Source organism: Neorhizobium sp. T6_25 (assembly GCF_002968555.1).
In the GTDB taxonomy this organism is placed as follows: Bacteria; Pseudomonadota; Alphaproteobacteria; order Rhizobiales; family Rhizobiaceae; genus Neorhizobium.
Genome location: NZ_PVBL01000024.1, coordinates 1 through 55,466 on the forward strand (window position 1 = coordinate 1; position 55,466 = coordinate 55,466).

Below are 55,466 nucleotides of genomic sequence, written 5' to 3' on the forward strand. Positions count from 1 at the left end.
AGGAGCATGATATCGGGCCATTCAAAACCAAAGCTGCAGCGATGACTGAAGCAGAGCGCCTTGCTGCCCTGCAGTGACAATGAAACCAGTCAAGCCCTGAATACCCTGGTGTCAGAACAGCGCTTACAATTGAGCGACTGATTGCACATCATCAAGATCGATTACTCCATGTGGACATGCGGGGCATTTGCCGTAGGCAATGCAAGGCCGCCCTTCGAACTCCCCGGGGACCGGTGAGGTCAATGGGTCTAGGCACCGGAAACCAGGTGTCGCGCCAACTGAGAAGCCTTGGGCGAAATAAGAATTGAGAGGAATTTTTCCGAGCGAATCCAGAACTCTCTGGCGGTGAGCCATGGCTTGAGCCAACTTGGCTGCTCTCCTAGCCATCTGAGCAGCTGAGCCATAGCTTCGCATGGTCGTCGCCGAGGTCGCGTGATTCAAGACCCGCTGCTGAGCGAGAATGTCGCCGTCCGTGATCATATTGACAATATCGCTGACCGTTAGCCGTAAATCGGTCAGATTTGCCGGAAGAAGGCCATTTCTTTCAAGGAATTCCGAAAGGCAGCGATACCATGACGAGGTGGTCCCGTTAGCCCTTGTATACATTGGCTTCGGAGGCACGCCGAGCCAGGTATGGCAGAGAAAGACATGGTTGTCGTGTTCATCGACACCAAGCCGTTTAGCGATCCTTGCCGTACGCGCCAGAATGTTCAGCACCCGAGGAATGGAAAACTCTCTGGTATCGTCTGCTGCAAAACTTCGGGACACAACGTGACCTTTGCGCCCTTTAGGCGCGACGAGCCAATCGCGCCCCTCAAAAACGGGATGGGGCTGAAACTGTGAAAATAGCAGGGCGAATAATTCCGAGGGATTGAAGACAGACTCAGCTGCGAAGTGCAGCACAAGTGGCACAGCCGTCTCGTAAGTAAGAACGAGATTTTTAATGGCTTCCTCAACTGTTATATGAGGGTTCTTCAGCGCAAATCCAATTCTTGGAAATTCTAAACGAAGCCGCTCTACCCTGCCCCCGCGCTCTGAAGCGTATTTAAAGAGGGCGGCAATCGAGGATTCTTTGTCCCCGCGCACAATATTATTCTCGAGGCACTCGATTGAGATATCCTCGTAACGCTCAATTATTTTCGCGCCATAGTCGAGACCGTCAAGGATGACTCGCATCTCCCGCCTGCACGCTTCGAAAAGCTTCGCGGTGTCGATCAAATTCAAAGGCTGCCTGTGGGCCCGAACGTGCCGCCAGGCAGCCTTTGGGATACTCGCGATCTCTTGGCCGCGGTATTTTGGCTGTAGCGACATCTCGAGATACGCCTCCCCAAAGGCGTTATACCTCTGAATCTTAGTCAAGTTTCCAAGTGACGAGGCTTTGCCAAAAGGTTCCGAACCATCGAGCCATTTGATGTACGAGCGAAAGGTCTCCGTATCTATATCTGCAAGGGTACGGACATCGACCCGAAAGCGTTCACGGAGGACGTCCAAGAAGGTGAACGCGAACCGGAGTAGTCCTAACTTCTTTTTCCGGGTCACAATTCGGCGACCAACACCCCATTTCCTGAAGTAATTCGCGAGGTCTTCTGCCAGCGCTGGCCTCGACATGAAATCCTCAAGGGAATATATGTCAGGCTTCTCGCCTAGTTCTGCTGGGAACGTGACCTTATATGCACCTAGATCAACATCGAATGTAACAAAGCCTTTCTCAGGTGCAGCTATTTCTTGAGTGTAACGCTTGGCGGTTGATCTTGCGTTCCGGCGTCCACGCCCGGAAGTCATCGCGCCGCGATCCCTGCGATATCGTCGTAGAAGCTTGACAGCTGGTCGGCCAACTCAATTTCAAAAAGATCCACCCAGGAAAGATAGGTGTCAGCAGTGGTGGAAGAGAGAGCGTGGCCGAGTTGAGACTGAACCGCCTTTAAAGGATTAGTGTCGCCCGCATTTTTTCGGGCGATATATAGCTGAATAGCGAACGTATGCCGGAGATCGTGTATAGAATGCGCTGCCACATAGACATAAGCCACTTGAGCCTTACCCGTCACCATATCTACGCATCGTGATGCATCGGAATCCAACACGAAGCGCTGCTGTTCGACCAAGAGGCCTGCATTCTTGACCGCTAAGGTAAACTGATAAGACAGTGTCGCAGCGGAGGTTGGTGAACCGACGTCTCTATGATTGGCCTTTAACGAGTTAAGGAATAGGGTGTCTTCGCCACGGAACGGTATGCCAATCTGTAAACAATGTCGGTGCAAATCTGTCCGCTCGCTGTCGATATAAGCCTGCAGTCGTTCAACAAGATAAACGGGAATTACCACGCGCCGTGCGCGGTTATTTTTCGACTTTCTTATCCAGAACCAAACCTTTGCGAATCTATCGCGACCCTTGGCAAGTGCGGACATGCCAGCGACATCGCCAACGCTCAGATCGGCGATCTCGCTCACTCGCAGTCCGACTACGACCGCAACCTCCGCAGAAAGTCTATTCCGTATCGACCTCCCGCCGGACACGTACTCGCGAGGTCCGAGTAGGTCTAGGACGGAGCTAAGTTCCATCTTGTTCAAAGGGCGAATAGTCTCATCTGGGTGAGGTTGGCTTGGCTGCTCGACGACCACCGCAGCCCGCTTCTCCAACAGGCCCTCATCAGCTTTCGCCCCAAACCGCCCTGATCTCTTGAACGTTCTTATGTCCATCAAACGTTCACGAAAATAGCCGGCCTCGTGTCCAAATGTGAAGAAATCCCGCAATGTGCTCAGACGCCGTCGTACGGTACTGTTGGAAAGGTGCTGCAAAGTCCAGATGGACACACCCTCCGTAATGTTCAGAGCGTAGTTATCGATATCCTCTGGGCCTACCGCCACCAGCTCAACGCCGACTGCCCACAGGAAGATGAGAAATTGCGCCAAATCGTCTGAATCGGCTCTCTGCGAGTTGCGCCACTTTTTTCTAACTCTGATCTTTGCCCGGACCCGGGAGAGCATGAAGTTATTTACGATATCGATCGGTTCATGGAGGTTGGTGAAGAGCGCCTCGAAGCCGAGTGGAATGTTTGCGTTCGGATATCGGTCCAGTAGCGGGTCGCCGAGCGCCTGAACCGCTCGCCTACGATGTATTGGCTGATCATATTCACTTCGGAGCATAGTGGTCATCCCTAACGTCAATCCATTGGGAGACAAATATATAAATGGATCCGAGCCGAAAACTCCGCATCGGCGGTATAATAAAGTAGTATCTTCCCGGAGTTGTAATTAAAGACTTCAACGCAAATCGACGTCTCTAATGACAGAGCCCAAGTAAACATAATTATTTTGCTTGGATTATCGCTTCGCTTTTTCGCGAATTTTTTATTCCGACGACCGTGGCAAGCGCCTCATTGCTGGTTCTCTTATCATTGCAGCGCCATAGAGACCAAAAATCTGACTAGGCAATGGACCGCTCGAAGGATCGTGCGAAATCGACCAAATGATCGTACCTTACGTCGACGATGACAACTGCTGGAAGACCGAAGCTACGTGTGGTGTCAGAGCAGGTGTGGTTTCCCAGGCAAGGGCCGACGGCAAGCACCGTATTTTGATGCCAGGCGACCCAGAAATACTCGCCATAGCCCAAGTCGCAGTGCTTGCCCTCGTGAGCCTAAGTCCGGAGCGCCAACCGCGGGATGTTAAAGACCCTCATCACTGCGCCTCGATAACGGGCTAGGGGTTTTGAACCCTCTGAACACCGACGATACTATATAAGGTTCGAATCCGGCCGCCCCGACCAATTAAATCCCCTTGAAATCTCAGTCAGATCAAAAGCCTTTTTCGAGAACCGGGGCTTCCCCACGCGATCTACCCGCCCCACCGGATTGGCAGGGCGGGCTTGAGCTTTTTATTCGGCTTCACGACGGCTATCAATAGGGCGAATAGCACTGCTGGCGCGGGCCGTAATAGGGCTGGAACGTGTTGTCGTAGGCCCTGTAGGACCGGTAGCGGGCGTAGCACCAGTTCACGTGCGAATTGCCGCCGACATAACGACGGGGCGCGTAGTAACGCGGTGCGTATCTCGGTGCATATCTCGGCGTGTAGCGCGGCTGGGCCAGCGCTCCGCCGATGATCGCGCCAAGCGCAAGCCCCCCGATGATCGCACCGGCATCCGGGCCACGGCGGTGGCGGCGGTAATGCCGGTCGCCATAATAGCGGTCGCGGTAGTAACGACGCCCTTCCCAGCCGTCACGATCGCGCCAGTACTGCACCTGCTGGATATCCTGAGATCTCTCGATGCGCGGGGCGCCGATCGACGGAAACGCCTGGGCGGGGGCGACGCCGCTGAAAGCCGTAATCAGGGCCAGAACGGCGACGGCGAGCTTTTTTTGCATAATTCACCTCCTCTGATTTTCTTCATGAAGAAATGATCCTCCATTTCTCCTGAACCAGAGGTGAATGGTAAATTTTGCTTAACGTTGCCGTGTGTTGAGTTAGCGAACCTGATCCAAGAGGCGCTTGCATTCCAGGAGGTCGAAGAGCGCTTCCTGCAGCAAGGCACGGTCTTCCTTGCCGATGCTGGACTTGCCGATCGACACTTCCATGTCGTCCTCGTGGGAGGTGCCGAACCCGAAAAAGCGGCCGCTCGGCTTCACCTTGGGGCGACCGACGATCTGATCCTCTTCGGCCGTGCTGATCTTCGGCTCGGCCTGCTTTTCGCTGTTTGCCGCCATGATCGCTTCCATCGTGGCGAGGTCGCCTGAGGCAATCGCAGAGACGAACTTGTTGCCGTTCGTCTTCAGAAGCTTCTGCACGCCCTTTATGGTGTAACCGTGATCGTAGAGCAGGTGGCGGATGCCCTTCAGGAGATCGACGTCTTCGGGCCGGTAATAACGCCGCCCGCCGCCGCGTTTCATCGGCCGGATCTGGGGGAAACGCGTTTCCCAGAAGCGCAGCACATGCTGCGGCAGGTCGAGGTCGTCGGCGACCTCGCTGATCGTACGAAAGGCGTCCGGGCTCTTCTCCAAAGTTCATACTCCAAACGGCAGGCTGCCCATGCCCCAAGGGCAGACTCATAGCCTCCGATACATGGGCGGATTATGCGCCGAATCGGACATATCTCAACGGTTTAAGCCGAGAGATTCAAGCATGTTCACAGGATTGCGGAAAAGGTCGCGGACTTCACGCCACCGGGCTTGCCGGCTTCAGTTTCGCCTTGCGCGCGGTATGCGCCTTGAGGATACGGCTCTTCAGCACGTTGGAGGCCTTGAACGTCATCACCCGGCGCGGAGAGATCGGCACTTCCTCGCCGGTCTTCGGATTGCGGCCGATACGCTCGTTCTTGGAGCGCACCTGGAAGGTCGCGAAGGAGGAGAGCTTGACCACCTCGCCCCGGACGATCGCATTGCATATTTCGTCAATGACCGTCTCAACGAGCTCGGCCGATTCCGTCCGCGAAAGTCCGACCTTGCGGAAAACCGATTCCGCCAGATCCGCGCGTGTTACTGTCTTGCCGGCCATGATCCCCGCCCAATTTTCGAAATTGATCTTATCAAAGCCGATAGAGAGTATTTTGCTTGAGCGCGAGGGTCAAGCACCTGTGCTCAATCGCTTATTTACGTTTCGGCCGATCGTTGCCGCCCTACCAGCGGACCAGCAATGCGCCCCACGTAAAACCGCCGCCCATGGCTTCGAGCATCACCAGATCGCCCTTCTTGATGCGCCCGTCGGAGGCGGCAACCGAAAGTGCCAAAGGAATCGATGCAGCCGAGGTATTACCATGCAGATCGACCGTCACGACGACCTTTTCCAAAGGAATGCCGAGTTTCTTCGCCGACCCGTCGATGATGCGGCGATTGGCCTGGTGCGGCACCAGCCAGTCGAGATCGTCCGCCGTCGTGCCGGTCGCGGCGAAAGCACTGTCGATCACGTCGGTGATCATGCCGACCGCATGTTTGAAGACCTCGCGGCCCTCCATGCGCAGATGCCCGACCGTGCCCGTGCTGGACGGGCCGCCATCGACGTAGAGCTTGTCCTTGTGGGAACCGTCGGAACGCAGATGCGCGGTCAGCACGCCGCGATCGGCGATCGTCCCCTCGCCTTCCTCCGCTTCGAGCACCAGCGCGCCTGCGCCGTCGCCGAAAAGCACGCAGGTGGTGCGGTCCTTCCAGTCGAGGATGCGGGAAAAGGTCTCGGCGCCGATCACCAGGACACGCTTCGCCATGCCGCCGCGAATGTGCAGGTCGGCGGTCGCCATTGCATAAACGAAGCCGGTGCAGACGGCCTGCAGGTCGAAGGCGTAGCCATGGGTCATGCCCAGCCGGTTCTGGATATTGACGGCGGTCGCGGGAAAGGTGTTGTCGGGCGTCGACGTCGCGACCAGCACGAGATCGATGTCATCCGGCGTCAATCCGGCGTTTTCGAGCGCCGCACGCGCCGCCTGCTCGCCGAGCGACGCGGTCGTCTCGCCCTCGCCGGCGAGATAACGCTGACGAATGCCCGTGCGCTGCACGATCCATTCGTCGGAAGTCTCGACGATGTCTTCCAACTCGCGATTGGTCACTACCCGCTTCGGGAGCGCTGCCCCGTAACCGCGAACCACTGAACGGATCATTCTTAACTCACATCCTGTCGTCATGCCGCTTCGGGGCCAGCCGGCGGCTGGCGACGCGCATGGTAAATTGCGAGGTCCTGCCGGATTTTCGCGTTGAGATCGTTGCGTGCCATGTCATAACCGACATCGATCGCGGCAGCAAAACCGTCGGCATTGGCACTGCCATGGCTCTTGATGACGATGCCGTTCAAGCCCAGGAACACGCCGCCATTGACCTTGTTCGGGTCCATCTTCTCACGCAGCCTGTCGAAGGCTGGCTTGGCAAGAAGATAGCCGATCCTGGCCAGCAGCGTGCGCGACATCGATTCGCGCAGAAGCGTGGCGATCTGCCGGGCCGTACCCTCCGCCGTCTTCAGCGCGATATTGCCGGTAAAGCCTTCGGTCACCACCACATCGACGGTACCCTTGCCGATGTCGTCACCCTCGACGAAACCGTGATAGGCGATCGTCGGCAGGTTTGCCTCGCGGATCAGCCGTCCGGCCTCCTTGACCTCTTCCTGGCCCTTCACCTCTTCGACGCCGACGTTCAGAAGCCCGACTGTCGGCCGATCTATTTCGAAAAGCGAGCGCGCCATGGCGCCGCCCATGATCCCGAAATCGAGGAGCTGCTGGGCGTCGGCCCCGATCGTCGCGCCGATATCGAGGACGATGCTTTCGCCCTTGAGGGTCGGCCAGATGCCGGCGATCGCCGGGCGCTCGATGTTGGCCATGGTGCGCAGACAGAATTTCGCCATCGCCATCAGGGCGCCGGTATTGCCGGCGGACACCACCACATCCGCCTCGCCGAGCTTCACCGCCTCGATCGAACGCCACATGGTGGAGATATAACGGCCGCGGCGAAGCGCTGCACTCGGCTTCTCCTCCATGCTGACGGCAAGTTCGCATTCGTAGAAGACGGATTTGTCCCGCAGCTTCGGATATTTCGCCAAGACCGGCTCGCACTCAGCCTTCAGGCCATAGATGAGGAAGGCCACATCCGGGTGGCGTTCCAGTGCCTTGGCAGCACCGGCAATGACGACCTCGGGACCAAAATCGCCGCCCATGGCATCGATAGAAATTCTGATCACTCGTCCCTGATCCTTATCTTCGCCGAACGCATACCCCTGTGGGAGGACCATGCGCCAGTTCTCACGTCTCCAACGGCCCTTCGCTCCTCATGCGGGGCCGTGCCGGCGAATTCGTGGCCAAAATATAGTTTTTGCTGTCGCTTACAACCCGTCCTCAATCCTTTTTCCAGTCCTTGAGGACGGCAAAGGGATTGGGGCGCCCGGACTTTTCATCCGCATCGGTTTCCAGGTGATCGGCAAACTCTGCGCCCGGTTCGCGCGGATAGGCATCGATCGCGAGCGCCGCGAACTCGGCCACCACTTCGCCGACATCGATCGTGTCGCCGATAAACATTTCGGGAAGATCGGGCCCATCGGGATCGATCACCATCTCCGCAGTATCGCTGGTGACGATCCGAGCGAGCTTCGATCCTTCAGGCACGAAGATCTGCTCGAACTCTTCGTCTATCTTCGATGCGACAGGTTCGAGCGTGACGACCGAGGACTGGACGATATCAGCCTTCACGCGCCCCTTGAGACGCACGCCGTCCTTCTTCCACCGGGCGATCTGCAGTTCTGCTTTCAGCGAACCGACCGAAACGACCTGCCACAGCTTTGCCAGGCCCTCGAGTTCGAGCGCATCGGCTTCGAGTTTCACCGTCACCGCGTTCGCGGAAATATTCCCGACCTTGACGGGATAGGAAAAGGGAGGCTTTTCGCCTGCGACATTGTCGTTCTTCATCAAACCTCACTCTTCTCGCTGCAGCGGGCCCGGCAGGGGCAGAACCGCGTGGCCGCGCGAAATCTCATCTTCGGGAATGCCGGCGAGCGCCTTCTCCGCAACAATCATCCAGTCCGCCAGCCCTCGCATCCCAGGCGCATCCTCCGTCTCCGGATAGATATTCCGGCTAAGGGCTGCGGCAAGCGCTTCGCTGTCCTTGTCTTCGAGAGCGGCTGCATAGGTCTCCACCCGGCCATAGAACATGCCGGCCAGCTTTTTCATGCGTTTCGGCACGCTCTGGTCGCCAATGCCGAGTTCGCGGATCGAATGGTCGATATCCTGAAAAAACGCGTCGACGATCTCCTGAGCCAGTTCCTGACCGCTCGAATCGGACTTCGCCGTCCGCCTGAAGAACAGGATCATCACGATCGAAAGCATCTCGAAACGGCCCATGACCGTGTCCGGTACGTCCAGATCGCTGTAGAAGAACGGAATGCGCGCCAACGACGTCAAGGTCGAATACTGGCGGTCAACGATCGCCTGGTTCTGGTTTTTCTTCTTGAAAAGGCCGAAGATCATCTGAATTCCCGTTATTTGCCTCCAGGAACGCCCTGGCCTGCCACCGGCCATGTTGCATGGAAACGAAAGCTGGTTTACCGAAGCATGCACGAATTGCAATGCCGTTCCGCCGGATCAGCGAACGGGGTGGGATCTTCGCGGCCTTAACATCCAGGCCGGGATCGATCTTATGTCCCTGAATAGCCACAATGGTAGGGTCAGCAGGGGCAGGTTGAGTTTGGGGGATGCCGTTGAACAAGCGGGTTTTCGGATACGAGATGACATTCTTGAGTAAAACCGCGATGGCAATGGTCGTCGCATCCATCGCTGTCTCGGGTTGCACGTCCATGCAGATCGGCGACACCATGTATAACGGCTACGTGGTCGACCAGAAGTCGCTGGAACTTATTCCGGTCGGGTCGAGCCGCGAGCAGGTGCTGCTGACGATGGGTACGCCCTCGACCACGGCGACCTTCGATACCGAGGTGTTCTATTACATCTCGCAGAAACGCACGCGCGCTGCGGCTTTCATGAAGCCGAAGATCGTCGATCAGACGGTGCTCGCCATCTATTTCGACAAGGAGGGCGTCGTCGCACGCCGCGCCAACTATACGATGCAGGACGGCAAGGTGTTCGATACGGTTTCCCGCACGACGCCGACCGGCGGCCGCGACCTCACCTTCCTCCAGCAGCTGCTTTCCGGCGGTTCCGGTGCCGGTGGGGCAGCAGCCCGCAGCATCCTGTCGAACTTCGGCAGGTAAGCACCTCGAACGAAACAAAAAGCCCGCGGGGATCGCTCCCCGCGGGCTTTTTTATTTCACGTGGGGGCCAGATATCAGCCTGCAAGAACCGCCAGCAGCAGAAGCGCCACGATATTGGTGATCTTGATCGCCGGGTTGACGGCAGGGCCTGCGGTATCCTTGTAGGGATCGCCGACGGTATCGCCGGTGACCGATGCCTTGTGGGCTTCGGAACCCTTCATGTGGCGGATGCCGTCCTTGTCGACGAAGCCATCCTCGAAGCTCTTCTTGGCATTGTCCCAGGCGCCGCCGCCCGAGGTCATGGAGATCGCTACGAACAGGCCGTTGACGATGACGCCGAGCAGCGATGCGCCGAGTGCTGCGAAGGCAGAAGCCTTGTCGCCGCCGGAGATCAGAAGCACGCCGAAATAGACGACGATGGGGGCGAGAACCGGCAGCAGCGACGGAACGATCATCTCGCGGATCGCAGCCCGGGTCAGGATGTCGACGGCGCGGCCATAATCCGGCTTTTCGGTCCCCTCCATGATGCCCGGCTTTTCGCGGAATTGCTTGCGCACTTCCTCGACGATCGATCCCGCGGCGCGGCCGACGGCGGTCATCGCGATGCCGCCGAACAGGTAAGGGATGAGGCCGCCAAAGATCAGGCCGGCGACGACGTAAGGGTTGGAGAGGTCGAAGTCGATTTCACCCACACCGTTGAAATATGGATACTGGGCACTGTTTGCCACGAAATATTTGAGATCGTTGGAATAGGCTGCGAACAGAACCAGCGCGCCGAGGCCGGCAGAACCGATCGCATAGCCCTTGGTGACTGCCTTGGTGGTGTTGCCAACCGCATCGAGCGCATCGGTCGACTTGCGCACTTCCGGCGGCAGGTGCGCCATTTCAGCGATGCCGCCGGCATTGTCGGTGACCGGACCGAAGGCATCGAGCGCCACGATCATGCCGGCCAGGCCAAGCATGGTGGTAACGGCGATGCCGGTGCCGAACAGGCCGGCGAACTGGTAGGTGGCGATGATGCCGCCGACGATGACGATCGCCGGAAGGGCGGTCGATTCGAGCGAGACCGCGAGGCCCTGAATGACGTTGGTGCCGTGGCCGGTCACCGAGGCCTGGGCGATCGAGTTCACCGGGCGCTTGTTGGTGCCGGTGTAGTATTCGGTGATGACGACGATCAGCGCCGTCACCACGAGGCCGAGCAGCCCGCAGATGAACAGGTTCGCGCCGGTGATCGGCTTGCCGGCAACGGTGCCGATCGTGCCCCAGCCGATGGTCAGGGAGGTGGCGATGGCGAGACCGACGATCGACAGCAGGCCGGTGACGATCAGGCCCTTGTAGAGGGCGCCCATGATCGAGCCGTTGGAGCCGAGCTTGACGAAGAAGGTTCCGATGATCGAGGTGATGATGCAAGCGCCGCAGATCGCCAGCGGATAAACCATGACGGTCGCGAGGATCGGCGCACCGGCGAAGAAGATCGCCGCAAGCACCATCGTGGCGACGACGGAGACCGCGTAGGTTTCGAAAAGGTCGGCTGCCATGCCGGCGCAATCGCCGACATTGTCGCCGACGTTATCGGCGATCGTCGCGGGGTTGCGCGGATCGTCTTCAGGAATTCCGGCCTCCACCTTGCCGACGAGGTCGCCGCCGACGTCCGCACCCTTGGTGAAGATGCCGCCGCCGAGACGGGCGAAGATCGAGATCAGCGAAGCGCCGAAGCCGAGCGAGACGAGCGCGTCGATGACTTCACGCGAGCCGCTCGGATGGCCGAGACCGGCCGTCAGAATCCAGTAATAAATCGAGACGCCGAGGAGAGCGAGGCCTGCCACCAGCATGCCGGTGATGGCGCCGGATTTGAAAGCGATGTCGAGACCGGCCGCAAGGCTTTGGGAAGAAGCCTGGGCAGTGCGCACGTTGGCGCGGACCGAGACGTGCATGCCGATGAACCCGGCGGCACCCGAAAGTACGGCACCGATGACGAAGCCGACCGCAGCGGTACCGGACAGCAGCACCCAGGCCAGGATGGTTACGACGACGCCGACGATCGCAATGGTCATGTATTGGCGCGCCAGATAGGCCTGTGCGCCTTCACGGATATATCCGGCGATCTCCTGCATGCGGATGCTGCCCTGATCGGCAGCCAGCACGGAACGCGTCGCCCAGACGGCATAAATGATCGATAGCAACCCGCACACGATCACACCCATAATTACAGTCATTCGCTTTTCCTCTCCCTTAGCGCCGGGTGGTCCATACCCTCCGGCCGTGCACCCCTGCGACGGCGCACATCCACGAGATGAGCAAAGACCGCCGCAATACTCCATAGTGCGCATTCCCGCGCAGCCGATCGCTCCCCTCCCAAGGAATCCGGGATCGCCTACGCGGACGGGAGATTGCGGTGGAGATGAATTGGCGTCAAGCCCCGAAGGGACAAGACTCTAAGCGGATTTCACGGAAGAGCGCTTGAACATCAGCGCCAGCACCAGACCGAGGCAGACGATCGTCACCGGCCAGATGATCAGGTTCATGAAGGACCAACCGTAGGCAGTGAACACCTTGCCCGAGGAAAAGGAGGACAGCGCCACCGTGGTGAACAGGATGATGTCGTGAAAACCCTGCACCTTGTCGGCCTCGTGCGGGCGATAGCTGGAGGCGACGATGGCGGTCGAGCCGATGAAGGCGAAGTTCCAGCCGATGCCGAGCAACACCAGCGCGCCCCAGAAGTTCCAGAGCTCGATGCCCATATGGGCGATCACAGCGCAGCCCATCAGGATCAGCAGCCCGGCGGCGACGATCTTCTCGACGCCGAAGCGTGAAATCAGCATGCCGGTGAAAAAGCTCGGCGCGAACATGGCGAGCACGTGCCACTGGATGCCGAGTGTGGCCATTTCCGATGGGAAGCCGCAGCCGATCACCATGGCAAGCGGCGCGCCGGTCATCATGAAGGTCATCAGCGCGTAGGAGGAGATGCCGCAGATCATCCCGGTCAGGAACCGCTGGGTGACGACGATCTCGCCCAGCGAACGTGCCGGCGCCGAAGCCGCGTGACTGCCGCTCATCTGCGGCAGTTTCAGCGGCGCCAGCATCACCAGCGCGATCAGGTAGAGCGGAATGACGGCCACGAAGGCGCCGGCAAACAGGACGGGCGACAGCAGGTCCTTGGTCCAGATCGCAAGCTGCGGTCCAAGCACCGCCGAAACGATGCCGGCCGCAAGGATCCAGGAGATCGCCTTCGGCTTGTAGAACGAGGGCGATGCATCGGCTGCGGCAAACCGGATTTTCTGGGTAAAGCCGTTGCAAAGGCCGATCATCAGCAGGCCGACCGCAAACAGCCAGAAATTCGAATGGAAAAGTGCGATTGCCGCCGTGGCGGCGCCGAGCACTCCGAGAACCGAGCCGAGCATGAAGCTCGCCTTGCGGCCGAGGAACCGGGAGGCGATGGCAACCGCGACGGCACCGGCCGCCATGCCGATGTTGAAACCGGTCAGCGGAGCGGTCGCCAGCGACTTGTCATCGCCCAACAGCTGGTAGCCGACGAGACCGCCGAGCGCAAACACCAGAGGCGGCGCCGAACCAAGGACGGCCTGGGCGCCTGCAAGCAGAGCGACACTGCGCCGGGCGGTGCTCATCTGCGTCTGAAGACCGTCCACCGCGCCGTCCATGCTGCCCTACCCTGACTTAATCGTTGTTTTTTATTTCTTGGCTTCGCCGCGTACCTGCTTGGCAATGCGATCGAGGACAGCGTTGACGATGCGCGGCTCTTCCTCTCCGAAGAAGGCGTGAGCGATCTCGACATATTCGGTGACGATAACGGCTACCGGCACGTCCTTGCGCTCGAGGATTTCGAACGTACCGGCGCGGAGGATGGCCCGCAGCGTCGAATCGAGACGCGACAGAGGCCAATCTTCCTGGAGCGAGGCGCGGATCAGAGGGTCGATCTTCACCTGGTCGCGCACGACGCCGGCAACGATCGAGCGGAACCATGAGGCGTCGGCCTTCAGATAGGTGTCGCCGTCGAGTTCCTGTCCGAGGCGATGGGCCTCATATTCGGCCACGACTTCCAGCACGCCGGTCCCGCCGACATCCATCTGGTAGAGCGCCTGCACGGCCGCCAGGCGGGCGGCGCCGCGCTGGTTTGCCGGCTTGACCGGGTGTTCGCCTTCCTTGGCCATCAAATCAACCACCGTTCAGCTTGTCACGCAGCGCGATCATGGTCAGCGCCGCACGGGCGGCAAAACCGCCCTTGTCCTTGTCCGAACGGCGGGCACGCGCCCAGGCCTGTTCGTCGTTCTCGACGGTGAGGATGCCGTTGCCGATCGCAAGCGATTCCGACACGGCGAGGTCCATCAGCGCACGGGAGGATTCGTTCGAGACGATGTCGAAATGGTAGGTCTCGCCACGAATGACCATACCGAGCGCGACGAAACCGTCGTAATCGGTGCCGCCCTCTTCCGACGCATCGAGCGCCATGGCGATCGCCGGCGGGATTTCGAGCGCACCGGGAACGGTGACCACGTCATAGGTCGCCCCTGCCTCCTTCAGCGCATGGGTCGCGCCTTCGAGCAGTGCATCGGACATATCGTCGTAGAAACGCGCCTCGACGACGAGGAGGTGTGGAGCGGTTTCGCGTGACATGATTCACCTTTGTTCAAATCGGCCCAGCATGAGATCGACATCGCCTCAAGGCGGGCCGATAGTCATATGGGTCTCGGGCAGGTGGCGGTCAAAACACGCTCTGAGGGGAATGGCAAGCAATTTTCGCTGAACGCAGCGATGCGAATCGGGAATACCTGAGCGAGCGACGATAAAGATCAGTGCCAACACCGGACCATGGAGCCCGCCATGACCACCATTCCAACCCTCGAAACCGAACGGCTGATCCTGCGCCCTCACCGGCTGGAGGAGTTCGAGACCTATGCGAAATTCTGGGCCGACCCGGACGTGGTTCGCTACATATCCGGTATCCCCTCGTCCCGCGAAACCAGCTGGAGCCGCATGCTGCGCGTCAACGGCATGTGGCAGATCATGGGTTTCGGCTTCCTGGCAATCGAGGAAAAGGAAACGGGACGCTTTCTCGGGGAAGCCGGTTTCCAGGACATGCGCCGGGAATTTCAACCCTCCATCGAGGGGACGCTCGAGACGGGCTGGGCACTCATCCCGTCCGTCCACGGCCGTGGTTATGCAACCGAAGCGGTGGGCGCAATGATCTCCTGGGGCGACGCCCATTTCCCCGATCGCCGGATGACCTGCATCATCAGCCCCGAAAATGCCGCCTCGCTCCGGCTCGCATCCAAACTCGGCTTCCGCGAGTTCGCCCGTGCCGACTACCATGGCCCGATAGTGGTGCTGGCGCGCGAAAACTGATCGCGCGACAAGCCGTCAGCTTTTCGCCGGAAATTCCGCGAGCCTTGCGGCGTAACGCGCCATCGTGTCGACTTCGAAATTGACGAGATCGCCCGCCCTTCTATCGCCCCAGGTGGTGACGGCGAGCGTGTGGCGGATCAGCAGCACGTCGAAATCGGTGCCCTCGACTGCGTTGACCGTCAGCGACGTGCCGTCCAGCGCGACCGAGCCCTTCGGAGCCACAAATCGGGCAAGCGCCTCGGGTGCGCGAAGACGGATGCGCACCGCCTCGCCTTCATGTTCGATGCCTAGAATTTCCGCTGTGCCGTCCACATGGCCGGAGACGATATGGCCGCCGAGTTCGTCGCCGATCTTCAGTGCCCGCTCCAGATTGACCCGTGTGCCCTCGGTCCAGGCGGCAATCGTCGTCAGCCGCAGCGCCTCTTCCCAGGCCTCGACCTCGAACCAGCGCTCGTTGCTGCCTTCGTCCGGCAGGTTTGTCACCGTCAGGCAGACGCCGCCATGGGAAATCGAGGCGCCCATGTCGATGGTTTTCGGGTCGTAATTGGTGGCGATCCTGAGCTTGACGCCTTCGTCCATCGGCGTCGTTGCCGCGACCGTTCCGACATCGGTGACAATTCCGGTGAACATCAGAAACCTCTTTCGTATTCGAAACAGCGGTCCGGCCCGAAGCTTTCCTCGCGCACGAACTTAAACCCTGCCGGCATATCGGATGGCGTCAAGGGCGATTCAAGCCCGCCTCCGCCGACAATGCCGGTACCCTGGAAGAGAAGGACGCGGTCGACGAGGTCTGCGTCGAGGAAGGCCTTTGCGACGGCCGCGCCGCCTTCGACCAGCAGCGAGGACATGCCGCGAACCGCGAGGATCGCCAGGAGGATGTCGAGTTCGGTAGCATCCATGATCTCGGCGCCGGCCTCGATCAATTTCTCGCGCTTGTCTCCCGGGATACCCCCCTCAACTGACAAGGCAGAACCCGGCGACGCCACGACAATCACCGGCACGTCCCGCGCACTCTTCACCAGCTTGGCATCCAGCGGCAGTTCGAGCCGACGATCCAGCACGATGCGGGTCGGAGAGCGTTTCTCCAGCCCCGAAATGCGCACCGTCAACTCCGGATCATCCGACAGCACCGTGCCGATGCCGACCAGGATCGCGTCGGCTTCGGCCCGCAGCCGGTGCACCTGCGCCCGCGCCTCGGGTCCGGTGATCGACACTTCCTCGCCGCGGCGGCCGAGCATGCCGTCGGCGGAAACGGCAAGCTTCAGAGTCACATGCGGGCGGCCCTTCGTCTGGCGGGTGAGGTAGGCGGCGAGCGCCCGGCGCGCCTCTTCCTCCATCAGGCCCGTCTCTACGATAATGCCGGCCTCGCGCAAAATGGCGATCCCGCGGCCGGAGACACGCGGATCGGGATCGGTCAGGGAGATGACGACACGGGCGACGCCTGCCTCGACGAGCGCGTTGGCGCAAGGCGGCGTGCGGCCGTAATGCGAGCAGGGTTCGAGCGTGACATAGACGGTCGCTCCCCTCGCCTTTTCGCGGGCGATCTCGAGCGCCTGGGTTTCGGCATGCGGCCGACCGCCGGGTGCGGTGACGGCGGAGCCGACGACTTCGCCGTCGTTGACGACCACGCAGCCGACCGAAGGATTGGTGCCCGTCTGACCGGTATGAAGGCGCGACAGACGCAGCGCCGACGCCATGAACCACCGATCTTCGGCAGCGCTCGTCATGGCTACGGCTCGATGCCGGGATCGCGGGCGATCTTGGCGTTGATCTCCTGGATCACCTTTTCGAAATCCTCCGCATGGGAGAAATCGCGATAGACGGAGGCGTAACGCACGAAGGCGACGTCATCGAGGCTCTTCAAGGCCTCGAGCACCTGCAGGCCGATCTCTTCCGACGAAATCTCATTCTCGCCGGAGCTTTCGAGCCGGCGCACGATACCGGAAACCGCCCGCTCGATGCGGTCGTTGTCGACCGGCCGCTTGCGCAGCGCGATCTGGAACGACCGTACCAGCTTGTTGCGGTCGAACGGCACCTTGCGGCCGGTCTTCTTGGTGACCATCAGTTCGCGAAGCTGCACGCGCTCGAAAGTCGTGAAGCGGCCGCCGCAATCCGGGCAGATACGCCGCCGGCGGATGGAGGTGTAGTCCTCCGCCGGACGACTATCCTTGACCTGCGTGTCTTCCGAACCGCAATAGGGGCAGCGCATCGGCTCTCCTTGGATGGGCAAGAGGGACCGCGAATGCGGCCCCCGTTGGTACCGGTTGGGATCACATATACGGGTACATGGGGAAGCGGCCGGTGAGCGCCACGACCTTGTCGCGCACGGCGGCTTCTACGCTCGCATTGCCCTCGTCGGAATTGGCCACCTTCAGTCCGTCGAGAACCTCGATGATGAGATTGCCGATCTCCTTGAATTCCGCTTCCTTGAAGCCGCGCGTCGTGCCGGCCGGGGTGCCGAGGCGGATACCGGAGGTGACGAAGGGCTTTTCGGGGTCGAAGGGAATGCCGTTCTTGTTGGTGGTGATATAGCCGCGGCCGAGTGCCGCCTCGGCGCGCTTGCCGGTGGCGTTCTTCTTGCGCAGGTCGACCAGCATCAGGTGGTTGTCGGTGCCGCCCGAAACGATATCGACGCCGCCGGCCATCAGCGTTTCGGAGAGCGCTTTGGCGTTCTTGACGATCTGGGCGGCATAGTCCTTGAAGTCCGGCTGCAGCGCCTCGCCGAAGGCAACCGCCTTGGCGGCGATGATGTGCATCAGCGGGCCGCCCTGGAGACCCGGGAAGACGGCCGAATTGAACTTCTTGGCCAGTTCTTCGTCATTGGTGAGGATGACGCCGCCGCGCGGACCGCGCAGCGACTTGTGGGTGGTGGTGGTGGCGACATGGCAATGCGGGAACGGCGACGGATGCTGGCCGCCGGCAACCAGACCGGCGATATGGGCCATGTCGACCATCAGATAGGCGCCGACCGAATCGGCGATCTCGCGGAAACGCTTCCAGTCCCAGATGCGGGAATAGGCGGTACCGCCGGCGATGATCAGCTTCGGCTTGGTTTCTTCGGCCTTGCGCTGCACCTCGTCCATGTCGAGCAGGTTGTCGCCTTCGCGCACGCCGTAGGAGACGACGTTGAACCATTTGCCCGACATGTTGACCGGCGAACCGTGGGTGAGATGCCCCCCGGAATTCAGGTCGAGGCCCATGAACGTATCGCCCGGCTGCAGCAGCGCCAGGAACACGGCCTGGTTCATTTGGCTACCGGAATTCGGCTGCACGTTGACGAAATTGACGCCGAACAGCTTCTTCGCGCGCTCGATGGCGAGTTCCTCGGCGATATCGACGAACTGGCAGCCGCCGTAATAGCGTTTGCCCGGATAACCTTCCGCATACTTGTTGGTCATGATCGAACCCTGCGCCTCAAGCACGGCGCGGGAAACGATGTTCTCCGAAGCGATCAGCTCGATTTCGTGGCGCTGGCGACCCAGTTCCTTCTCGATCGCGCCAAAGATTTCCGGATCGGATTCTGCAAGCGGGCGGGAGAAGAAGACGTCGGTGTTCGACATGTGCGAGGCTCCTCAAAGGGGTGGGCATTGCAATGTCGCGTCTTAGCCTTACGCCTTGCACAGAGCAATACGGGGAACGACATTTGCTCGCCGGAAGACGCGGAGATGCTCCTGGAAAACAAAAAAGCCGCACCCTTGGCGGATGCGGCCTCCCGTAGACGAAAAAAAGAAGCAGATCTTATTGCGGCAGCAGATCGTCGTCGGCAGCGCCGGCCGGCTTTTCGATGCCGGTGGTCGTCTGCAGTGCCAGCTCCTGGTTGCCGTCACGCTCGTAGATGTCGTCGCGGAACTGCACGACGCGGTCCTTCGCCGACCAGGCGGTGATGTAGACGATATAGACCGGAACTTCCGTCGTGAGCTTGATCGGGGTGTTCTGGCGCGTCGAGATGACCCGCTCGATCTCCTGGCGCGACCAGCCGGTGGTGTCGCGCAGCAGCCAGCTGATGAGGTCGCGGACGTTCTGAACACGCATGCAGCCCGAGGATTCGAAGCGCATCAGCTTGTTGAACAGGCCCTGCTGGGGCGTGTCGTGCATGTATTCGTTGTTCGGATTGTGGAAGTTGATCTTGGTCGAGGCCATGGCGTTGATCTTGCCCGGATCCTGCCGGAACATCAGGTTCGGCGCCTTCGGCGCAAACCAGTCGACCGTTTCCGGCGCCACTTCGTTACCCTTGCCATCGATCAGGCGGATGTTGTTGCGGGTGAGATAGGTCGGATCCTTGCGCATCAGCGGCACGATGTCCTTCTCGACGATCGAGCGCGGCGCAGTCCAATAGGGATTGAGGATGACCTCGTAGATCTTCGAGTTGATGGCGTGGGTCGGACGGTCGATGCGCCCAACGACGGCATTGGTGCGCAGCGCCACGCGGTCGTTTTCCACAGCCTCGATATAGGCGGCCGGAATGTTGACCATGACGTAGCGGGGGCCGAGATCGCCGGACATGGACTGCAGGCGCACCAGATTGGTGCCCAGCTGGCGCATGCGCACATCGGCCGATATGTTCATTGCCTTGACGGTAAACTCGCCCATTACGCCGTCGGCAGGAAGGCCGTGGCGGGCCTGAAAACGCTTCACCGCACCGTCGACATAGCTGTCGAACGAGGAAGACATGCCCGCCTCGCGCGGCAGGTCGCCTGAAATCATCAGGCGCTGGCGCAACTGCTGCACGGACGGATCGACGACGCCGAGGCGCAGGCGCTGCTGACCGGGATTGACCTCGGGCCAGCCGCCGTTCGCAACGATCTGCTGATAGTCGATGATCGCCTGCTGGATGTTCGCCGGTCCGCCGGCGCCGAGCACCGGATTGTTGGAGACGACGTTGACGGCGGTTCTGGATGCGGCCTTGGCGTCGAACTGGTCGTCCCAGGTGCCGCGGCGAGGCGCATTGATCAGATCGTCCATCGCCGTCTGGGCGAATGCGGGCGCTGCAAGTGCGGCTGCACCGGCAGAGAAGGCCGTGCGAAGCAGGGCACGGCGGGAAAGAGCTTCAGATCCGATCTTCTTCGACATCAATAATACCCATCTGGTCCCGAGCAGCATCAAGGACGCCTACAGGGATATGGTTAAGAACGCGCAAAAAGTTAGCGCAGCCGCACGGGGGCTTCGTCGTCATCGCAATGTCGTGAAAGCGCGAATTCCCGCCGGCCCGTTGCATCCAGCCGGTCCCATAGCAATATGGCCAATTCGTGTCAGGTACTTGCGCGTCACAAAGCCGTGTTGGCACGTGATTTTTTCAGGCGGCATATGCGCCACACCCCTGCGAACGCAAGCGATCTCGGAACGGGCTGCGGGATCGTCGATCCGGGACCTGCTTCTTTTACGGAACCGGCCCGGCATTCTGGACAGCAAGCCCTCGTTTGGAAACGTAAAAGCCGTAAGCCTGGGGCAAGCGGATTGGCTAAAAATTATCCCTCATAAATGAGGAATACGAGAATTGAACTGGTACCCGATCGAAGCCCTTGAGCCTGGAAAGCTGGTCGTCCTGCATTTTCGCGATGAGACCGCCCCGCAATGCGTCGGTTATGTCGAACAGGACGGCGTCTGCGGGTGGCCGGAAAAGGTGACGGGCCGCAGACCTGACGGCTGGCTCGACCTCTCCTCGATGTTTGCGGGCATGACGACCGAAATTCGCCGAGCCGCGGCGGCTACGTTATAGGCGAGCATTCCGGCGCAAACGGGCATGTCGGAACGTATTTCCGACGCTGATGGCAGAATTCGTCTATCAACCCGGCCCCCATACTGGTACGCACCCCAAACAATCACCCATTGGAGAGCTACCGTGACCCTGGACGAAAAATACCAAATTATTGTCAATGCTTTCCAGAACAACAAGTTTGGCGTCTCGCCGACGTCCACACGCGGAGCCGTACAGAATTACTGTAAAAAGCACGGTCTCCAAGGCGAAGACTATACGGAGACCCTCGCCGCAGCGATGTCTGCCGGTTTGGTCGCCCAGATGGCGGACTCGGCCCTCACCATCAGAAATGCAGGCCGCGCCCTGCTGGCCCAGCGATAGGTCGGATCCGCCAGAGCGGCTACGCAGCCCGCGCGCAAACAAGCGTAACGGCGCGTCTTCCGACACCCCGTTACGCTTTTGCGTAGCACCGCATGACTGGAGGTAATGGAGTGTTTCGCAAGCCCCCGGTGGATTAAAGGCGGTAAAGGATCTGGTCGTTCCAGAAGCGGTCGAGGCGCTGGAGCAGCTTGTTCATCTGGGAGAACTCGCCCTCGCCGATGCCGCCGACCTTTTCGATCGAGCCGATATGGCGCTCGTAGAGCTTGCCGACGGCCTCGGCGATCTCCTGGCCTTCCGGCGTCAGGCTGATGCGGACCGAGCGACGGTCGATGCGCGAGCGCTGGTGGTTGATGAAGCCGAGATCGACCAGCTTCTTGACGTTGTAGGAGACGTTCGAGCCGAGATAGTAACCGCGGGAGCGCAGTTCGCCGGCCGTCAGTTCCGAATTGCCGATGTTGAACAGCAGGAGAGCCTGGACGGCGTTGACGTCGTCGCGACCCTGGCGGTCGAACTCGTCCTTGATCACATCGAGAAGGCGGCGATGCAGGCGCTCGACCAGATGCAGCGACTCCATGTACAGGGCGCGAATGGTATCTTCATGCGGATCTGCTACTGCCGGTGCCGCCTGCGGCTTCAGTTTCGTGTTCATCATGACTGCCTCATCCTGTTTTGTTTGGCGGTGTTTGTTTCTTCCCGCCTTGAGACAGACACTATCCAATACGCATAAAATTCGACTTAAAACATAGCCTTAACAGGTGCTTAACGCGTTTCTTCGAATTCCGGCCCGCCCTCGCCAGCCCAGGATGCAGCCATTCAGATTTAAGACAAATCAATCACTTAGCGGCCAATTTCCTGTCAAATCCGGCCGTCAAAGCTTTAATTTCAAGGTGAATCAATCCTTACCCGCTCCGCCTTGCGGCGCGCCTCGACCCATAAAGAGAGCCGAAATACGACGTAAAGCGCGGCGACGAGGCCGTGCATGAGGGGAACGAGACGGTTGTGTCCGAAAATCTCCGGCCATACGATATACATCGATACCTGCGAGATTGCGGCAATCGCCCAGAGCACGGGGCCCCAGGACACGGTGAGCCAGAGGCCGAGCGAAGCGACCGGAAACAGCACGGCAAGCGAAGACGCCGCCACCTTCCAGGGAAGCGTCAGCAGATCAAAGCGGGCCATGCCCTTCAGCGAATAGCCGACCAGCATCGCCCAATATTGCAGGCCGAACCAGAAACAGGCGACCGCGACCAGCCTGAGGAAGACCACGTAGAGAATTTCGGTCAGCGTGCGCTTCGGCACCGTAAGTGAATCGGGTTCCATGGCACTACACTAGCCGCCGCGGTCGCCGACCGCCAGTACCAGCCTCTCGCCTGCACGATCGTTCAAGAGCCCCGCGCCTTGTCCTGATAGGGTTTGCCGCCGATCAAAGGAGAAGACATGACCGAGCGGACCTTTTCACATACGCCGATAAACCTCGCCGAGAAGCTGGCACGGATACCCGACCTCTGGCAGCAGCGCGTCGTCGCCGAGATGAACGACTACCAGTTCAAGCTCGTCCGCATCGAAGGCGATTTCATATGGCACGATCACGCCGAGACGGATGAAACCTTCATTGTTATCGAAGGCCATTTGCGGATCGACTTCCGCGACGGCAGCGTTCACATCGGGCCGGGCGAAATGTTCGTCGTGCCGAAGGGCGTGCAGCACAAGCCGTTCGCCGAAAAGGAAGTGAAGATGATGGTGATCGAGCCGCGCGGCATTTTGAACACCGGCAACGAGGGCGGCGAACGTACGGCTCAAAACGATCTCTGGATCTAGCCGGGTCTCGACTGCGGCGATCGTTCCCATTCGCAAACGGCGTGCTGCATGATAATGACGCGCGCATGGGAAGAGAAGTTGGAGACTTTGCCATGGACAAGACGCATCTGGTCGACGAGATCACCGGCCACCGCCGCATGCGGCGCAACCGCAAGGCCGACTGGACGCGCAGGCTGGTACAGGAGAACCGGCTAACGGTGGACGATCTGATCTGGCCGATCTTCATCGTTCCCGGCACCGGCATCGTCGATCCGATCGCCGCCATGCCCGGCGTCAACCGCATGAGCGTCGACAAGGCGGTCGAGGCGATCAAGGAAGCGGCCGATCTCGGCATTCCGGCGATTGCCACCTTCCCCGATATTGAGATGGCGTTGCGCGACGAGACCGGCTCCAACAGCCTGGTCGCCAGCAACCTGATCAACCAGGCGACCGCCGCTTTCAAGAAAGCGGCGCCGAATATCGGCATCATCACCGACGTGGCGCTCGATCCGTTCACCAGCCACGGCCATGACGGGATTCTCCGGGACGGCGTGATCGTCAACGACGAGACGGTCGACCAGATCGTCCGCGCCGCCGTCATGCAGGCGGATGCCGGTGCCGACATCATCGCGCCATCGGAAATGATGGACGGCCGCATCGGTGCCATCCGCCGCGGGCTGGACGCCGCGGGCCACCAGGATGTCGGCATCATGTCCTATGCGACGAAATTCTCGTCCGGTTTCTACGGCCCCTATCGCGAGGCGATCAATACCAGCGGCCTACTGAAGGGCGACAAGAACAGCTATTACATCTCGCCGGCCAACGGAACCGAAGCGGTGCGGGATGCGGCTCTCGACGTCGAGGAAGGCGCCGACATGCTGATGGTCAAACCGGGCATCGCCTATCTCGACATCTGCTGGCGCATCAAGGAAGCATTCGGCCTTCCCGTCTTCGCCTACCAGGTCTCCGGCGAATACACGCAGATCAAGGCCGCCGCAATGAACGGCTGGATCGACGGCGAACGGGTCATGATGGAGACGCTGCTCTGCTTCAAACGCGCCGGCTGCGACGGCATTCTTTCCTATTTCGCGGTGGACGTGGCGAAGAAACTGGCGAAGAACGGGTGATCTTGTTGCCGAGGCGGTTTCATCCCATATCAATGTTCGAGAAACAGGAGATGTTGAAACGATGAGCCTCGACCCGAACCCGACCTATGCCGCACCGGACGACTGGCGCGCCTATAGTGGCGTCCTTTCGCGGCGGGTGTTCGCCTTCATCATAGACTACGTGATCGTGCTGCTTTTGTGCATTCCGGCGGCGGTCGTGGTGTTCTTCCTCGGCATCATCACGCTCGGTCTCGGCTTCATGCTCTATCCGGCCCTGTTCGTAATCGTCGCCCTTCTTTATTTCGGGATGACGCTCGGTGGCTCGGCTCAAGCTTCGCCCGGCATGCGCGCCATGGGGCTGGCCATGGTGCGGCTCGACGGCCGTCGGATGGATTTCCTGACCGCCATGGCCCACACGGTGATCTTCTGGATCATCAACTCGGTGCTGACGCCGCTGATTCTCCTCGCCGGCCTGTTCATCGAGCGTTCGCGCCTCGTGCACGACCTGCTGCTCGGCACCGTCGTGGTGCGTACGTCGTAACGATTACGCTACTGACCGAAAGTTTATGGCACTAGCCGGCTGCCTCTCGCAGCATATGGTTGACGTTTCGCTTTTATGCGCCATGGTATGACATTTACGATCCTAAAGACCGGACTGCCACGACGCAATGAACACCCAGGCAACGCCCTCACCGCAGTTCTACCTGACGGCCCCGGCAGTTTGTCCCTATCTCCCGGGTGAAATGGAGCGAAAGGTCTTCACTCACCTGGTAGGCCCTCGCGCGGCCGAGATGAACGACCTACTGACCCAGGGCGGTTTCCGCCGTTCGCAGAACATCGCCTACCGGCCGGCCTGCGAATCATGCCGCGCGTGCATTTCCGTGCGCATCCTCGCTCACGAATTCGAACCCGTGCGCTCGATGAAACGGGTTCTCGCCACCAATCGCGACGTGATCGCGACGGTCTACCCCGCGCAACCCTCCACGGAGCAATTCTCGCTCTTCCGCCGATATCTCGACGATCGCCATCAGCGGGGCGGCATGTCGGACATGTCGGCACTCGACTACGCGATTATGGTCGAGGACACGCATGTCAACACCCGCATCATCGAGTACCGCCGCCGCGAGCCCGACTCCGGCATCAGCACCGAGCCGAAGGGCGAGTTGCTTGCCGTTGCGCTGACCGACATGATGAGCGACGGCCTGTCGATGGTCTATTCCTTCTTCAATCCGGAATATGAAAAGCGCTCGCTCGGCACGTTCATGATCCTCGACCACATCGCCCGCACCAGAACGCTCGGCCTGCCGCATGTCTATCTCGGATATTGGGTGAAGGGTTCGGCGAAGATGGGCTACAAGACCCGCTTCCAGCCCCAGGAACACCTGACGCCACGCGGCTGGGAAATCTTCGATCCCGCCACGGACATCTGACATCATCCCATGAACGATCATAAAAAGGGCCTCGTGCTCACCGCAATCGGCGGCCTTGCGCTCTCCTTCGACGTGCCGCTCGTGCGGCTCGGGCATGGCGAGATGTGGTCGACGGTTGCGCTGCGCAGCACCGCGACCTTCGTCGCCGCCATCATCCTGTGGCTGCTCGTCCGACGCTTCGGCTCGACCCGACCGGTGCTGGTCCCCGGCAAGGCGGGGCTTGCCGCCGGTTTCTGCTACGGCATTTCGACAATCGCCTTCCTCGGCGCCGTCTTCAACACGGCAACCGCCAATGTCGTCTTCATCGTCGCCTTCACGCCGATGTATGCCGCCATTCTCGGCTGGCTGGTCCTGAAGGAGCGCCCCTCGCCTTCGACGCTCGTCACCATGCTGGTGATGTTTTTCGGCGTCGGCCTGATCGTTTCGGGCGGCCTTACGGGCGGCCATCTCCTCGGCGACATCCTGGCGGCAACGGCGTCGTTCCTGCTGGCCTTAGCGATCACGCTCAGCCGAGTAGCGCGTATCGACATGGGCTTCGTGCCGCTGGTCGCGACCATCATACCGGCAACGATCGGGCTTTCCTTCGTCGGCGCATCCGCCCTTGCCGGCACGGGCGGCTTTTCGGTCGCAGACCCCGTCTGGGTGGTATTCGATGGCGCCGTCATGATGCCGCTCGCCTTCTGGTGCCTGGCAACCGGCCCGAAATATCTCTCCGGTCCCGAGGTCGGCATGTTCTATCTCCTGGAAACGATCCTCGCGCCGATCTGGGTCTGGTTGATCTTCGCCGAAATCCCATCCTCCCGCACGCTCTTGGGCGGCTCGATCCTGGTGCTGGCGCTGATCGGATATTCGGCCTGGCAGATGCGGCAGGTGAAGAGGATGCGGACGGCTTTGCCTGTTTGAGAAGACTTTTCAGCCCTGCCTCCTCATGTTATAACTCCGTTGCAACATGAGGATGAATTCATGAACGTCGCTATTCGCAAGATCGGAAACTCCGAGGGGATCATCATTCCGAAGGAAGTTCTGGACCGCATGGGGCTGAAGGCGGGAGATAGCGTCAATTTGGCTGAAGAGGCGGGGCGACTGGTTCTGAAGCCGATCGACGATGATTTTGCACGCCAGCTCGAACATGCGGAACGTTTCATGGACAAATACAAGGTCGCGCTGAAGAAGCTGGCTGAATAATGCAGTTCAACTTCCTGTCGCGGCCCGTTGTCGAGCACCTGCACAAAAGACAGATCGAAAAATTCGGCGGCTCTTACGGTTTGCGAGACGAAGGCGCCTTGGAATCCGCTTTGATGCGTCCGCTCAACAAAGTCGCTTACGGCTGTAACGATCTAATTGAACTAGCCGCCGCATACCTCTTCGGCTTGGCCATGAACCACGCCTTCATCGATGGCAATAAGCGGATCGCTATCGTTGCGGCGGGTGTATTCCTGATGGACAATGGCTATTTCATCGAGACCGATGAAACCATTCTCTACAAGTTCGTCCTCGGGGTCGCCGCCGGCGAGATCGACGAGGAAGGCGCGACGCGTTTCCTGCGCGATCACACCGTTCCCCTCACCTGATCACCCGGCGAACTTCCCGCTCCGGGGAAAGCCCTTCGGAACGGCGCGACCGGCGGTGGCGCGGTCGGCGATCCATTCGAGTAGTTCGTCCTTGTTACGGGTGAACGAGCGGCCGGCGCTGTCTTCCCAGGAAAGGCCGTCGGCCATGGTAAAGCAACGGATGTCGGAAATGCCGCCGTCCTTGTAGCGCTGCAGGCGCACGCCCTTGCCGCGGGTCATTTCCGGCAGCTGCGACAAGGGGAAGACCAGCAGCTTGCGGTTTTCGCCGACGACCGCGACATGATCGCCCGAGACCGGCACGACCAGCTTCGTCTCGTCGGGCATGGCGACGTTCATGATCTGCTTGCCCTTGCGGGTATTGGCGATCATCTCGCTTTCGGCCACGACAAAACCGTTGCCCGCGGTCGAGGCGACGATGAGCTTGCGCTGTGGATCATGGACGAAAGCGGTCAGGATGTCCTGGTCGTTCTCCATGTCGACGATGATGCGGATCGGCTCGCCATGGCCGCGGCCGCCCGGCAGCTTGTCGGCACCGAGCGTATAGACCTTGCCGCCCGTCGTCACGAGCAGCAGCTTGTCGGTCGTCTGGGCCGTAAACGCGATCTTCGGCCCGTCGCCTTCCTTGAAGGTCAGCGTCGAGGTATCCGAGATATGTCCCTTCAGCGCGCGGATCCAGCCCTTCTGCGAGACGACGACCGTGATCGGTTCCTTCTCGATCATCGACTGGTTGATCGCCTCGATATCGGCATCCGGCGCATCGGCGAAGGTCGTCAGTCGCGCATACGGCTTGCCGCGGCCCTTGGCGAAATTCTTGCGGACGTCCTGGATCTCGTGCTCGATCACCCGCCACTGCTTGTCCTCGGAAGCCAGCAGCGATTCGATATCCGCCTTCTCCCTGGTGAGGTTCTCATGCTCGGTGCGGATCTCGAACTCTTCGAGCTTGCGCAAGGCGCGCAGCCGCATGTTGAGGATCGCCTCGACCTGCATGTCGGAAAGCGACCAGCGCTCCATCATGACGGGCTTCGGTTCGTCCTCCTCGCGGATGATACGGATCACCTCGTCGATATTGAGGTAGGCGATCAGCAGGCCGCCGAGGATTTCCAGGCGCCGGTCGATCGCCGCCAGCCGGAAGCGCGAGCGGCGCACCAGCACGTCGCGGCGATGCGCCAGCCACTCCAGCAGCACTTCGTTGAGCGCCATCACCTTGGGCACCCGGCCCATGGAGAGTACGTTCATGTTGAGCGGCAGGCGGGTTTCCAGCTCGGAAAGCTTGAACAGCGATTCCATCAGCAGGGTCGCATCCACCGTGCGGCTCTTCGGCACCAGCACGACACGCACGTCTTCGGCCGATTCGTCGCGCACGTCTTCGAGCAGCGGCAGCTTACGGGCAAGCAGCAGCTCGGCGATCTTTTCGATCAGGCGCGATTTCTGCACCTGGAACGGAATTTCGGTGACGACGATCTGGTAGCCGCCGCGGCCGAGATCCTCGATGACCCAGCGGGCACGCACGCGAAAACCGCCGCGGCCGGTCTTGTAGGCCTCGACGATCGACTGTCGGCTGTCGATGATGATGCCGCCGGTCGGCAGATCGGGGCCTTCGATGCCGCCCTTGGCGGGCTCGGCCGGATCCGCCATCAGGTCCTCGATGGTCGCGGCCGGGTTCTTGATCAGGTGAAGCGCGGCATCGCACAGTTCGTGGACATTGTGCGGCGGGATGGATGTCGCCATGCCGACCGCAATGCCCGACGTGCCGTTAGCCAGCAGGTTCGGGAAGGCGCCCGGCAAGACGACCGGTTCCGAATTCGATTCGTCGTAGGTATCGCGGAAATCCACCGCGTCCTGGTCGATGCCTTCGAGCAGCAGTTCGGAGACCGCCGTCATCTTGCTCTCGGTGTAACGCATCGCGGCAGGGCTATCGCCGTCGATATTGCCGAAATTTCCCTGGCCGTTGACGAGCGGATAGCGCTGGGAGAAATCCTGTGCAAGGCGCGCCAGCGCGTCATAGATCGACTGGTCGCCGTGCGGATGGAAGTTACCCATCACCTCGCCGACGATCTTGGCGCATTTGCGGAAGGCTGCATTGGGACGCAGGCCCATCTCGCTCATCGCATAGACGATGCGGCGGTGGACGGGTTTCAGGCCGTCGCGCACGTCCGGCAACGCACGATGCATGATTGTCGAAAGCGCATAGGCGAGATAACGCTCTTCGAGCGCTGCTTTCAGATCGACCGGCAGGATGTTGTCGCCGCCGTCGCCGCCGGGTGGTGTCAGATTTTTTCCCATGGGCCTTGACTAGCGGAAAGCCTGATTCTCGGCAAGAAAGACCGGGCGACAGCCTGTGGATGAAGGCTTTTCCGAAGCCGAAATCAGCGTTTGGTTTACCCTGAATCGTCAGCCGCAATTTTGACGAAAGGAATGTGGAACAAAGCCATAAACCTTTTACCCGGCGTGCCTATAAGGTGCCGCGAACCAGTAACCGAACTACCCACAAACCCAAAAGGAAACGCGGGCCGGATCATTGCCCGCCAGGAGGAAATCCGATGCAATACTCCACCAAGGCCCGGCTTCTGCTCGCCGGCGCAGCGCTTTCGACTTTCGCCGGCCCGGCGTTTGCGCTCGACGGCAACGATCTCGTCGCCAAGATCAACAGCGCGCTTTCGGTCCAGGGCGGCGCCGGCTTCTCGGCGGAAAAGGCCACCGTCACTGGTTCGGACGTTACTCTCACCAATGCCAAGATCCTGATCCAGGCCGGCAAGCAGAGCCTGCCGCTCGGCACCGTCAAGTTCGAGGGTGTCGAAGAGGATAACGGCGGTTACACGGTGGAGACGGTCACGTTCGACAACATCAACGCCACCCAGGACAAGACCACCTTAACCGCCTCGGACATCTCGATCAGCGGCCTTACCATTCCGGCCAATGCGAGCGGCGACAGCCTCGATGCGATCCTGCTCTATGATCAAGCCCATGTCGGCAAGATGACCGCCACCGTCGACGGCAAGCCGGCCTTCTCGGTCGACGAGATGAACGTCACCACGGAGGTCGCCGACGACAGTTCCTCCATCGGCTTCGACCTCCAGGCCAACGGCATCAAGAGCGACCTCAGCCTCGTCGATGACGCGCAGGCCAAGGACACGCTGCAGCAGCTCGGCATCACATCGCTTGACGGCAAGATCGCCATGTCCGGCGCCTGGACCCTCAAGGACGGCACGCTCGACGTCGACGAATACGCCCTCGATTTCGCCAAGGTCGGCCGCCTCAACCTCGCCTTCAGCATGTCCGGCTACACGCTCGACTTCATCAAGTCGGCGAATGAAACGGCCAAGGCGATGGAATCCAATCCGAACAAGGAAGAGGCCCAGCAGGCCGCGGGCCTTGCCATGCTTGGCCTGATGCAGCGCCTCACCTTCAACAGCGCAGAAATCCGCTTCGAAGACGCCGGCATCACCAAGAAGGCGCTCGACTACGCCGGCAAGAGCCAGGGCACCACGGGCGAAGCCATGGCGCAGATGCTGAAGGGCATGACGCCGCTGATGCTGGCGCAATACAACGTGCCGGAACTGCAGAACATGGTCAGCGCTGCGGTCAATACCTATCTCGACAAGCCGGGCAGTTTCACGATCACTGCGGAACCGGCCAATGCCGTCCCCTTCCCGATGATCATGGGTGCCGCGATGGGCGCACCGAACACCCTGCCGAAGGTCCTGGGCGTCAAGGTCACTGCCAACGACTGAGGACCTTGCGTCCGCCAACAGAAAACCCGGCGATCGCTCGCCGGGTTCTTGTGCTCGAAAAGAGCCGGGTGGAAATTATTCCAGAACCTGGATGACGGTGCGGGTCTGCGGATTGACGATAACGCGCCGATCGTTGACGACCGTGTAGGCATAATCGTCGTAACCATCGACCCTGCGCACTTCTACCGTCTCCGGCAGCGCGGCGCCGACAGCGACCTCTCCCTCGTAGGAGATTGATGGAACGCTCTGCTCCATGACATAGGTGCGGACTTCGCCGGGCAGGACGACCGTCGAATTGGTCGTGACCGGATCCTGGGTGACGATCGTGGTCTGGGCGTAAGCCGCGCCCGAGAGTGCGATCAGGACCGCCGACGCGGCCAGTAGGGTCTTGCGCATGTCTTTTTCTCCCTGTGCTTCTGCTGTTCTAACAACACAAGCGCGCGGATATGGTTCCCCTATTCGCTTGACGCACGGGACGCCAGGACGGCATCCTGACACCCCAGGCGGGCTCGAGCGACCCCATTGCGGTGACGAGGCAGGGACCGGCGATCAGGCATAGGCAGATGTTTTATCGCTCAGAGGATCGTCCCACTCCCGAGGCGACCCTAGATAACGGTGTCTTTAGCGGAGGTTTTTGCCCATGAACTTGCCAATCCAACCATCGACCCGGATATTCTGCCCAAGCATTGACGCGGCGATCGATGATGCCCTAGCCGCCAGGCGGCTGGTCGGCACCGTGGTGATGGTCGCCAGGGATGGCGAGATCGTCTACCGCCGCGCAGCCGGATTGGCGGACCGGGAAGCGGGCCTGAAGGCCAGCGAGGACACGATCTTCCGCCTGGCCTCGATAACCAAGCCGATCGTCACCATCACCGCCATGCGGCTGATCGAACAGGGCCGCGTCGGCCTCGACGATCCGGTGACGAAATGGCTGCCGGACTTCCGGCCGCGGCTCGAAGACGGGTCGGAACCGGCGATCCTCATCCGGCATCTCCTCACCCACACCTCCGGCCTCAGCTATTGTTTTCACCTGGAAGATGGTCCCTATGTCCGGGCCGGCGTGTCGGATGGCGTCGATCAGCCGGGCCTCTCGCTGGAAGAGAACCTCCGCCGCATCGCCTCGGTGCCGCTGCTCTTCGCCCCCGGCACCGGCTGGCGATATTCGGTCTCGATGGACGTGATCGGCGGCGTCATCGAGAAGGAGACCGGAAAACGCCTCGGCGAGGCCGTCACCGAGCTGGTCATGCAGCCGCTCGGCCTTTCCGATACCGGCTTCACCGTCACCGACCGCAGCCGGCTCGCGGCGCCTTACGTCGACGGTTCACCCGAACCGAAGCGCATGGGCGAGACGGAAAAGGTTCGTGCGCTCGACGGATCGGTGACATTCGCGCCGGACCGCATCTTCGACCCCGCCTCTTTCCATTCCGGCGGCGGCGGCATGGCCGGGACCGCCTCCGACGTGCTGACCGTGCTCGAAACCATCCGTAAGGGCGGCGCGCCGCTGCTGTCGGAAGAGACGGTCCGGCAGATGACGACCAACCAGATCGGCGGTCTGCTGGAGCCGACGCGGCCGGGCTTCGGGTTCGGTTTTGGCTGGGCGATCGTGCTCGATCCGGCAAAGGCAGGACTGCCGGTTTCGCCCGGTTCGCTGCAATGGGGCGGCGTCTACGGCCACCACTGGTTCATGGACCTGGCAAAGAAAATCACACTGGTGGGGCTGACCAACACGACGCTCGAAGGCATGTGGGGCCAGTTCACGCTGGGCCTGAAAAAAGCCGTCGCCGCCGACCTTTAGGCCGGTCGTCCTCATAGATTGAATCAAAAAGCCCGGCGCTTGGCCGGGCTTTTTTTGTTTGCTGCAAAACTCAGTCCTTCTTCGGCGTCGGCATGACGCGGATGGCGAGCTCGCGCAACTGCTGCGGCGTCGCCGGCGACGGGGCGCCCATCAGGAGGTCCTGCGCCTGCTGGTTCATCGGGAACAGCGTCACTTCGCGCAGGTTCTTGGCGCCGACGAGCAGCATGACGATACGGTCGATGCCGAAGGCGGCACCGCCATGCGGAGGCGCGCCGTACTGGAAGGCGCGGTACATGCCGCCGAACCGATCCTCGACATCCGCCTGGCTGAGACCGACCTTTTCAAAGGCCTTGACCATCAGTTCCGGCGACTGGTTGCGGATCGAGCCCGAAGCGATTTCGAAGCCGTTGCACACCGCGTCGTACTGGAATGCCTTGATCGTCAGCGGATCCTGGTTTTCCAGCGCCTCGATGCCGCCCTGCGGCATGGAGAAGGGGTTGTGGGCGAAATCGAGCTTCTTTTCTTCCTCGCTCCATTCGTAGAACGGGAAGTCGACGATCCAGCACATGTCGAAACGGTCGCGGTCGACAAGGTTCAGTTCCTCGCCGGCGCGGGTGCGGGCTTCGCCTGCGAACTTGTAGAACTTGGCCGGATCGCCGGCGACGAAGAAGCAGGCGTCGCCGTCATCCAGGCCGAGCTGGGTGCGGATGGCTTCGGTGCGTTCTTCGCCGATGTTCTTGGCAAGCGGACCGGCGCCTTCGAGCTTGTCGCCCTCCTTGCGCCAGAAGATGTAGCCGAGGCCGGGCTGGCCGGTCGACTGCGCCCAGGCGTTCATGCGGTCGCAGAAGGCTCTGGAGCCGCCGGTCTTGGCCGGGATGGCCCAGACTTCGACCTTCGGGTTCGAGGCGATCATGCCCGCGAACACCTTGAAGCCGGAGCCGGCGAAATGGTCGGTGACGGCCTGCATCTCGATCGGGTTGCGCAGGTCCGGCTTGTCGGAGCCGTATTTGCGGATCGCCACGTCGTAGGGAATGCGCGGCCATTCCTTGGTGACAGGCTTGCCTTCGGCGAACTGTTCGAACACGCCGGTCATGACCGGACCCATCGTGTTCCAGACGTCTTCCTGGGTGACGAAGCTCATTTCCAGGTCGAGCTGATAGAACTCGCCCGGCAGGCGGTCGGCGCGCGGGTCTTCGTCGCGGAAGCACGGCGCGATCTGGAAATAACGGTCGAAGCCGGCGACCATCAAGAGCTGCTTGTACTGCTGCGGCGCCTGCGGCAGCGCGAAGAACTTGCCTTCATGGATGCGGCTCGGCACCAGGAAGTCGCGCGCGCCTTCCGGCGAGGAGGCGGTCAAAATCGGCGTCGAATATTCGGCGAAACCGATCTCGCCCATGCGGCGGCGCATGTCGGAAATGATCTGGGTGCGCTTGACGATGTTCCGGTGCAGGGTTTCGCGGCGCAGGTCGAGGAAGCGGTACTTGAGGCGCACGTCTTCCGGATAGTCCGGCTCGCCGAACACCGGCAGCGGCAGTTCCTTGGCGGCGGAGAGCACTTCGATCTCCTGGGCGTAGAGCTCGATCTCACCGGTCGCCATGCCCTTGTTGACGGTGTCTTCCGAGCGCGCCTTGACGAGGCCGTCGATGCGGATCACCCATTCGCCGCGGACGATCTCGGCGGTCTTGAAGGCGGGGCTGTCCGGATCGGCGACGACCTGGGTCATGCCGTAATGGTCGCGAAGGTCGATGAACAGCACGCCGCCGTGATCTCGCACGCGATGCACCCAGCCGGACAGGCGGACGGTCGATCCGACGTCGGACTTCTTCAGGGCGGCACAGGTATGGCTGCGGTAACGGTGCATTTCAGTATCCTGGACTGGTAGGTTTTGCGGTCTTTCGGCGTGCGATGCACGGCCTGCCGACTTTATGGAAAATCGGCGGGAAAAGCGCATGATGGACATGCTTTGTCAAGGCAGAACCGATGTTTCGCCCAAACGCCTGCCGGGAATGACGGGATATCCTGTGGCCGTCAGCGTGTCGAGCCAGGCGCGAACAGGCCGCTCACTGCCCTTTCCATGAACCGCTCACATCAGAAAGACCAAGCGTGTCGCTTATCGCTGGCCTTGCCGATCGTTCGGGATATAAAACGAGTGGAACCGCCAGAGCTTTCCCGATTCCCGCATAAAGCCCTCCCCTGATGAGCCATATCCGTCCGCTGATCCCCCTCCTCGTCACCGCAGGCATCCTAATCGGCGGCAACGGGTTGCAGGGCACCTATATCGCGCTGCGCGGCTCGGCTGAGGGCTTTTCGCCCTCGACCATCGGCATGATCGGCGCGGGGTACAGCATCGGCTTCGCCGTCGGCTGCATGTACGTGACGCGGCTGCTCAGGCAGATCGGCCATATCCGCACCTTCTCGGCGATGGCGGCGGTCACCGCGTCCGCTTCGATCGGCATGTCGATGATCGTCGACCCGACCTTTTGGTTCGCGATGCGCTTCGTGACCGGCATCGCGGTCGCCAGCCTGTTTGCAACGGTCGAGAGCTGGATCAACGCCAAGGTCACCAATGCCAACCGGGCGCGCACGCTCTCCATCTACCGTTTCGTCGATCTCGGCTCGGTGACGGTGGCACAATACATCATCCCGACCGTCGGCATCGAAGGCCCGATCATCTTCAACATCATCACCATCGCGCTGATCCTGTCGCTGGTGCCGATCTCGATCGCCGACAAGTCGAGCCCGGCGCCGCCGGAGACGATCGCCTTCGATCTCAAGGCGGTCTGGCGGATTTCGCCGCTCGCGGTGGTGGGCGTCATTTCGGTCGGCCTGTCGATGGCCGCCTTCCGCAATATCGGGCCGATCTATGCGGCAGAGATCGGCATGAGCATAACCTCGATCGCCACCTTCATGAGCGCCGGCATCGTCGGCGGCGTGGTGCTGCAATATCCGCTCGGCATCTATTCCGACAGGCTCGACCGGCGTCGCGTCATCCTGTGGACGACGATCGGTTCGATCATAACAGGCGCCTACCTCTCCTTCGGTGCCGGCACCAGCGAGACCGCCAATATCGTCAGCGTCTTCCTGTTCGGCGCCTTCTCGATGCCGCTCTATTCGCTGTGCTCGGCGCATGGCAACGATTACGCCAAGCCCGGCGAGCATGCGCTGGTTTCGGCCGGCCTGCTGTTCTACTGGTCGGTCGGAGCGACGATCGGGCCGCTGCTCGCCTCGGTCCTGCTGCAGTATTGCGGGCCACGCGCCTTTTTCGCCTACACCTCGTTCATCTTCCTGGGCTTCATGATCTTCACGTTAAGGCGGATGCGGGCGCGCCCGTCAGTGCCCCCGGCGGAGCGTTCCTGGCGCTTCCGGGCATTGCTCCGGACGTCGGCTTATTTCAACCGGCTCGCTGGCCCACCCGACAGACCCGATAAAGACGAGCGGGAGTAAAGGTTAAACACCGTTCCGTATTGACATATGCGGCCGGAAGGAGAAGGAAGGTTGATCACCCTCACGTGAATGAAACGATGATCCAGACCACCACCGCACTCGAAGAAGCCTGCATCCAGCTGGCCCAATCGGACTTCATCACTATCGACACCGAGTTCCTCAGGGAAACGACCTTCTGGCCCGAGCTGTGCCTCATCCAGATGGCGAGCCCGACCGTGGAAGTTCTCGTCGATCCGCTCGCCAAGGGGCTGAGCCTGAAACCCTTCTTCGAGCTGATGGCCAATCCCGCCGTCACCAAGGTGTTTCACGCCGCCCGCCAGGATATCGAAATCATCCACCATCTCGGCAATCTGGTGCCGCATCCGATCTTCGACACCCAGGTCGCCGCCATGGTCTGCGGCTTCGGGGACTCGGTCTCCTATGACCAGCTCGTCAACCGCATCAAGGGCGAGAATCTCGACAAGTCGTCGCGCTTCACCGACTGGAGCCGCCGGCCGCTTTCGGACAAGCAGCTCGAATATGCGCTGGCCGACGTCACCCATCTGCGCGATGTCTATCTCTTCCTGAAAGACCAGCTGGAACGCGAAGGCCGGGCGCTGTGGCTGACCGAGGAAATGGCCGTGCTGGAATCGCCCGGCACCTATGACCTGCATCCGGACGATGCCTGGGCGCGCCTGAAGTCCCGGCTGCGCAAGCCGACCGAGCTCGCCGTCCTGAAATTCGTCGCCGCCTGGCGCGAGCGCGAGGCGCGCAGCCGCAATGTGCCGCGTTCCCGCGTGCTGAAGGACGACGCGATCTACGAGATCGCCCAGCAGCAGCCGAAGGATGTGGAGGCCATGTCGCGGCTTCGCACCATCCCGAAGGGCTGGGAGCGCTCTGCCTCCGGCACCGCTATCATCGAGGCGGTCAATGCAGCACTTGCCCTGCCGAAGACCGAGATGCCGCATGCGCCGAAACATGTGCATGTTCCGGAAGGCACCGCCGCCGCCGTCGAGCTGCTCAAGGTTCTCCTGAAGCTGATCTCCGACAAGCAGGGCGTCGCCGCCAAGATCATCGCCAATACCGACGATCTCGAAAGGATCGCCGCCGAGGGCGAGGCAGCCGATGTCGGAGCCTTGCACGGCTGGCGCCGCGACCTTTTCGGCGAAACCGCCTTGAAACTGATCAGCGGCGGCGTGGCCCTGCGCTTCGTCAACAAGAAGGTCGAGGCGGTGGAGCTTTAAGGGTATGCGACGATCGCTTGCCCCGAGCTTAGCGACGCCGGAGGCCTGAGCAACCGATGCGCTATCCGACATCGAATGTCCTGATCGCAGTCGTCGTCCTGCTCTCGCTGTTGCTCGTCCTTCTCATGGAAGCGGTGGGCCTTGGAGCCTTTTCGCCGCTCTGGATCCGCCCGATCATCCGGGTGATCTGCGCCGCCAACCTGCTCGTCGCCCTCGCAGGTCTCGTAACCTCGCGGTCAGCCGCCTGGATCAACTATTTGCTGTTGAGCATCACTGCCTATGTCGTGGCCTCGACCACGCCGATCGCCGCGCTCTGGGTCATTCCGAAGACTACGTTCTTCGCAGTTAGTTATGCATTTTCGAGCCTTTGGTAATCTTGTCGACGATCTTCTTCTCGGCCCTGAGGGCGATGCCGACCAGTTTCGCGTCTTCCGGCGCAAACTGCGCGAATACCTCGCGGTTGGCCACGTCATGCCCGGTCGAGAACATTTCCTCGATATAGGCCGATGTCGTCACCTCCCGCTCCAGCGAGCGCCGGTGGATGGTCCGCAGCGTCTCCTGGTCGGCGGTCAGCACCACGATCGGCTGAATGCTCATCGGATGGTAGACATGACCCGCCGCGTCCCGATATGCTTCACCAATGATCGCGGGATTTTGCGCGATGATGCCGCTCGTCAGAAACGCAGTCACGTTGAGCTCCTGCCAGGGGGCGAGGTCATCGCGAAGCACGATCGCGATCTTGGTATCGAACATGAAAAACAACTCCGTCGAAGGTTATGCGAGAACTGACGAGATAGCGGCAGCCGATGCCGCTGGTCTTGAACGATCGTGCAGCGCCGCAAGCACGTCTGGCGGCAGCTCCGATGCTACGCCGGACGGCAGCGCAAGAGGCGCGCCTGATGGCATCGTCCAGGCGCCCTCCTCGCGCGGCATCGAGCGGATCGAGGCACGGTTCCACGGGCTTGGTTTCGAGCCGCATCGCCACGACACCTATGCGATTGGAATGACGCTTTCCGGCGTGCAGACCTTCCAGTATCGCGGTGCCGCCCGCGCCAGCCTGCCCGGCAATGTCATCGTGCTGCATCCGGACGAGGTGCATGACGGGGCAGCCGGCACCGACGCCGGGCTGCGCTACCGCATGCTCTACCTGCCGCCGGAGCGGCTGATCGAGGCGGCCGGCGGTTCGCGCGGCCTGCCCTTCGTGCCTGATCCCATCATAGCGGATGCGGAATTCCGGCAGTGTCTTGTCGAAGCCCTGGACGATCTGGCGGCGGAGCCGCAGGACCTGCTGCTCGACGACCTGATCGGCCGCATGGCAATAAGCCTCTGGCGCCATGCAGACGGCAAGGGTGGTGCGCCGGGCACGCCGCGCGCGCAGCAGGCGGTTCTGCGCTGCCGTGATTACCTGCAGGCCAATTCGGGCCGCACGGTTTCTTCCGAGGAACTTGAGGAGGTGAGCGGCTTCGACCGCTACACGACGGCAAGGCAGTTCCGGAAACTTCTGGGAACGAGCCCCCACCGCTACCTCGTCATGCGCCGGCTCGATCGGGCAAAGATCATGCTGTCGGAAGGCGGCAGCCTGGCGGATGTCGCAGCCGATACGGGCTTTGCCGATCAGGCGCATTTCACCCGTCATTTCAAGAAGACATTCGGCATGACGCCGGGGCGCTGGGTGGCGCTTCGCAGGAGCGCTTGAGGCCGCCGGCCTTTGTGAAATTTCAGTCATCAAAGCTTCATCGAAGCGTCAACCTTCCATCACCTCACCGTCATGCACCCACCTTAACCGATTGGCGTCTTCGACACGCCAACCAACAGGTGAATTCATGACCCGCTTTCTGCTCACCACCGTCGCGCTCGCCGCGCTGATCGGCGGCTCCGCTTCTGCTGACGACAAGGTATTCCCGGCCAAGCTCACCGGCCAGGCGATCCTTCCCGCCAACACGGTCGTTGCGGCTCCGGCCGATGCACCGGCGTTCCTCAAGACCTCCGGCAAGTTCACCACCGCCGACCGCAAGCGCACCGAAGCCCTCGGCACCCTGCCGGGCAAGGACGGCGCCCGCGTGACGGACGTCAAGCTGCCGCTCGACGGCCAGCCGGTCCAGGGTTTCTCCGGCATCAAGACCATGGCTGACGGCACGTTCTGGACGCTGTCGGACAACGGTTTCGGCGGCAAGAGCAATTCCTCCGACGCCATGCTGTTCCTGCACCAGATGAAATTCGACTGGGCCGCCAACAAGGCCGAAGTCGTGAAGAACGTCTTCCTCTCCGACCCGAACAAGATCGCGCCGTTCCCGATCGTCACGGAAGCTTCGGAGACCCGTTACCTCACCGGCGCCGATTTCGACATCGAATCGATCCAGCCGGTCGCCGACGGTTTCTGGCTCGGCGACGAGTTCGGCCCCTACCTCATCAAGGTCGACATGCAGGGCCGCCTGACCGACGTCGTATCGACGCTCGTGGACGGCAAGCCCGTCACGTCTCCCGACAGCCCGCTCGTCCAGCTGCAGGCCAACCCGGTCGCCAAGGCACCGGTCTTCAACGTGAAGCGTTCCGGCGGTTATGAAGGTCTTGCGATGTCCAAGGACGGGGCCAAGCTCTACGGCCTGCTCGAAGGACCGCTCTACAAAGAAGACGGCAAGGTCGAAGACGCAGACGGGCTGACCGCGCTGCGCGTCATCGAGTTCGACGTTGCCTCCAAGAAATGGACCGGCCGCTCCTGGCTTTACCCGCTCTCCAAGGGCGGCGAGGCGATCGGCGATTTCAACATGGTCGACGCGACCACCGCTCTCGTCATCGAACGCGACAACGGTGCCGGCACCGCCGACAAGCCCTGCGCCGATCCGGCGAAGCCCGAGCCGACCTGCTTCAACGCACCGGCCAAGCACAAGCGCGTCTACAAGATCGAGTTCAACGACGCCAATGTCGGCAAGGCCGTCCGCAAGATCGGCTATATCGACCTGATGAACATCCAGGACCCGGACAACAAGAAGAAGGCCGGCAGCGTCGCTGGCGTCTACGATATGCCGTTCGTGACGATCGAGAATGTCGACGTCATCGACGCCACCCACATCATCATCGGCAACGACAACAACCTGCCCTTCTCCGCCGGCCGCGCCGTCGATAAGGCCGACAACAACGAGTTCAGCGTGCTCGAAGTCGGTGAATTCCTGTCTGCCAAGTAAGCAGCAGACGTCCCAAAAGCGAAGAGCGTCCGGTGAAAGCCGGACGCTCAGGTCCGCAACCGCTATGCGGGCCAAGATTCCACCCTAAGTTTGGATATCGCGCCGGCATCGATGGCTCTTATCTGGTCTGCGACATCGGCCGGTGGTTCCAGCGCACTGACCGTCGCAGGGTCGGCGGTCATGGGCGATCCGGCGAATGGAGGTTCGGGCGCGTATTCCATCATCAACTGGATTTTCCGCGCGACATCTTCACCTGCCAGCTTGGCGGCCATGACCAAGCTAAGATCGATACCTGCCGTCACGCCGCCACCGGTGGCTCGCGTCCGGTCAAATACGACCCGCCGGTTTACGGGAATTGCTCCGAAAGCTGAGAGCCTATGCAGCGCTGTCCAGTGAGTGGTGCACTCGTAACCCTGAAGCAGACCGGCAGCAGCAAGCACCAGCGTGCCTGTGCAGGCTGCCATCAGGAATTGGCAGCCGGGCTCCTGGCGCCGTAGAAACGAGAGAAGGCGTTCGTCCTGCATCGCATTCAGATGGCCAGGCCCGCCCGGAACAACCACGATGTCGAGCTGACCGCATTCTTCAAGCAGCATGTTTGGGACGATGCTCAGTCCGCTCGCACTTCGAACGGGAGCGTGTCCCTCGGCCAGCAGATGGCAACGGGTATTGGGCAGACGCGTCAGAACCTCCCAAGGCCCCGTCAAATCGAGTTGCGTCAGCCCGCCAAACAGGACAAAGCCGATCTCACGAGGACGCGCGTTCAGAGACATCAAATCTTGCTCAGCCGATTGTACGAGTAATGTTGGTTCGCGAGGATAGACGAGAAAATACTGTTGGACGCAACCTGACAATTTCCACCGCCCTGCCGCAAAGCGGCCGCTCTCCTGCCCTCCCCCGCGCGCCCGGCCCTACTCGAACCGGAACGCCAGCCGTTTGCCCGTCAGCCTCGCCAGCTGTTGCAGGCGGCCGTCCAGCCGCTCGCCGGCGAAATCGCGGTAGGCGGAGGGGACGACGAATTCGAGGTCGAGATCCGGCTCGGAGGACGGGCGAAAGCTCAGGTGGTCCACCAGGCCCGGCATAGAGGCCGAGAAGAGGTAGACGACCCGGAGCAGACCGCCGAGCAGTTTTGCGAGATCGAGCAGCCGGGGCGTGGCGATCGTCGCCAGCGGCCCGGTCGCACCGTCGTCGTGCAAGCCTTCGAAACGGTAGTAATTGGCAAGCGCCAGATAGGCGCGCCCGGCATGGGTGATGCCGACGAAGGAGGAGTGGGCGATCAGGTTCAGTGCCTGCAGGCCGCGATAATCCGGATGGGCACGCCAGCTGATATCGGCAAGCAGGCAGGCGGCCTGGCGATAGCGGCTTTCCTCCTCCGTCTCGACGATCCCGAAGGCCGCCACCATGCGGCCGGTCCAGTCGGCAAGCTCGCGGGCGTGTTCGGGCGATCGGGCGCGCAGGATTGCGAGCTGGTCGGCGGCGACCAGCAGCGGATCGCCTGCCTTCTCCTCGTCGGAAAGCAGCGAATAGAGATAACCTTCGCGAACGCCCTGCGCCGAAAAGCTCACCCTGGCGGGCTTCATCACCGCCAGGACTTCCTGCATGGCGATCGCACCGAAGGGCAGCAGCGAACGGCGGCTCTTCGAAACGGCCTGCCAGGCGGGGTCCTTGCTGTCCTTGGCCGCAATCACCTCGTCGAGGAATTTCTGCATGTCCTCAAGAGACAGCTCGTAGCCCTGCATCATGTGCAACGGATACTTGCTCATTTCCATGTGCAGCTTGGCGATGTTACGCCAGGTGCCGCCGACGGCATAGAAGGTGCGGCCCGCACCGTTCTCCAGGAACCGCGCCGTGTTCACCTGCTTGCGGGCGAAGGTGCGCGCCTTGGAAAGCGAATTGCCGGAGGATTCCGACAGTCGCAGCCCCCCGAGCGGCAGGGTGATGCCCTTGCCGGACTCCTTGCCCTTGATGTCGATCAGTTCCAGCGAGCCGCCGCCGAGGTCGCCGGCAATGCCGTCGGGATCATGGAAGCCGCTGATGACGCCGAGCGCCGAATACCGGGCCTCCTCCTCGCCGGACAGGAGCTGAACCTGCTGGCCGAGGATCTCTTCCGCCTTGTGGATGAAATCCGGGCCGTTCGACGCTTCGCGGGCGGCAGCGGTCGCCAGCACGTAGACTTCGGTTGCCTGCGCCTGAGTGGAGAGCGCCCGGAAGCGCTTCAGCGACAACAGGGCGCGTTCGACACCCTCGTCGTCCATGCGGCCGTTCGAGCCCAGGCCCTTGCCGAGGCCGCACAGCACCTTCTCGTTGAAGAGGACGGTCGGCGCGCGGGAAAGGCCTTCGTAGATAACGACGCGGACGGAGTTCGAGCCGATGTCGATGACGGAGACAGGAGCGATCCCCGGAAGGCGCCCCTGGGCTTCTGATCGTACCATATTGCCTATTTCTTGCGTCCCGACACAAGGCCGGCGATAAGTTTCGGAGCACTCGACTTCAGGGCTTCACCGCGCCCCGAGAGGCTCGGATTGGTCATGAAATAGTGCTGCGCGTTAAAAGGTTCCTCGCCCTTGCGCACTTCCATGCGCCGCGACGTGCCGTCGGCCAATATCTCGTAGCTCTGCTGGTTGTCAATCAGGTTGCCGAGCATGATCTGGGATAAAACCTGCTCGTGCACAGTCGGATTGAGGAGCGGCACCAGCGTCTCGACCCGGCGATCGAGGTTGCGCGGCATCATGTCGGCGGAGCCGATATAGACGAGCGCCTTGTCGGACGGCAGGCCGAAACCGTTGCCGAAGCAGAAGATGCGGCTGTGCTCCAGGAAGCGGCCGACGATCGACTTGACGCGGATATTGTCAGAGAGGCCGGCCACCCGCGGGCGCAGGCAGCAGATGCCGCGCACGACGAGATCGATGTCGACGCCGGCGCGGCTGGCGCGATAGAGCGCATCGATGATCTCCGGATCGACCAGCGAATTCATCTTCATCCAGATTGCCGCCGGCTTGCCTTCCTGGGCGTGGCAGATCTCCTCCTCGATATGGCGCAGGATGCGCGGCCGGAGCGTATAGGGCGAGACCGCCAGCTTCATGCTTTCGGCCGGCTCGCCGTAACCGGTGATGAAGTTGAAGATGTTCGCCATGTCGTGGGCGATCTTCGGGTTGCAGGTGAAGAAGGACAGATCCGTATAGATCTTGGCGGTGATCGGGTGGTAGTTGCCGGTGCCGAGATGGCAATAGGTCCTGAGCTTGCCGTCCTCGCGGCGCACCACCATCGACATCTTGGCATGGGTCTTCAGTTCGATGAAACCGAAGACGACCTGCACGCCGGCGCGCTCCAGATCTCGCGCCCAGCGGATGTTCGCCTCTTCGTCGAATCGGGCCTTCAGCTCGACCAGCGCCGTCACCGACTTGCCGGCCTCGGCCGCGTCGATCAGCGCTCGGACGATCGGGCTGTCGTTCGAGGTGCGGTAGAGCGTCTGCTTGATGGCGAGCACGTCCGGGTCGCGCGCCGCCTGCAGAAGAAACTGCACAACCACGTCAAAGGACTCGTAAGGGTGATGGACCACCATGTCCTTTTCGCGGATGGCTGCGAGGCAGTCGCCGGCGTGTTCGCGGACTCGCTCGGGAAATCGGGCATTGTGGGTCTCAAAGCGCAGGTCGTCGCGCGGCGCCTTGGTGATCTCCGACATGGTGTTGAGCGCCAGAAGGCCCGGCAGGACCGCGACGCGGTTTTCCGGCACGCCGAGTTCCTGCACCACGAACTGGCGCAGCGACGCCGGCATTTCCGAATCGGTCTCGATGCGGATAACCTTGCCGCGGCGCCGGCGCTTCAGCGCCGTCTCGAAGAAGCGCACCAGATCTTCGGCCTCTTCCTCGACTTCGATATCGCTGTCGCGGATGATGCGGAACGTGCCGGCTCCCTTCACCTCGTAACCGGGGAAGAGCCGGTCGGTGAACATGCCGACCACATCCTCCAGCGTGATATAGCGGATCGCGTTGTTGAGGTCCGGCAGGCGGATGAAGCGGTCGAGCGTAGTCGGCAGGCGCAAGAGCCCGGTCATCGGCTCCTTGCCGTGCTTGCTGTGCAGCTGCAGGCCCATCGAGAAGCCGAGGTTGGGGATGAACGGGAACGGATGGGCCGGGTCGATCGACAGCGGCGTCAGGACCGGGAAAAGTTCGTCGTCGAAGGAGTTCGCCAGCCAGTTGCGATCCTCGGCGGACAGCGCCGCCGGCCTGACGATCAGGATGTCTTCCTTGGCGAGATACTGCTGCAGCACGGCGAGCGAGGCCTGCTGCTCCATCTGCAGGTTGTCGATCTCCTGCAGGATGTTGTCGAGCTGTTCGGCCGGCGTCTTGCCATCCGGGCTGCGGATGACGATGCCCTGCCGCACCTGGCCTTCGAGACCGGCGACGCGCACCATGAAGAATTCGTCGAGATTGGCCGCCGAGATTGACAGGAAGCGGACCCGCTCCAGAAGCGGATGGGCAGTATTCAGCGTTTCCTCGAGGACGCGGCGGTTGAACTGCAGCCAGGAGAATTCACGATTGATGAACCTGTCCGGACTGGTCATCAGGTCGAAGTCGGTATTGGCCGCTTCCAGACCAGGTTCGCGCGTTTCAGTCGTGATCGAATCCATCTCATCCATCCCAATGCTAACCCTTGGTCATGCCAACCATCAGGGCCGACTACAGTTTGACGAGGGAATTGTCACAGTCAATCGTCGGCGCCCGCCCCGGTTCCGGAATTCCCAAAATCGTTCAGCACTTCCGCGGCTAGCGGGCGGGTTATCCTCGTGCCGCGCGCCAGCGCCAGGCGGTCCAGCCGCTCGACGATCGTCTGCGCCGCACCGAGCGACCGTTCCATCCGGTTGACGATGTAGCCCACCAGTTTGTCGTCGATATAAAGCTGGCGGTCGGCGAACAGTTTTACGATCACCTGGGCCAAAAGGTCCTCGTCCGGCTCGCCGATCTCCACGACCGTCGCCGCCTTCAGCCGGGACTTGAGGTCCGGCAGTGTGACGCCCCAGGAGACCGGCCAGAGGCGCGAGGTCATCAGCAGGCTATGGCCGTTCTCGCGCACGCTGTTGATGACGTGGAAAAGTTCGGTTTCGTCGAAACCGCGGCGTTCGGCATCCTCGAACAGGACAGGTCCCGATGCGGCGACCGCCGCGGCATTCGAGCCGGCGACGGGATGAATTTCGGCCGCTCCTGCCTTTTCCCGCCAGATGTGTGCCAGGTGCGATTTTCCGGACCCCACCGGACCCGCCAGCACGACGACCGGCGACGGCCAGGCCGGCCATTCGTCGACGATCGCCACGGCCGCAGCCAGGCGTTCGGAAACCAGGAGGTCGTCCCGGGTTCTCGCCGCATCATGGGTGAATTGCAGCGGCAACTGCTCTTGCCTGCGCCGCTCGCGCTCGCTCGTCTCGGTCATGGGTCTTTCAAATGCTCTTCTGAGAGTCATTCGCGTGAGGGTCATTTGGGCCAGTTATCTCTGCGCCGTTTTCGGCATGTTCCAGCACATGCGACCGCTCGGCCTCTTCCCAGGGGAGTTCCGCCGCTCGCCCGAAATAGATGTCGCTGTCAAGATACCGCGACAGCACAAAACGAACAAGCACGCCGACCACGGCGGCGGCCGGTACCGCGATCAGCAGGCCGACGAAGCCGAATATGGCGCCGAAGGCAAACAGGGCGAACATCAGCCAGACCGGATGCAGGCCGACGCTTTCGCCGACCAGCTTCGGCTGAAGGATATTGCCTTCGATGAACTGGCCGAAGAAGAAAACGCCGGCGACCGCCAGGATCCATGGATAATCCGGCCAGAACTGCACCAGCGCCACGCCGACCGAGAGAACCAGGCCGATCAAGGAACCTATATAGGGAACGAAACTGATCATGCCGGCGATGAAGCCGATCAGCAGCCCGAAGTTCAGGCCGACGACCGACAGGCCGACCGCATAGAAGATGCCGAGGATGAGGCAGAGCGAGCCTTGGCCGCGAATGAAACCGGCGACCGATTCATCCATTTCCCGGGCGATCTCGCGCACCGTCGCCACCTGGTCGCGCGGCACCCAGCTATCCACCTTGGCAACCATCCGGTCCCAGTCGAGCAGGATATAGAAGGCGACGACAGGCGTGACGATCAAGAGCGATACGACGTCGATGATCGCCTTGCCGGAATTCCAGATCTGGGCGAGCAGCGAGCCGACGAAACCGGCACCCTGGCTCAACACTTCGGAGAAGTTCTGCTTGACCGTCTCGATCTGGGCGCTGATCCAATGCGGCAGGAACGAGCTTTCCGGGCTCGATATGATCTGCTGCAGCTGGGAAATATAGCCCGGCAGGGCGGCGGCGAACTCGGTGAACTGGTTGATGATGATCGGGATCACCAGCATCAGCGACAGGGCGAAGACCAGCACGAAACAGACGAGGATCACCACCGTCGCCATCAGCCGGCTCAAGCCCCGTCTTTCCAGCCAGTCGGCCACCGGATCGAGGAAGTAGGCGAGCGCCATGCCGGCCACGAAAGGCAGCAGGATCGAACGGAAGAACCAGAGAAATACCACGAAGACGATGAGGACGCCGACCCAGAAGAAGATGTAACGCTTCAGGCTCGCGCCGCTGATATGATATGGCATCGCCGCTTCCTCTGAATTGCCCGGGCGAAAAAGGGATAGGGAAGCCCGTAACCCAGGTCAAGGGTTTGGAAGCGGTGCAGCAAGACCTGTGAAAAGCCTTCAAAACCGCGTCCAACGCTTGCATCCGGCGCGATGTCGTGCAATTGCGGGCCGCTACAACGATCATTGGAGATGAACGATGAGCGAGGCGGGCAAGAACGGTCTCACCTATAGCGATGCCGGCGTCGATATCGACGCGGGCAACCTCATGGTCGAGAAGATCAAGCCGGCAGTGCGCTCGACCCGCCGGCCCGGCGCAGACGGCGAAATCGGCGGCTTCGGCGGCCTCTTCGATCTGAAGGCCGCGGGCTTCACCGATCCGATCCTCGTCGCCGCCAATGACGGCGTCGGCACCAAGCTGAAGATCGCTATCGACGCCGACTTCCACGACACGGTCGGCATCGACCTCGTCGCCATGTGCGTCAACGACCTGGTGGTCCAGGGCGCCGAACCGCTGCTTTTCCTCGACTATTTCGCCACCGGCAAGCTCGATCCGGACCAGGGTGCGGCAATCGTCTCCGGCATTGCCGCCGGCTGCCGGGAGGCGGGCTGCGCGCTGATCGGCGGCGAGACCGCCGAAATGCCCGGCATGTATTCCGACGGCGATTACGACCTGGCTGGTTTTGCAGTCGGTGCCGCCGAGCGCGGCCAGCTTCTGCCGGTCGGCGATATCGCTTCCGGCGACGTAATCCTCGGCCTCACCTCCTCCGGCGTTCATTCGAACGGCTTTTCGCTGGTCCGCAAGATCGTGACGCTTTCGGGCCTCGCCTGGGACGCACCCTCTCCCTTCCGTGAGGGCATGACTCTAGGTGAGGCGCTTCTGACGCCGACCCGCATCTACGTGAAGCCGCTCCTGAAGGCGATCCGCGAGACCGGCGCCCTGAAGGCGCTCGCCCACATTACCGGCGGCGGCTTCCCGGAAAACATCCCGCGCGTGCTGCCGAAGAACCTGGCGGCCGAAATCGATCTCGACTCCATTCCCGTCCCGCCCGTCTTCTCGTGGCTCGCCAAAACCGGCGGCGTCGAGGCGAAGGAAATGCTGCGCACCTTCAACTGCGGTATCGGCATGATCATCGTGGTCGCGCCCGAGAACGCCCAGGCGGTCGCCGATATCCTGACCGGTGAGGGCGAGATCGTCGTGCCGCTCGGCCGCATGGCCGAACGCGCCGAAGGCGGCCCCGGCGTGATCTACCAGGGCACGCTCGGCCTATGAGCGCACCCGCGGCTGAAACGGCGCGCAGAAAGCGCGTCGCCGTATTCATCTCCGGCGGCGGCTCCAACATGCTGGCGCTTGCCGATGCCTGCGCCACGCCGGATTTCCCCGCCGAAATCGTCGCAGTCTTCTCCGACAAACCGGCGGCGGGCGGCATCGAGAAGGCGCAGGCGCGCGGCATCAAAACCTTCGTCTTCGAACGCAAGGGTTTTGCCGGCAAGGCCGAACACGAGGCGGCGATCCTTGCGGCCCTCGACGAGGTCCAGCCGGACATCCTCTGCCTCGCCGGCTACATGCGGCTCTTCTCGGCCGAGTTCATCAGCCGCTACGAAGGCAGCATCCTCAACATCCACCCTGCCCTTCTGCCGCTCTTCCCGGGCCTCCATACGCATGAACGCGCCATCGAGGCCGGCGTGAAGATTGCCGGCTGCACCGTGCATTTCGTCACCGAAGGCATGGACGAAGGACCGATCGTCGCCCAAGGCGCCGTCCCCCTGCTTGCCGACGACACCCCCGAGACCCTGGCCGGCCGCGTGCTGACCGTCGAACACAGACTTTACCCGCTGGCGCTGAAGCTGCTGGCGGAAGGCAAGGTGCGGATGGAAGGTGGCCGGACGATCACCTCGCCCGGCACTGAGACCGATATCGCCGATCAGCGGATCTTCTCGGCGGGCAGGTAGAGCCGGGACTCGACATGGAGCGCCCGACGTCCTACATTCTGTACGCAATCTTCGTACAGGAGACCGGACATGGCTGGCAAAACTCAGAGAGTTCTCGATTTAGGGATGCCGTCGATGGAAGCCGAAGCCGTCTCTATCCGCCTTGGGATTTCGAAACGCGAATTGGCTGAGACGGCCGGGCTCTCCGCCAACACGCTCCAGCGCAAGGAACGTGCGCAGTCTCCCGCAGCGACCACACGGATCGGTGAAATGGCGGAGATCATCCACCGCGTCAGCGAATGGGCAGGAAGCGAAAGGCAAGCCCTCGCCTGGTATCGCGCCGAGCCCATTCCGGCCTTCGGTGGCCGGACAGCAGAGAGCATCGTCAAGAGCGGCAAGGCGGCAGCCTTGCGCGACTACCTCGATCACCTGGCGATCGGCGGCTTTGCTTGAGGTTCCAGGGCATCTGCTATCGCGCCCATGATCCTCGCTGGGCGATCAGCCCGATATCCGGCGAAGGTGCGGCCATCCGCGGTGCCCGCTTCAATCCCAAGGGCGTACCGGCACTCTACCTCTCTACTTCGATCGAGGGTGCGATCACCGAAGCAAGCCAAGGGTTTGGGCACAGGATCCACCCGTTGACGATCTGCTCCTACGACATCGATTGCGACGACGTCGCCGACCTCACGGACGAGGCTTCGCAAAAAGCGCTTGGCATATCGCTTGATGTCATGGCGTCCGCCTGGGCGTCCGCGCTCTCGGACAGCAGGAGACCGGACTCCTGGGCAATTTACGACATTCTTTCCCGCACTTATGCCGGCATCCTCGTCCCCTCCTTCGCCCACCGGGCCGCAACCTCGGTCAGCAATCTCGTGCTGTGGGACTGGGGAGTCGATCTGCCGCATCGAGTCCACGTCATCGACCCGACAGGCAGGTTGCCGAAGAACCAGAAGTCCTGGGAGGAATAGAATCCAGCCTTACGCGGCCAGTGCCCGGAGCGGGTGCAGCGTGCCGTCGCTGTAGACGAAGCGGCCGGCGCGGAAGGTGGCTCGGATGCGGTGCACGTCGCCCTTTTCCACCACGACCAGATCGGCGCGCTGGCCGATGGCGATCTCGCCGCGGTCGGTCAGGCCGGCGGAGCGGGCGGCATTGCCGGTCGCCATCGCAACGGCCGCCGGCAGGCCACCTTGCGCCACGTCCGCCAGCTTGAAGACGCCCGGCACGAAAGCAGCCGGATGATAGTCGGCGGCAATCACCGTCAACAGACCGGCCTTGGCAGCATCGAGGGCGCTCAGATTGCCGGACATGGACTTGCCACGCAGCGCGTTCGGCGCGCCCATCAGCGTCCAGAGCCCGCGCCGGCGGGCCTCTTCGGCGGCTGGCAGCGTCACCGGGAACTCGCTGATCGTGACGCCGAGATCGTACATCTCGGCCACCTTCTCGATGCTGTCGTCGTCATGGGAAGCGAGCGACAGGCGATGCTTGAGGGCGAGGGAGACGATCTCCTTCAGTTTCACCTCGATCTGCGGATTGTTGCGCATGGCGATGCGCTTCTGAACAATCTCGGCGGCCATTTCCTCGGAAATTGCCCGGCGTTCGGAGATGCTGGCGACATAGGCTGCGATGTTGTTGTACTGGCCCTGGCCCGGCGTGTGGTCGGTGAGCGATACCATGTCGATCTCGTCGGCTTTCAGCAGCCGTTCGAGCGCCGGCGCGGCGCCGACATTGGTGATCTCGTAACGCGCGTGAACGCGGTGGTCGATCAGCAGGTTGTCGCGCAGCCGGTTGATACCCTCGATGACGGCCGAGGTCGTTTCCAGCGAGCGGACATGGCCGTAGACGCTTTCGGTGGCGAAGGAAACAGCCGCATAGGCCGTGGTGACACCGGCCGCGGCGAGTTTCTTGTCCAGTTCATGGATGCCGAAGTCGATCGGCATCTGGGCGTTCGGCCGCGGCGCGATCTCGCGCTCGATCATGTCGCCATGCAGATCGACAAAGCCCGGCATCAGCAGCCGCCCGCCGCCGTCGATCACGGCCCCGGCGACCGGTTCGGGGCGGATCTCGGTGATCACGCCATCTTCAACCCGCACAGAACCTGAGTTCACCACCTCGTTCGGCAGAACGAGGGCGAAATTGCCGAGCCACATGGCTTTCTCCTGACCATATAAGGATGATTATCAAGAGGCAGCGCTTAGCCGCCATTCGTGACATTCATGTGAAATCGGCGCGGCACAAGGTCAAGTCACAATCATACGGCGTCTGAAACAACAGGCGAACGCGCTGATCGGCGTTTCCAGCCTGCGCGGCGGCACCGCCCGGATATCAGCCGGTGAACGATGCCCGATTGATCACCGCCCATTGCAGCATCATGATCGTCTTCGCATCGATGATTTCGCCATTGCCGATCATCGCCACCGCCTCGTCGAGTGGCAGTTCGAGAACCTCGATATCCTCGTGCTCCTCGGCGAGACCCCCACCACCGTTCACCCGGTCGGAAAGGTCGACCGGCGCGTGGAAGAAATGCACGAGTTCGGTGATCGCGCCGGGCGACATGAATGCCTTGAAGACAAACCGCACATCCCGCAGGCGGTAGCCGGTTTCCTCCATCGCTTCGCGCCGGATCGCTTCCTCCGGGTGATCCTCGTCGAGCAGTCCGGCCGGCACTTCGACCATCCATGCCGGCTTGCCGGTGAGATAGGCGGGCAGCCGAAACTGCTTCACCAGCACGACCATGTCGCGCCCAGCATCGTGGAGAAGAATGCAGGCGGCCTCGGACTTGTGGTAGATTTCGCGATGCAGGCGGTGCGTTTCGCCGCTGCGATCGGCATAGTCGAGTTCGTAGCTCGAAAGCCGCGTCCAGCCGTCCGACAATGTCTTCTCGCTGACGAGCTTCACCCGATCATTCCGCTCGGTCATGCTGCGTCCTTGCGAAGCCATACCTTGTTGTCGTGGAAGGCCGCGCCGCCATAGGGCGCCACGGCATCGGCACCGGTCAGCACGTTGATGCCCTCGCCGTCGATATGTTTGCGGTTCGGCCAAAGCCCCTCGGCGATCAGCACGCCCGGCCTTGCACCGGCCACGAGCCTCGCATGCAGGCGGATTTCACCGCGGGCGTTGCCGAGCCGGACGATATCGCCGTCGATGATGCCGAGGCGCTCCGCATCGGTTGGCTCGATCATCACTTCGGGCCGCCCTTCCCGCTGGTAGGAGCTTTTCGTCTCGGAGAAGGAGGAATTGAGGAAGCTGCGAGCCGGCGATGTCGCCAGCCGGAAGGGATGCGCCTCGTCCGCCACCTCGATGACGTCGACCTGGTCGGGGAAGACTGGCAGTTCGGCGATCGGTCCCAGCGGCCCGACATTTTTCGGCGGCTTGTCCGGCGACGGGCCGTTCGCCCAGTCCGGCCTGAAGCGGAATTTGCCGTCCGGATAACCGAACCCCTTGATGTAATGGGCGGTTTCGAAATCCGGCTGCGCGTCGATCCATTTGTCGCGCGCCATATCCTCGTAGGCGCCCCAGTGGCTGGCCTTCAGGATGCGGTCGATATGCTGGCGCTCGTCGAGGCCGAAACCGGGAAAATGATCGACGCCGAGGCGCTTGGCCAGCTCCTCGATGACGAAGAGATTGGTGCGCACCGTGGATGGCGGCTCAACCAGCTTCGGCCCAAGCAGGATATGCTGCTGCCCGCCGGCGCGGTAGAGGTCGTCATGCTCGACGAACATGGTTGCCGGCAACACGATATCGGCGACTTCGGCCGTATCGGTCATGAATTGCTCGTGTACCGCGACGAACAGGTCGTCGCGCAAGAAGCCCTGGCGAACGAGGCGCTGTTCCGGCGCGACGTTCATCGGGTTGGTGTTCTGGATCAGCATAGCCGTCACCGGCCCACGGTCACGCAGCGCCTCGGCATCGCCGGTCAGCACCCGGCCGATCTGCGACTGGTCGAGCTGGCGGATGTCGGGATCGGCATAGGCAGTGCCCATCAGTTCGGACTTGTTGAGCCTAAAGATCTCGCCGTTGTTGTGAAAAGCGCCGCCGCCCTCGTATTGCCAGCAGCCGAGCACGGTTGCGATCGACAGCGCCGCATGCATGGCGACCGTGCCGTTCCTCTGGCGGGCAAAACCGTAGCCGAGCCGGAAGAAGGTTTTCTGGGTCGTGCCGACGAGGCGGGCGAAGGTCTCGATCTCTTCGACCGACAGGCCGGTGATGGCTGAGGCCCATTCCGGCGTCTTCGCCTTCAGATGCGCTTCGAGACCAGCCGGATCGTCGGCATATTGCGCCATGTAGTCCCGGTCGGCATATCCGTCGCGGAAGGCAACGTGCATCACGGCGCAGGCAAGCGCCGCATCGGTGCCGGGGCGCACGGTCAGCGCCATGTCGGCCTGTTTCATCGTCGGATTGTCGTAGATGTCGATGACGACGATCTTGGCGCCGCGTTCCTTGCGGGCCTTCACCGCATGGGTCATGACGTTGACTTGGGTGGAGACGGCGTTGGTGCCCCAGATCACCACGCAATCGGACTTCGCCATCTCGCGCGGATCCGGGCCGCGCAGAGCGCCAGTACCCATCACGTAACCAGTCCAGGCCATGTTGGTGCAAATCGTGCCGAAGAAGCCGGAGTATTTTTTGGCATGCCGCAGCCGCTCGATCGAATCGCGCTGTACCTGGCCCATCGTGCCGGCATAGAAATAGGGCCAGATCGCCTCCGACCCGTGTTTTGCCTCCGCTTTGACGAAAGCGTCGGCGATCTCGTCGAGTGCGGCCTCCCAGGAAACCTCCTGCCAGTTCCCCTCGCCCTTGGCGCCCACGCGGCGCTTGGGATGCATCAGCCGACCGGGATGGTAGAGCCGCTCGGAATAACGGGCGACCTTGGCGCAGATGACGCCGGCCGTATAGCTGTTGTCGGCCGCCCCTCGCACCCGGCCGATCCGGCCGTCGGCGGTGAGATCGATGTCGAGCGCGCAAGCCGACGGACAGTCGTGCGGACAGACGGTGTGTCCGACGGAATTGTGGCCGGACTTTTCTGGGGCGATTGGGGTTTTCGCGGTAATCGGGGTCGCAACGTTCATGGCTTTTCTATATTGCAAGCTGACGTCCGCAAAAAGCGTGATTTGCAGCGCATCAATTTAATTCAAGCGAGACACCAGCAACGATGAACTACCGGCACATCTATCACGCGGGCAATTTTGCCGATGTTCTCAAACACGCGATCCTTGCGCGGCTGATCCGCTATGCGCAGAACAAGGACAAGGCGTTTCGCGTACTGGACACTCATGCCGGCATCGGGCTTTACGACCTTTCCTCGGACGAGGCGCAGAAGACCGGCGAATGGCGCGACGGCATCGGCCGGCTGATGGAAGCGGAACTGCCGGCAAAGGTCGCGGACCTGCTGGAGCCCTATCTGGCGGCGGTCAGGGAATTGAACCCGACCGGTGCGCTGAAACTCTATCCCGGCTCGCCGAAACTCGCCCGCATGTTGTTCCGCCCGCAGGACCGGTTGTCGGCCATGGAACTGCATCCGGAGGATTTCAACCGCCTGCACAATCTGTTCGAAGGCGATTTCCAGGTACGCGCCACCGAACTCGACGGCTGGCTGGCGCTCGGCGCCCATCTGCCGCCGAAGGAAAAGCGCGGAATCGTGCTCGTCGATCCGCCTTTCGAGGAAGAAGGCGAATACAGGCGGCTGGTGAAAGGCCTGTCGACCGCATGGCGCCGGTTCCAGAGCGGCACCTTCTGCCTGTGGTATCCGATCAAGAAGGGTGCGCCGCTCAGGGCCTTCCACGACGAATTGAAGGCGCTGGACATCCCGAAAATGCTCTGCGCCGAATTGACCGTCCAAAGCGACCGCGAGACGACCGGGCTGTCCGGCTCCGGCCTCATCATCGTCAACCCGCCCTTCACGCTAAAGGACGAGCTGCACGCGCTTCTGCCGACCTTGAAAACCATCCTGGCGCAGGATCGGTTCGCCTCGCAGCGCGCCTTCTGGCTGACCGGCGAGACCGTCGACAGCGACCTCGATTCGGAGTCTTGACCGGGCGGGGCTTCCCGCCCATGGTGCCGCGCATTGCAGGGGGCCGGCCGATGACCAACCGATTTATCGCTTTCCTTTTTCTCGCGCTTTTCGCGTCCACCGCCTCCGCCCAGGAGCGCCGATCGGACAATCGGCAGGATCATGCGGGGCAGTTCGATTTCTACGTCCTGTCGCTTTCCTGGTCGCCGACCTTCTGCGCTTCGCAGAGCGGCGGCAAGAACGACCAGCAATGCAGCACGGACAAGGATTTCCGTTTCATCGTCCACGGACTGTGGCCGCAATACGAAAAAGGCTATCCGGATTTCTGCGAAACGAAGGAACCCGGCCGCGTGCCGCAATCGCTCGGCCAACCGCTCTTCGACATCATGCCGTCGATGGGGCTGATCGGCCATCAGTGGCGCAAGCACGGAAGCTGCACCGGCCTCAGCCAGCGTGATTATTTCGGCAAGCTGCGCGAGGCCTTTTCGCGGGTCAAACTGCCAGCCGATCTGTCCCGCGGCGACTCGGCCCTGACGCTG

General features: G+C 61.6%; 57 protein-coding genes (1 of these 57 running past the window's edge). 24 read left to right on the plus strand and 33 right to left on the minus strand.

Going from position 1 to position 55,466, the window contains the following annotated elements; translation table 11 throughout:
* Positions 1-123: 123 nt before the first annotated feature.
* The 10 genes from C5L10_RS25170 to C5L10_RS33805 form a co-directional block, all read right to left on the minus strand.
* Positions 124-1,782, minus strand: a complete 1,659-nt coding sequence (locus tag C5L10_RS25170) for a hypothetical protein (protein ID WP_172717168.1) — start codon at positions 1,780-1,782, stop codon at positions 124-126.
* The gene (locus C5L10_RS25175) at positions 1,779-3,152 is read right to left on the minus strand and encodes a tyrosine-type recombinase/integrase (protein ID WP_105431900.1); all 1,374 of its coding nucleotides are present in this window, start codon (positions 3,150-3,152) and stop codon (positions 1,779-1,781) included. Before C5L10_RS25175 ends, C5L10_RS25170 begins: the two co-directional genes overlap by 4 nt.
* Positions 3,153-3,895: 743 nt before the next feature.
* Positions 3,896-4,360: a BA14K family protein gene (locus C5L10_RS25180; protein ID WP_105431901.1), complete on the minus strand. Its 465-nt coding sequence runs from the start codon at positions 4,358-4,360 to the stop codon at positions 3,896-3,898.
* Positions 4,361-4,459: 99 nt separating this feature from the next.
* Positions 4,460-4,993 carry a MerR family transcriptional regulator gene (locus C5L10_RS25185; RefSeq protein ID WP_046624314.1) on the minus strand — a complete coding sequence of 178 codons (534 nt, stop codon included), beginning with the start codon at positions 4,991-4,993 and terminating at the stop codon, positions 4,460-4,462.
* Between the two features lie 154 nt (positions 4,994-5,147).
* A complete protein-coding gene (locus C5L10_RS25190) occupies positions 5,148-5,486 on the minus strand; it encodes an integration host factor subunit alpha (protein WP_007770264.1) in 339 nt (112 codons plus the stop codon).
* 121 nt (positions 5,487-5,607) lie between these two features.
* Complete coding sequence (locus tag C5L10_RS25195; RefSeq protein WP_105431902.1) at positions 5,608-6,579, minus strand: beta-ketoacyl-ACP synthase III; 972 nt, start codon at positions 6,577-6,579, stop codon at positions 5,608-5,610.
* 20 nt (positions 6,580-6,599) lie between these two features.
* Entirely contained in the window at positions 6,600-7,646 is a 1,047-nt protein-coding gene (gene plsX, locus C5L10_RS25200; RefSeq protein WP_105431979.1) for a phosphate acyltransferase PlsX, read from the minus strand.
* A 154-nt stretch (positions 7,647-7,800) separates the two neighbouring features.
* Positions 7,801-8,367, minus strand: a complete 567-nt coding sequence (locus tag C5L10_RS25205) for a DUF177 domain-containing protein (RefSeq protein ID WP_105431903.1) — start codon at positions 8,365-8,367, stop codon at positions 7,801-7,803.
* Between the two features lie 6 nt (positions 8,368-8,373).
* Positions 8,374-8,925 carry a ubiquinol-cytochrome C chaperone family protein gene (locus tag C5L10_RS25210; RefSeq protein ID WP_105431904.1) on the minus strand — a complete coding sequence of 184 codons (552 nt, stop codon included), beginning with the start codon at positions 8,923-8,925 and terminating at the stop codon, positions 8,374-8,376.
* The gene (locus tag C5L10_RS33805; RefSeq protein WP_172717167.1) at positions 8,876-9,229 is read right to left on the minus strand and encodes a hypothetical protein; all 354 of its coding nucleotides are present in this window, start codon (positions 9,227-9,229) and stop codon (positions 8,876-8,878) included. The genes C5L10_RS25210 and C5L10_RS33805 overlap by 50 nt, the downstream gene beginning before the upstream one ends.
* Here C5L10_RS33805 and C5L10_RS25215 point away from each other — a divergent pair.
* Positions 9,150-9,665: an outer membrane protein assembly factor BamE gene (locus tag C5L10_RS25215; protein ID WP_046667812.1), complete on the plus strand. Its 516-nt coding sequence runs from the start codon at positions 9,150-9,152 to the stop codon at positions 9,663-9,665. The two genes, C5L10_RS33805 and C5L10_RS25215, sit on opposite strands and share 80 nt — an antisense overlap.
* A 74-nt stretch (positions 9,666-9,739) precedes the next feature.
* On the opposite strand, the gene C5L10_RS25220 is transcribed toward C5L10_RS25215, so the two are convergent.
* From C5L10_RS25220 to ribH, 4 genes are all read right to left on the minus strand, one after another.
* Positions 9,740-11,881 (minus strand): sodium-translocating pyrophosphatase, encoded by a 2,142-nt coding sequence (locus C5L10_RS25220; RefSeq protein WP_105431905.1) that lies wholly within the window; start codon positions 11,879-11,881, stop codon positions 9,740-9,742.
* Between the two features lie 219 nt (positions 11,882-12,100).
* Entirely contained in the window at positions 12,101-13,324 is a 1,224-nt protein-coding gene (locus C5L10_RS25225; RefSeq protein ID WP_105431906.1) for an MFS transporter, read from the minus strand.
* Positions 13,325-13,354: 30 nt separating this feature from the next.
* Positions 13,355-13,834, minus strand: coding sequence for a transcription antitermination factor NusB (nusB, locus tag C5L10_RS25230; RefSeq protein ID WP_038549009.1), 480 nt, complete (start codon positions 13,832-13,834; stop codon positions 13,355-13,357).
* A gap of 4 nt (positions 13,835-13,838) precedes the next feature.
* Positions 13,839-14,297: a 6,7-dimethyl-8-ribityllumazine synthase gene (ribH, locus tag C5L10_RS25235; RefSeq protein WP_105431907.1), complete on the minus strand. Its 459-nt coding sequence runs from the start codon at positions 14,295-14,297 to the stop codon at positions 13,839-13,841.
* A gap of 207 nt (positions 14,298-14,504) precedes the next feature.
* Between ribH and C5L10_RS25240 the strand changes: the two genes are divergently transcribed.
* The gene (locus C5L10_RS25240) at positions 14,505-15,026 is read left to right on the plus strand and encodes a GNAT family N-acetyltransferase (protein WP_105431908.1); all 522 of its coding nucleotides are present in this window, start codon (positions 14,505-14,507) and stop codon (positions 15,024-15,026) included.
* A gap of 15 nt (positions 15,027-15,041) precedes the next feature.
* Here the strand turns inward: C5L10_RS25240 and C5L10_RS25245 are convergent, their stop codons facing one another.
* The 5 genes from C5L10_RS25245 to C5L10_RS25265 all read right to left on the minus strand — a co-directional run bounded on the left by C5L10_RS25245 (position 15,042) and on the right by C5L10_RS25265 (position 20,096).
* Positions 15,042-15,656 carry a riboflavin synthase gene (locus C5L10_RS25245; protein WP_046667814.1) on the minus strand — a complete coding sequence of 205 codons (615 nt, stop codon included), beginning with the start codon at positions 15,654-15,656 and terminating at the stop codon, positions 15,042-15,044.
* Positions 15,656-16,753, minus strand: a complete 1,098-nt coding sequence (ribD, locus tag C5L10_RS25250) for a bifunctional diaminohydroxyphosphoribosylaminopyrimidine deaminase/5-amino-6-(5-phosphoribosylamino)uracil reductase RibD (RefSeq protein ID WP_105431909.1) — start codon at positions 16,751-16,753, stop codon at positions 15,656-15,658. The genes C5L10_RS25245 and ribD overlap by 1 nt, the downstream gene beginning before the upstream one ends.
* A 2-nt stretch (positions 16,754-16,755) precedes the next feature.
* A complete protein-coding gene (gene nrdR, locus C5L10_RS25255; protein WP_007771094.1) occupies positions 16,756-17,235 on the minus strand; it encodes a transcriptional regulator NrdR in 480 nt (159 codons plus the stop codon).
* A 61-nt stretch (positions 17,236-17,296) separates the two neighbouring features.
* Complete coding sequence (gene glyA / locus C5L10_RS25260) at positions 17,297-18,586, minus strand: serine hydroxymethyltransferase (RefSeq protein WP_105431910.1); 1,290 nt, start codon at positions 18,584-18,586, stop codon at positions 17,297-17,299.
* 178 nt (positions 18,587-18,764) lie between these two features.
* Positions 18,765-20,096, minus strand: coding sequence for a murein L,D-transpeptidase (locus C5L10_RS25265; RefSeq protein WP_105402968.1), 1,332 nt, complete (start codon positions 20,094-20,096; stop codon positions 18,765-18,767).
* A gap of 424 nt (positions 20,097-20,520) precedes the next feature.
* Here C5L10_RS25265 and C5L10_RS25270 point away from each other — a divergent pair, with 424 nt between their 5' ends.
* Together C5L10_RS25270 and C5L10_RS25275 are read left to right on the plus strand one after the other, a co-directional pair.
* Positions 20,521-20,742 carry a hypothetical protein gene (locus tag C5L10_RS25270; RefSeq protein WP_105431911.1) on the plus strand — a complete coding sequence of 74 codons (222 nt, stop codon included), beginning with the start codon at positions 20,521-20,523 and terminating at the stop codon, positions 20,740-20,742.
* Positions 20,743-20,865: 123 nt separating this feature from the next.
* Positions 20,866-21,102, plus strand: coding sequence for a hypothetical protein (locus C5L10_RS25275; protein ID WP_037080668.1), 237 nt, complete (start codon positions 20,866-20,868; stop codon positions 21,100-21,102).
* Between the two features lie 133 nt (positions 21,103-21,235).
* Here the strand turns inward: C5L10_RS25275 and ldtR are convergent, their stop codons facing one another.
* Both ldtR and C5L10_RS25285 read right to left on the minus strand, forming a co-directional pair.
* Complete coding sequence (gene ldtR, locus C5L10_RS25280; RefSeq protein WP_037081118.1) at positions 21,236-21,751, minus strand: transcriptional regulator LdtR; 516 nt, start codon at positions 21,749-21,751, stop codon at positions 21,236-21,238.
* A gap of 233 nt (positions 21,752-21,984) precedes the next feature.
* Entirely contained in the window at positions 21,985-22,422 is a 438-nt protein-coding gene (locus C5L10_RS25285; RefSeq protein ID WP_046636524.1) for a DUF6163 family protein, read from the minus strand.
* Positions 22,423-22,539: 117 nt separating this feature from the next.
* Here C5L10_RS25285 and C5L10_RS25290 point away from each other — a divergent pair, with 117 nt between their 5' ends.
* The 7 genes from C5L10_RS25290 (at position 22,540) to C5L10_RS25320 (ending at position 27,006) form a co-directional block, all read left to right on the plus strand.
* Complete coding sequence (locus tag C5L10_RS25290) at positions 22,540-22,920, plus strand: cupin domain-containing protein (RefSeq protein WP_105431912.1); 381 nt, start codon at positions 22,540-22,542, stop codon at positions 22,918-22,920.
* 92 nt (positions 22,921-23,012) lie between these two features.
* A complete protein-coding gene (gene hemB, locus C5L10_RS25295) occupies positions 23,013-24,026 on the plus strand; it encodes a porphobilinogen synthase (protein ID WP_105431913.1) in 1,014 nt (337 codons plus the stop codon).
* A gap of 61 nt (positions 24,027-24,087) precedes the next feature.
* Complete coding sequence (locus tag C5L10_RS25300) at positions 24,088-24,546, plus strand: RDD family protein (protein ID WP_037080674.1); 459 nt, start codon at positions 24,088-24,090, stop codon at positions 24,544-24,546.
* Between the two features lie 127 nt (positions 24,547-24,673).
* Positions 24,674-25,435: an arginyltransferase gene (locus C5L10_RS25305; RefSeq protein ID WP_105431914.1), complete on the plus strand. Its 762-nt coding sequence runs from the start codon at positions 24,674-24,676 to the stop codon at positions 25,433-25,435.
* Between the two features lie 9 nt (positions 25,436-25,444).
* A complete protein-coding gene (locus tag C5L10_RS25310) occupies positions 25,445-26,338 on the plus strand; it encodes a DMT family transporter (protein ID WP_105431915.1) in 894 nt (297 codons plus the stop codon).
* Between the two features lie 60 nt (positions 26,339-26,398).
* Positions 26,399-26,620, plus strand: a complete 222-nt coding sequence (locus C5L10_RS25315; RefSeq protein ID WP_046667821.1) for an AbrB/MazE/SpoVT family DNA-binding domain-containing protein — start codon at positions 26,399-26,401, stop codon at positions 26,618-26,620.
* The gene (locus C5L10_RS25320; RefSeq protein ID WP_046667822.1) at positions 26,620-27,006 is read left to right on the plus strand and encodes a type II toxin-antitoxin system death-on-curing family toxin; all 387 of its coding nucleotides are present in this window, start codon (positions 26,620-26,622) and stop codon (positions 27,004-27,006) included. Before C5L10_RS25315 ends, C5L10_RS25320 begins: the two co-directional genes overlap by 1 nt.
* On the opposite strand, the gene parC is transcribed toward C5L10_RS25320, so the two are convergent.
* Positions 27,007-29,289 carry a DNA topoisomerase IV subunit A gene (gene parC / locus C5L10_RS25325; protein WP_105431916.1) on the minus strand — a complete coding sequence of 761 codons (2,283 nt, stop codon included), beginning with the start codon at positions 29,287-29,289 and terminating at the stop codon, positions 27,007-27,009.
* A gap of 257 nt (positions 29,290-29,546) precedes the next feature.
* Between parC and C5L10_RS25330 the strand changes: the two genes are divergently transcribed.
* Entirely contained in the window at positions 29,547-30,737 is a 1,191-nt protein-coding gene (locus C5L10_RS25330; RefSeq protein WP_105431917.1) for a hypothetical protein, read from the plus strand.
* A gap of 75 nt (positions 30,738-30,812) precedes the next feature.
* Here C5L10_RS25330 and C5L10_RS25335 read toward each other — a convergent pair whose 3' ends face one another.
* Positions 30,813-31,133, minus strand: a complete 321-nt coding sequence (locus C5L10_RS25335; RefSeq protein ID WP_046636515.1) for a DUF1236 domain-containing protein — start codon at positions 31,131-31,133, stop codon at positions 30,813-30,815.
* A gap of 244 nt (positions 31,134-31,377) precedes the next feature.
* On the opposite strand from C5L10_RS25335, the gene C5L10_RS25340 reads away from it, so the two are divergent.
* Positions 31,378-32,532: a serine hydrolase gene (locus C5L10_RS25340; RefSeq protein ID WP_105431918.1), complete on the plus strand. Its 1,155-nt coding sequence runs from the start codon at positions 31,378-31,380 to the stop codon at positions 32,530-32,532.
* 70 nt (positions 32,533-32,602) lie between these two features.
* On the opposite strand, the gene aspS is transcribed toward C5L10_RS25340, so the two are convergent.
* The gene (aspS, locus tag C5L10_RS25345; protein WP_105431919.1) at positions 32,603-34,393 is read right to left on the minus strand and encodes an aspartate--tRNA ligase; all 1,791 of its coding nucleotides are present in this window, start codon (positions 34,391-34,393) and stop codon (positions 32,603-32,605) included.
* A gap of 335 nt (positions 34,394-34,728) precedes the next feature.
* Between aspS and C5L10_RS25350 the strand changes: the two genes are divergently transcribed.
* From C5L10_RS25350 to C5L10_RS25360, 3 genes are all read left to right on the plus strand, one after another.
* Complete coding sequence (locus tag C5L10_RS25350) at positions 34,729-35,976, plus strand: MFS transporter (RefSeq protein WP_105431920.1); 1,248 nt, start codon at positions 34,729-34,731, stop codon at positions 35,974-35,976.
* Positions 35,977-36,053: 77 nt separating this feature from the next.
* Positions 36,054-37,199: a ribonuclease D gene (gene rnd / locus C5L10_RS25355; RefSeq protein ID WP_105431921.1), complete on the plus strand. Its 1,146-nt coding sequence runs from the start codon at positions 36,054-36,056 to the stop codon at positions 37,197-37,199.
* 56 nt (positions 37,200-37,255) lie between these two features.
* Entirely contained in the window at positions 37,256-37,573 is a 318-nt protein-coding gene (locus tag C5L10_RS25360) for a hypothetical protein (protein WP_105431922.1), read from the plus strand.
* Here C5L10_RS25360 and C5L10_RS25365 read toward each other — a convergent pair.
* Complete coding sequence (locus C5L10_RS25365; protein ID WP_105431923.1) at positions 37,545-37,952, minus strand: DUF2000 family protein; 408 nt, start codon at positions 37,950-37,952, stop codon at positions 37,545-37,547. The two genes, C5L10_RS25360 and C5L10_RS25365, sit on opposite strands and share 29 nt — an antisense overlap.
* Between C5L10_RS25365 and C5L10_RS25370 the strand changes: the two genes are divergently transcribed.
* The gene (locus tag C5L10_RS25370) at positions 37,951-38,895 is read left to right on the plus strand and encodes an AraC family transcriptional regulator (RefSeq protein ID WP_105431924.1); all 945 of its coding nucleotides are present in this window, start codon (positions 37,951-37,953) and stop codon (positions 38,893-38,895) included. The two genes, C5L10_RS25365 and C5L10_RS25370, sit on opposite strands and share 2 nt — an antisense overlap.
* 127 nt (positions 38,896-39,022) lie before the next feature.
* Positions 39,023-40,381: an esterase-like activity of phytase family protein gene (locus tag C5L10_RS25375; protein ID WP_105431925.1), complete on the plus strand. Its 1,359-nt coding sequence runs from the start codon at positions 39,023-39,025 to the stop codon at positions 40,379-40,381.
* Positions 40,382-40,443: 62 nt separating this feature from the next.
* Here the strand turns inward: C5L10_RS25375 and C5L10_RS25380 are convergent, their stop codons facing one another.
* The 5 genes from C5L10_RS25380 to C5L10_RS25400 form a co-directional block, all read right to left on the minus strand.
* Positions 40,444-41,151 (minus strand): DJ-1/PfpI family protein, encoded by a 708-nt coding sequence (locus tag C5L10_RS25380; RefSeq protein WP_105431926.1) that lies wholly within the window; start codon positions 41,149-41,151, stop codon positions 40,444-40,446.
* 138 nt (positions 41,152-41,289) lie between these two features.
* On the minus strand, positions 41,290-42,810 hold the full coding sequence (gene ppx / locus C5L10_RS25385; RefSeq protein WP_105431927.1) for an exopolyphosphatase: 1,521 nt from the start codon (positions 42,808-42,810) through the stop codon (positions 41,290-41,292).
* A gap of 5 nt (positions 42,811-42,815) precedes the next feature.
* On the minus strand, positions 42,816-45,017 hold the full coding sequence (locus C5L10_RS25390; protein WP_371411987.1) for an RNA degradosome polyphosphate kinase: 2,202 nt from the start codon (positions 45,015-45,017) through the stop codon (positions 42,816-42,818).
* Between the two features lie 68 nt (positions 45,018-45,085).
* A complete protein-coding gene (hdaA, locus tag C5L10_RS25395) occupies positions 45,086-45,805 on the minus strand; it encodes a DnaA regulatory inactivator HdaA (protein ID WP_105431928.1) in 720 nt (239 codons plus the stop codon).
* 7 nt (positions 45,806-45,812) lie between these two features.
* Positions 45,813-47,009, minus strand: a complete 1,197-nt coding sequence (locus C5L10_RS25400; RefSeq protein WP_105431929.1) for an AI-2E family transporter — start codon at positions 47,007-47,009, stop codon at positions 45,813-45,815.
* A 178-nt stretch (positions 47,010-47,187) separates the two neighbouring features.
* Between C5L10_RS25400 and purM the strand changes: the two genes are divergently transcribed.
* The 4 genes from purM to C5L10_RS25420 all read left to right on the plus strand — a co-directional run bounded on the left by purM (position 47,188) and on the right by C5L10_RS25420 (position 49,888).
* The gene (gene purM / locus C5L10_RS25405; RefSeq protein ID WP_046636502.1) at positions 47,188-48,261 is read left to right on the plus strand and encodes a phosphoribosylformylglycinamidine cyclo-ligase; all 1,074 of its coding nucleotides are present in this window, start codon (positions 47,188-47,190) and stop codon (positions 48,259-48,261) included.
* Positions 48,258-48,941 (plus strand): phosphoribosylglycinamide formyltransferase, encoded by a 684-nt coding sequence (purN, locus tag C5L10_RS25410; protein ID WP_105431930.1) that lies wholly within the window; start codon positions 48,258-48,260, stop codon positions 48,939-48,941. The genes purM and purN overlap by 4 nt, the downstream gene beginning before the upstream one ends.
* Before the next feature lie 105 nt (positions 48,942-49,046).
* Complete coding sequence (locus tag C5L10_RS25415; RefSeq protein ID WP_172717179.1) at positions 49,047-49,373, plus strand: antitoxin Xre/MbcA/ParS toxin-binding domain-containing protein; 327 nt, start codon at positions 49,047-49,049, stop codon at positions 49,371-49,373.
* Entirely contained in the window at positions 49,370-49,888 is a 519-nt protein-coding gene (locus tag C5L10_RS25420; protein WP_105431932.1) for an RES family NAD+ phosphorylase, read from the plus strand. Before C5L10_RS25415 ends, C5L10_RS25420 begins: the two co-directional genes overlap by 4 nt.
* 9 nt (positions 49,889-49,897) lie before the next feature.
* Here the strand turns inward: C5L10_RS25420 and C5L10_RS25425 are convergent, their stop codons facing one another.
* The 3 genes from C5L10_RS25425 to C5L10_RS25435 all read right to left on the minus strand — a co-directional run bounded on the left by C5L10_RS25425 (position 49,898) and on the right by C5L10_RS25435 (position 53,986).
* Positions 49,898-51,067, minus strand: coding sequence for an alpha-D-ribose 1-methylphosphonate 5-triphosphate diphosphatase (locus C5L10_RS25425; protein WP_105431933.1), 1,170 nt, complete (start codon positions 51,065-51,067; stop codon positions 49,898-49,900).
* A 175-nt stretch (positions 51,068-51,242) separates the two neighbouring features.
* Positions 51,243-51,836 carry an NUDIX domain-containing protein gene (locus C5L10_RS25430; protein ID WP_105431934.1) on the minus strand — a complete coding sequence of 198 codons (594 nt, stop codon included), beginning with the start codon at positions 51,834-51,836 and terminating at the stop codon, positions 51,243-51,245.
* Positions 51,833-53,986 (minus strand): molybdopterin-dependent oxidoreductase, encoded by a 2,154-nt coding sequence (locus C5L10_RS25435; RefSeq protein ID WP_105431935.1) that lies wholly within the window; start codon positions 53,984-53,986, stop codon positions 51,833-51,835. The genes C5L10_RS25430 and C5L10_RS25435 overlap by 4 nt, the downstream gene beginning before the upstream one ends.
* An 83-nt stretch (positions 53,987-54,069) precedes the next feature.
* Between C5L10_RS25435 and C5L10_RS25440 the strand changes: the two genes are divergently transcribed.
* Complete coding sequence (locus C5L10_RS25440; protein ID WP_105431936.1) at positions 54,070-54,948, plus strand: 23S rRNA (adenine(2030)-N(6))-methyltransferase RlmJ; 879 nt, start codon at positions 54,070-54,072, stop codon at positions 54,946-54,948.
* A 50-nt stretch (positions 54,949-54,998) separates the two neighbouring features.
* Positions 54,999-55,466: the 5' portion of a ribonuclease gene (locus tag C5L10_RS25445; protein WP_105431980.1), read on the plus strand. The gene runs 198 nt beyond the window's last position; the window shows 468 of its 666 coding nt (coding positions 1-468); the start codon lies at positions 54,999-55,001; the stop codon falls past the right edge of the window.

Excerpts from the sequence above, each read along its gene's own strand:
- C5L10_RS25170 (WP_172717168.1), bottom strand. The coding sequence starts at position 1,782 with ATGACTTCCGGGCGTGGACGCCGGAACGCAAGATCAACCGCCAAGCGT.
- C5L10_RS25175 (WP_105431900.1), bottom strand. The coding sequence starts at position 3,152 with ATGACCACTATGCTCCGAAGTGAATATGATCAGCCAATACATCGTAGG.
- C5L10_RS25180 (WP_105431901.1), bottom strand. The coding sequence starts at position 4,360 with ATGCAAAAAAAGCTCGCCGTCGCCGTTCTGGCCCTGATTACGGCTTTC.
- C5L10_RS25190 (WP_007770264.1), bottom strand. The coding sequence starts at position 5,486 with ATGGCCGGCAAGACAGTAACACGCGCGGATCTGGCGGAATCGGTTTTC.
- C5L10_RS25195 (WP_105431902.1), bottom strand. The coding sequence starts at position 6,579 with ATGATCCGTTCAGTGGTTCGCGGTTACGGGGCAGCGCTCCCGAAGCGG.
- C5L10_RS25205 (WP_105431903.1), bottom strand. The coding sequence starts at position 8,367 with ATGAAGAACGACAATGTCGCAGGCGAAAAGCCTCCCTTTTCCTATCCC.
- C5L10_RS25210 (WP_105431904.1), bottom strand. The coding sequence starts at position 8,925 with ATGATCTTCGGCCTTTTCAAGAAGAAAAACCAGAACCAGGCGATCGTT.
- C5L10_RS25215 (WP_046667812.1), top strand. The coding sequence starts at position 9,150 with ATGCCGTTGAACAAGCGGGTTTTCGGATACGAGATGACATTCTTGAGT.
- C5L10_RS33805 (WP_172717167.1), bottom strand. The coding sequence starts at position 9,229 with ATGGATGCGACGACCATTGCCATCGCGGTTTTACTCAAGAATGTCATC.
- C5L10_RS25220 (WP_105431905.1), bottom strand. The coding sequence starts at position 11,881 with ATGACTGTAATTATGGGTGTGATCGTGTGCGGGTTGCTATCGATCATT.
- C5L10_RS25225 (WP_105431906.1), bottom strand. The coding sequence starts at position 13,324 with ATGGACGGCGCGGTGGACGGTCTTCAGACGCAGATGAGCACCGCCCGG.
- nusB (WP_038549009.1), bottom strand. The coding sequence starts at position 13,834 with ATGGCCAAGGAAGGCGAACACCCGGTCAAGCCGGCAAACCAGCGCGGC.
- ribH (WP_105431907.1), bottom strand. The coding sequence starts at position 14,297 with ATGTCACGCGAAACCGCTCCACACCTCCTCGTCGTCGAGGCGCGTTTC.
- C5L10_RS25240 (WP_105431908.1), top strand. The coding sequence starts at position 14,505 with ATGACCACCATTCCAACCCTCGAAACCGAACGGCTGATCCTGCGCCCT.
- C5L10_RS25245 (WP_046667814.1), bottom strand. The coding sequence starts at position 15,656 with ATGTTCACCGGAATTGTCACCGATGTCGGAACGGTCGCGGCAACGACG.
- ribD (WP_105431909.1), bottom strand. The coding sequence starts at position 16,753 with ATGACGAGCGCTGCCGAAGATCGGTGGTTCATGGCGTCGGCGCTGCGT.
- nrdR (WP_007771094.1), bottom strand. The coding sequence starts at position 17,235 with ATGCGCTGCCCCTATTGCGGTTCGGAAGACACGCAGGTCAAGGATAGT.
- glyA (WP_105431910.1), bottom strand. The coding sequence starts at position 18,586 with ATGTCGAACACCGACGTCTTCTTCTCCCGCCCGCTTGCAGAATCCGAT.
- C5L10_RS25265 (WP_105402968.1), bottom strand. The coding sequence starts at position 20,096 with ATGTCGAAGAAGATCGGATCTGAAGCTCTTTCCCGCCGTGCCCTGCTT.
- ldtR (WP_037081118.1), bottom strand. The coding sequence starts at position 21,751 with ATGAACACGAAACTGAAGCCGCAGGCGGCACCGGCAGTAGCAGATCCG.
- C5L10_RS25285 (WP_046636524.1), bottom strand. The coding sequence starts at position 22,422 with ATGGAACCCGATTCACTTACGGTGCCGAAGCGCACGCTGACCGAAATT.
- C5L10_RS25290 (WP_105431912.1), top strand. The coding sequence starts at position 22,540 with ATGACCGAGCGGACCTTTTCACATACGCCGATAAACCTCGCCGAGAAG.
- hemB (WP_105431913.1), top strand. The coding sequence starts at position 23,013 with ATGGACAAGACGCATCTGGTCGACGAGATCACCGGCCACCGCCGCATG.
- C5L10_RS25300 (WP_037080674.1), top strand. The coding sequence starts at position 24,088 with ATGAGCCTCGACCCGAACCCGACCTATGCCGCACCGGACGACTGGCGC.
- C5L10_RS25305 (WP_105431914.1), top strand. The coding sequence starts at position 24,674 with ATGAACACCCAGGCAACGCCCTCACCGCAGTTCTACCTGACGGCCCCG.
- C5L10_RS25310 (WP_105431915.1), top strand. The coding sequence starts at position 25,445 with ATGAACGATCATAAAAAGGGCCTCGTGCTCACCGCAATCGGCGGCCTT.
- C5L10_RS25315 (WP_046667821.1), top strand. The coding sequence starts at position 26,399 with ATGAACGTCGCTATTCGCAAGATCGGAAACTCCGAGGGGATCATCATT.
- C5L10_RS25320 (WP_046667822.1), top strand. The coding sequence starts at position 26,620 with ATGCAGTTCAACTTCCTGTCGCGGCCCGTTGTCGAGCACCTGCACAAA.
- parC (WP_105431916.1), bottom strand. The coding sequence starts at position 29,289 with ATGGGAAAAAATCTGACACCACCCGGCGGCGACGGCGGCGACAACATC.
- C5L10_RS25330 (WP_105431917.1), top strand. The coding sequence starts at position 29,547 with ATGCAATACTCCACCAAGGCCCGGCTTCTGCTCGCCGGCGCAGCGCTT.
- C5L10_RS25335 (WP_046636515.1), bottom strand. The coding sequence starts at position 31,133 with ATGCGCAAGACCCTACTGGCCGCGTCGGCGGTCCTGATCGCACTCTCG.
- C5L10_RS25340 (WP_105431918.1), top strand. The coding sequence starts at position 31,378 with ATGAACTTGCCAATCCAACCATCGACCCGGATATTCTGCCCAAGCATT.
- aspS (WP_105431919.1), bottom strand. The coding sequence starts at position 34,393 with ATGCACCGTTACCGCAGCCATACCTGTGCCGCCCTGAAGAAGTCCGAC.
- C5L10_RS25350 (WP_105431920.1), top strand. The coding sequence starts at position 34,729 with ATGAGCCATATCCGTCCGCTGATCCCCCTCCTCGTCACCGCAGGCATC.
- rnd (WP_105431921.1), top strand. The coding sequence starts at position 36,054 with ATGATCCAGACCACCACCGCACTCGAAGAAGCCTGCATCCAGCTGGCC.
- C5L10_RS25360 (WP_105431922.1), top strand. The coding sequence starts at position 37,256 with ATGCGCTATCCGACATCGAATGTCCTGATCGCAGTCGTCGTCCTGCTC.
- C5L10_RS25370 (WP_105431924.1), top strand. The coding sequence starts at position 37,951 with ATGAAAAACAACTCCGTCGAAGGTTATGCGAGAACTGACGAGATAGCG.
- C5L10_RS25365 (WP_105431923.1), bottom strand. The coding sequence starts at position 37,952 with ATGTTCGATACCAAGATCGCGATCGTGCTTCGCGATGACCTCGCCCCC.
- C5L10_RS25375 (WP_105431925.1), top strand. The coding sequence starts at position 39,023 with ATGACCCGCTTTCTGCTCACCACCGTCGCGCTCGCCGCGCTGATCGGC.
- C5L10_RS25380 (WP_105431926.1), bottom strand. The coding sequence starts at position 41,151 with ATGTCTCTGAACGCGCGTCCTCGTGAGATCGGCTTTGTCCTGTTTGGC.
- ppx (WP_105431927.1), bottom strand. The coding sequence starts at position 42,810 with ATGGTACGATCAGAAGCCCAGGGGCGCCTTCCGGGGATCGCTCCTGTC.
- C5L10_RS25390 (WP_371411987.1), bottom strand. The coding sequence starts at position 45,017 with ATGGATGAGATGGATTCGATCACGACTGAAACGCGCGAACCTGGTCTG.
- hdaA (WP_105431928.1), bottom strand. The coding sequence starts at position 45,805 with ATGACCGAGACGAGCGAGCGCGAGCGGCGCAGGCAAGAGCAGTTGCCG.
- C5L10_RS25400 (WP_105431929.1), bottom strand. The coding sequence starts at position 47,009 with ATGCCATATCATATCAGCGGCGCGAGCCTGAAGCGTTACATCTTCTTC.
- purM (WP_046636502.1), top strand. The coding sequence starts at position 47,188 with ATGAGCGAGGCGGGCAAGAACGGTCTCACCTATAGCGATGCCGGCGTC.
- purN (WP_105431930.1), top strand. The coding sequence starts at position 48,258 with ATGAGCGCACCCGCGGCTGAAACGGCGCGCAGAAAGCGCGTCGCCGTA.
- C5L10_RS25415 (WP_172717179.1), top strand. The coding sequence starts at position 49,047 with ATGCCGTCGATGGAAGCCGAAGCCGTCTCTATCCGCCTTGGGATTTCG.
- C5L10_RS25425 (WP_105431933.1), bottom strand. The coding sequence starts at position 51,067 with ATGTGGCTCGGCAATTTCGCCCTCGTTCTGCCGAACGAGGTGGTGAAC.
- C5L10_RS25430 (WP_105431934.1), bottom strand. The coding sequence starts at position 51,836 with ATGACCGAGCGGAATGATCGGGTGAAGCTCGTCAGCGAGAAGACATTG.
- C5L10_RS25435 (WP_105431935.1), bottom strand. The coding sequence starts at position 53,986 with ATGAACGTTGCGACCCCGATTACCGCGAAAACCCCAATCGCCCCAGAA.
- C5L10_RS25440 (WP_105431936.1), top strand. The coding sequence starts at position 54,070 with ATGAACTACCGGCACATCTATCACGCGGGCAATTTTGCCGATGTTCTC.